Source organism: Flavobacterium sp. N1994 (genome assembly GCF_025947145.1).
In the GTDB taxonomy this organism is placed as follows: Bacteria; Bacteroidota; Bacteroidia; order Flavobacteriales; family Flavobacteriaceae; genus Flavobacterium.
The window spans coordinates 1,729,098-1,786,768 of the sequence record NZ_CP109999.1 but is presented as its reverse complement, the minus strand read 5'-3'; the positions used below and the strand labels follow the sequence as shown (position 1 = coordinate 1,786,768).

Genomic DNA, 57,671 nt, shown 5'->3' with positions numbered 1-57,671 from the left:
TTAAAGAAACTAGAAAAAAATCATTCTAGTGATGCATTAAATGGTATTAAATCGGCTAAAGATGAAATGCAACTCAATATTTTTAATTTGGATGATCCATTATTAGAGGAAATCAGGGAAGATATTCTGAATTTAGACATTAACACTTTAACGCCAGTTGAGGCTTTAATGAAGTTGAATGAGTTAAAGAGGATGCTGCAAAAAAAATAGTTTTGTGGACTTGGTTTTGCTAATCAGATGATTATATTTTCAAAAAGTTTTTTTCAAAAAAAGGTTTGTATAATTCAATTTTAGTATTACATTTGCATCCGCAATACGGTAGAAGTATTGGTTCTTTTAAAAATTGATAATGCGAAAATAGCTCAGTTGGTAGAGCGCGACCTTGCCAAGGTCGAGGTCGCGGGTTCGAGCCCCGTTTTTCGCTCTTTACCATAGGAAGTTAAATTTATTTAATCTCCAAATGCTCGGATGGTGAAATTGGTAGACACGCTGGACTTAAAATCCAGTGAACAGCAATGTTCGTGCGGGTTCAAGTCCCGCTCTGAGTACAAAAAGCTTCAAACTATGTTTGAAGCTTTTTTTGTTTTTATTTTCTAATAAATTTATTGCATAAAAAAAGCCACGCATTGCGTGGCTTGATTTTTTTAAAATAATTAGTGTCTAATTATTTTTTTGCAGGTGCAGCTGGAGCTGGTGTAGCAGCTGGAGCTTCTGTTTTAGCAGCAGTTGTATCAGCAGCTGGAGCAGCAGTTGTATCAACAGCAGGTGCAGCAGTAGTGTCAACAGCTTCAACAGCAGTTGTGTCAGCAGCAGCATCACCTTTAGCATCAGCTTGTTTACAAGATACTACAGTTAATGCAGCGATAACAGCTAAACTTAAAAATACTTTTTTCATCTTACTTAATTATAAAAGGTTAATTATTAATTCGAGGCAAAGATATAAATTTTTTGATAGGTTAAAATAATTTTTTTACTTTTTTTAAAAAACCTATATTTTGCTTCGCTTTCTATTTATCAATAATCGTGCCAAAAAATAAAAATTTGCTTAAAAATTTATTTTTTCTTCTCAGGAGTGATTATTTTTAATTCTTTAATGATGTTTTCAGCATTAGCAAATTTATCTATTATAAATAAAACATAACGCATATCAACCATAATGTTTCTACAGATTTCAGGTGAATAATAAATGTCACTCATTGTTCCTTCCCAAACTCTATCAAAATTCAAGCCAATTAAATTTCCCTTAGCATCTAAAGCTGGACTTCCTGAATTTCCTCCAGTGGTATGGTTTGTAGCAATGAAATCAAGAGGCATTTTACCATTAACCCCATATATGCCATAATCTTTTGTATTGTATAAATCAATCAGTTTCTTTGAAACATCGTATTCATAATCCCCAGGAATATATTTTTCCATAACACCATCAAGATAAGTGAATGGTTCGTATATAACGCCATCATTGGGTTTATAGCCTTTCACTTTACCATATGTTACCCTTAGGGTACTGTTAGCATCTGGAAATACTCTATTTTTAGGAAACAATTCCAAGATAGCTTTCATATAGGTTCTTTGAGTAGCGGTTATTTTTAAATTTATTTCATCGTATTTTGGCAAAACATTTTTCAAATGTGAATCAATAATAGTTTTTGCAACTATATATCCTTTGTCATTGTTTAGATTTTCTAAAACAGTCTTACTATCACCGTTCAATAATTCTTTAACTTTATCATAACTTACTAATTTTGAATTTGTAAAAACTTCATTTGATAAAGCTAAAGCATCAATATTTGTTAAAGAACTTGGCAAAAACTGTTTGGGATATTTTTTGCTGTATATATCAAGTATTTGTTCCAAGACTTTTTGGTCAACTGTCGGATTAAATTCTTGATAAAACTCGCCCCAACCATTTACCAAAGTTTTTCTTCTGTCGTTGAAAGCATCTTCTCCCTTGACATTATATATTTGCTCTAATTGATACAATTTATATCCAACAGAGAGAATTTCAGCATTTCTTACCACTGTTTCATCAAAAAAAGCTTTTGCTAAAGCATAGTCTTTGATTTCAGAATAATTTTTTTCAAAATCAGATAGTAATTTACCGTATTCTGCTTCTTTACCAGATTTTAAAACTTTTTCTTGAAATTGTTTTTCAAATTTTTGTTTAGCACTAACAGCATCTGCTTTTTTCAAACCTTTGATTTCTCCTCTCCATTTTTTCCATGCATTAGCAATGGTAGCGTTTTTAGCAGCATATTGAATTTTAATAGCATTGTCTTTTCGCATAAATCCATCCTGAACTTTCAATGTAACATCGCGCAGCTCAATTTTAGTTGGATCAATGATATTTATAATTTGGTCAACAGCATAGGAAGGAAGATATTCTTGAGTTGTTCCAGGATATCCCATAACCATAGTAAAATCATTTTCTTTCAATCCCTTAATCGAAATTGGAAAGTAATATTTGGGTTTGTAAGGAACATTTTCAGTAGAATATTCTGCAGGATGGTTGTCTTTATCTGCATAAATTCGGAATAATGAAAAATCTCCTGTGTGTCTTGGCCAAACCCAGTTATCAGTGACATCTCCAAATTTTCCAATCGAACTCGGTGGTGCTCCAACCAAACGAATATCTTTAAATGTTTCTGTTACAAAAAGTAAATATTGATTGCCATAATAAAATGTTTTAATAATGTTTTCCTGCCAGGCTTCCTTTGGTAGCGTTTTGGACAGATTCACAATATTTTCTTGGATTTTCTTTTGCTTTTCGGTTTCAGCTAATGAAGTGGTTCCATCTAGGATTTTAGAAGTGACATCTTCAATTCTGATAACAAAAGAAACAACCATTCCTTTGTTGAGTAATTCGTCTTCCATTTTGTAGGCCCAAAAACCATCAGTAATATAATCGTGCTCAACACTTGAATGATTCTGAATGGCATCAAATCCGCAATGGTGATTAGTCAAAATTAATCCTTTGGGCGAAATCACTTCAGAAGTACATCCCCCATTAAATTGAGGCACGGCATCTTTTAAACTCGATTTATTAATGGAATAAATTTGGTCAACAGTGATCTTCATTCCTAAGTTTTTCATTTCACTTTCATTCATTCCTTTTAATAAAGATGGAATCCACATACCTCCTTGTTGTGCGGAACCTTGAATAAAAACAAATAAGAGTAGTAATCTTAAGGATTTCATAGTGTAACTATTTAGAGTTATAGGCATTTGATTTGTATCAATTGTTATTAATATGTTTCAAAATAATATCAGTTGCACCTTTATTCATTTGTACAAAAGTGGAGCAAATATGCCCTTTTTCATGACGAATATCCTCGTTTGAAATCAAATTTGAAAAGGCATCGTCAAGATCATTTTGATTTGAAATCGAAACACAACCTTCTTGATGAACTAAAGCTATGGCTTCAGCAAAATGCGAGAAGTTTGGCCCAACAACAATAGGAATTCCAAAAGTGGCGGGTTCCAAAATGTTGTGAACACCAGGATTTCCAAAACCGCCGCCAACATAGGCAATATCAGCATAACTGTAAATTTTGGTCAAGATGCCAATAGTGTCGATGATTAAAACATCATATTGTGATAAATCAACATTTTCTTTTTCAGAAAATAAAATAGTCTTCTTAGAAATGGATTTTTTCAATTCCTGAATTTGTTCGGCTTTAATGTTGTGTGGAGCAATGATGAATTTTACATTTTCAGCAGTTTCATTGATATAGTTCACCAATAAACTTTCATCTTTTGGCCATGAACTTCCAATCACAATTGTTGTAGTGTTGTTTTTGAATTGCTTGATAAAATCCAATGAATTGTCTCGTTCTAAAATAGCAACAACTCTATCAAATCGGGTGTCGCCAGAAATTTTCACATTAGTAAAACCCAATTTTTGAAGTAATAATTTGGAGCTTTCATTCTGAACAAAAAAGTAATCGAAAGCCTTTAAAGCATTTCTATAAAAACCACCATACCATTTGAAAAAGGCTTGGTTTTCTCTAAAAATGCCTGAAATCAAATAGGTTTTGATATTGGCTTTTTTTAGTTCGTTTAAATAATTGGGCCAATACTCATATTTAATAAAGAAAACCAACTCGGGGTGCACCAATTTCAGAAATTCCTTTGCGTTTGATTTTGTGTCTAATGGCAGATAAATAGTGACATCAGCAATGGTATTATTTTTCCGAACTTCAAAACCAGAAGGAGAAAAGAAAGTCAACACGATTTTATGATTTGGAAACTGTATTTTTATTTTTTCAATTACAGGCAAACCTTGTTCATATTCGCCTAATGATGCTGCATGAAACCAAATCGTTTTATCTTCCGGATTAATTTTGCTGGTTAATGCTTCAAAAACAGTCTTTCTACCGTCAACAAACAGCTTTATTTTTGGACTAAAAAGCGCCAATAATTTCACAATTTGTGATGCGAAAAGCAGTAAAACATTGTATAGAAAAAGCATCCTAAAAAATTTGTTGCGCTAAAGTACGTTTCTTTTACTGAACATGAAATTCTACTTTAGAATTTCTTACTTTTGTGGCTCAAATTTTAGGATCATGAGAAAAATTCAAATGGTTGACCTAAAAAGTCAATACGAAAAAATAAAAACCACTGTTGATGCCTCTATTCAAGAGGTTTTAGATACCACAACTTACATTAATGGACCAAAAGTTCACGAATTCCAAAAAAATCTTGAGCAGTATTTAGATGTGAAACACGTCATTCCTTGTGCTAATGGGACTGATGCTTTGCAAATTGCCATGATGGGATTAGGCCTAAAACCAGGGGATGAGGTAATAACTGCCGATTTTACATTTGCTGCCACTGTTGAAGTTATTGCTTTATTGCAATTAACACCTGTTTTGGTTGATGTTGATCTGGTAAATATGAATATTTCTATTGATGCTATTAAGAAAGCAATCACCCCAAAAACGAAAGCGATTGTCCCAGTGCATTTATTCGGAAGAGCGGCAAATATGGAAGCAATTATGCGGATTGCTAAGGAACATAATTTATATGTAATTGAAGATAATGCTCAGGCAATTGGTGCTAATTGTAAATTTTCTGATGGAACTAAAAAGAAAGCAGGTACCATTGGACATGTATCATCAACCTCTTTTTTTCCTTCTAAAAATTTAGGATGTTATGGAGATGGTGGTGCTATTTTCACCAATGATGATGCTTTGGCACATACTATTCGCGGTATTGTAAATCACGGAATGTACGTTCGTTATCATCACGATGTGGTTGGAGTAAATTCACGCCTAGATAGCATTCAAGCAGCAGTTTTAGATGCTAAATTACCATTATTAGATAGTTATAACGAAGCAAGACAAAATGCAGCAAGAAAATATTCGTCCGCTTTTGAAGGACACAAAAACATCATTGCACCAACGATTTGTGATATTTGCGATTGTCATGTGTTTCACCAATATACTCTGCGTATTATAGACGCCGATAGAAATGCCTTGATGGAACATTTATTAGCCAAAGGAATTCCATGCGCTATTTATTATCCGATTCCGTTGCACTCTCAAAAAGCCTATTTAGATTCAAGATATAAAGAAGAAGATTTTCCAGTAACCAATCAATTAGTTAAAGAAGTGATTTCTTTGCCAATGCACACAGAATTGGATGATGAGCAAATAAAATTTATTACAGATAGCGTTTTAGAATTCTTAAAATAACAAATGAAAATAGTTGTAACTGGCGGTTTAGGATTTATTGGTTCGCACACGGTTGTTGAATTACAAAATGAAGGTTTTGAAGTAGTAGTTATCGATAATCTTTCTAATTCGTCATTGGATGTACTCGATGGTATTGAAAGAATTACTAAAATAAAACCACTATTCGAAAACATTGATTTAAGAAATAAATTAGCGGTTCAAAATTTTTTCAAAACACACCATGATGTTGCTGGTGTAATTCATTTTGCAGCTTCAAAAGCTGTCGGAGAAAGTGTTGATGACCCTTTGTTATATTACGAAAATAATATTAACGCTTTGGTTTATGTACTTCAGGAAATAACAAAATTGCAACAGGCTAATTTTATTTTCAGTTCTTCCTGTACCGTTTATGGTCAAGCCGAAAAAATGCCTATCACAGAAGATGCCTCTGTACAACCAGCTATTTCTCCGTATGGGAATACAAAGCAAATTGGAGAAGAAATCATTTTTGATGTAGCTAAAGTGACTAATCTTAATTCTGTTTTGTTACGTTATTTCAATCCGATTGGGGCACATTCCAGTACAGAAATAGGGGAATTACCACTTGGAGTTCCTCAAAATTTGGTTCCATTTATTACACAAACCGCATTCGGATTAAGAAAAGAATTGTCTGTTTTTGGTAATGATTATCCAACTCCGGACGGAACTTGTATTCGTGATTATATTCATGTCGTTGATTTGGCCAAAGCACATGTAATTGCTATGCAAAGGTTATTAAACAAACGTAATTTAGATAAAGTAGAAATTTTTAATTTAGGAACAGGAAAAGGAAGTTCAGTCCTAGAAGTAATCAATGCTTTCGAAAAAGTTTCAGGACAAAAATTACCTTATAAGATTGTTCCAAGAAGAGAGGGCGATGTTATTATGGCTTATGCCAATACAGATAAAGCAAACGATGTTTTAGGTTGGAAAGCTGCATTTTCTTTAGAAGAAGCCTTGGCTTCTGCCTGGAAATGGGAACAAAAGGTTAGAAGTTAAACCATTTAATTTTTAATATAAAAGAAGCCCTCTGTTTTGAGGGCTTTTTTATTATTTTTTGACAGACTCTTTTAATTTCTTTGCTGCAGCTTCCATTTTTTCAGCACTTTTAATTTTTACGCTGTCTACTTTTGCTTCGGCTTTGACTTTAGCAGAATCTAGTTTGGCTTTCGCTTTTAGTTTTGCCGAATCAATAGTTTCTTTTACTTCTTCGGTTACAGCATCCTTCGCCTCATTTAATTTTTCTTTCGTTTTATCTTGACAAGAAATTAGTACAGCAATAAATGCTAGGGATAAGATTATTTTTTTCATAATTTTTTTGTTTAAATTTTATTATGCCGAAATGGTTTCAACCTCTTTATCAATTTTATTGACTAATCCAACTAAAACTTTACCAGGCCCAACTTCAGTAAAACTAGTAGCCCCATCTTTTATCATTTGTTGCACGGATTGTGTCCATCTCACAGGAGCAGTTAATTGAATAATTAAGTTTTTCTTGATTTCATTGGCATCAGAAACTGCGGTTGCTGTTACATTTTGATACACAGGACAACTTGGTGTTGAGAAAGTAGTAGCTTCAATAGCAGCGGCTAATTCTTCTCTTGCAGGTTCCATCATAGGAGAATGAAAAGCACCTCCAACAGGTAAAATCAAAGCACGTTTGGCACCAGCTTCTTTCATTTTTTCGCAAGCTAATTCTACGGCTTTATACTCTCCTGAAATTACTAATTGTCCAGGACAGTTGTAGTTAGCGGCAACCACAACACCATCAATGGAAGCACAAATATCTTCAACAATTTTATCCTCTAAATTTAAAACGGCTGCCATAGTAGAAGGTGTAATCTCACACGCTTTTTGCATGGCAATGGCGCGTTGGGAAACCAATTTTAATCCATCTTCAAAAGACAAAGTTCCATTGGCAACCAATGCCGAGAATTCGCCTAAGGAGTGACCTGCAACCATATCAGGTTTGATGTTTAATGTTTTGGCTAAAATTACCGAGTGTAAAAAGACTGCAGGTTGAGTTACTTTCGTTTCTTTTAATGCTTCGGCAGTACCTTCAAACATAATATCTGTAATGCTGAAACCTAGAATTTCATTTGCTTTTTCGAATAATTCTTTGGCTAAAGCCGAGTTCTCGTATAATTCTTTACCCATTCCAGTAAACTGAGCTCCTTGTCCAGGAAAAACGTATGCTTTCATTACTTCTTTTTTAGAGGATTATCTTCTTTTTATTTGAGGCAAAAGTAGCTAAAAAACACATTTCTAATAGAAATGTTAAAAAAAATCAAGCATAATTAAACTTTTGTACTTTTCATCGTTCTATAGTATTTGCCCTAAACCTTTAATATAAATGAAACACTTCATTGTTCTCCTTTTTTTTGTTTGTTTTGCCCAAACCCAAGCGCAAGTTGAAATCCCTAAAAAGTGGAGATTCAATTTCCAATTAGACAATCGATTTTCAAAAATACATGGTGATGAGGTTATAATTTTCGGAGGTAAGTTTGGACTTCAATACAAAAAACTTACTCGTTTTGGAGTAGGGGCTTCCTTTATAATTAATCCAGTAACAGTGCGTTACATTGATAAGATATCCAACTTACCAGGTGAAAACATTATTAATTTTTGGTACGTGAGTGTTTTTAATGATTGGATTCTTTATAAAAATAATCACTTTGAATGTTTTGTTACAGAACAAGTAGGGTATGGTAAACCAACGTTTATCCATGAAGTTAATAATGATGTTGTAAAAGATATTAATTTGGATTTGTATGTAAATGAAATATCAGGTCAAGTTAATTACAAAATTTTACCTTGGATAGGAGCTGGTGCAGGAGTTGGTTACAGAAGTCTTTTTAATAAAAAATCGGCACTTACCAATACTTTTGATGCGCCGATTTATATCTTTAAAATCATAATTTTCCCCGAAAGCTTTTTCAGAAATCAATAAACTAAATCTCGATGGACTCAATAATCTCTTGTAATTGTTTTTTCAGTTCAGGATTAATGATGCCATTCACAGCGTCAAAATTTTCATAGAAGGTAGGTAACGAAAAACTACCTTTCAAATCAGCACCTTGGAAAGGAAATCTTTTAGTGGCAATTTCTAAAACAGTAGCGCCACCTCTTGCTCCAGGTGAAGTGGCTAATAACAACATCGGTTTTTCTTGAAAGGTTTTGTTGTTGATTCGAGATGCCCAATCCAAAGTGTTTTTAAACGCCGAGGAATAAGCTCCGTTATGTTCAGCAAGTGATAACACAATGAAATCAGCAGTTCCTATTTTATCATAAAAAGCATGGGCTAAATGATGAATTCCATCTTCTTTTTCTTTGTCTACCGAGAATACAGGCATTTCATAGTCGTTTAAATCCAAGACTTCTACCGATGCATTGGGAAACAGATTTGCCACATAAATAGCCAATTGTTTGTTGATGGAATTCTTACTAGACGAACCTCCAAAAGCTATGATTTTTTTCATTTATTTATCTTTATTTAGATAATAGGTTAAGGCTCCTGATGGGCACTTTTTGACAGTTTCGATAATTTTATCTGTTGTCGAATTTTCTGCATGAATCCATGGTTTTTCTTTAGGTTTAAACACATCGGGGTTGTTTTTTACACATTCGGCGGCGTGTTTGCATAGTGCATTTTTCCATACAATGGTTACTTCTCCATTGCTGTATTCTTTGATGAGGTCTTTAGCATCCATGTTATATAGTGGTGTTAATCGTTATTTTATTTTTCAGAATTTTTGAAATCGGACATTTCTCAGCTATTAAAAGCAAACGTTCTTTTTGCTCGTCACTAATGTTGGTTGGGAAAGTAATGTTTCTTGAAATACTAGTTTCCAAGTCAGGATTCAAGCTCTGAGCTAAATTTAAAGAAATATTGATTTCAGGAATGTCCCATCCTTTTCGATCAATGTACATTCGTAAAGTAGATAAAGTACAACCTGCTAGTGAAGCTAGGAATGTTGAAAACGGGTCGGGCCCAATATTTTCTCCACCCACACTCTCGGGTTCATCCATCAATAAGGTACCATTACGCCAAGAAATGGTACACAAATATTTCTGTGTACCAATTTTTCCTTCTACGTTATTTTCTAAAAGATTTGCCATACTTATTTTTTAAATTGAGGCTATTTCGGGGCGATTACAAAACGTCTCTAAATTCGGGAACTTTGTCAAAAAACACTTTTAGCAAACGGACAAAGCGGAATAATTTTGATGCCTTTTTCACGAGCCCATTCAACAGCTTTAGTAACCATTTTTTTGCCAAACCCTTTCCCTTCGTTGCCAGGATTTACTTCAGTATGGTCGATGATGATTTTATCTTCACCTGCAAATACAAAAGTCATCATGGCTTCGTGTTTTCCGTCTACATCAATGTAAAACACACCATTTTTATCATTGATTTTTAATTGAACTTCACTCATTACTTTTTTATTTATTGAATCATTGGAACTTCCATTAACAATACTTCAGCATCTGATGTTGCTTCAAAAGATACTTTATCAAAATCGGTGATTCCTATACCATCGCGGTGTTCTAATACTTGACCATCTACTGTAACGCTTCCTTTGATTACAAACACATACAAGCCGTTACCTTCTTTGTTACGATTGTATTCAACACTTATCCCTTTATCTAAATTCGCCATATGAAACCAAGCATCTTGATGAATCCAAACACCTCCATCCTCTGCATTAGGTGATAACACTTGTTGAAATTTATTATGTCTATCAGTAGTGTCTAGGGTGATTTGTTGGTAACGAGGTTCAACGTTTCTGAATTTTGGGAACACCCAAATCTGCAACAAATTGGTTCTTTTATCTTGATTTGGATTGAATTCAGAGTGTTGAATTCCAGTTCCGGCACTCATTACTTGAACGTCGCCAAATTTAATCACCTCTGTATTCCCCATGCTGTCTTTGTGCGCCAAATCACCTTCTAATGGAATCGTAATGATTTCCATATTATCGTGAGGATGTGTACCAAATCCCATTCCAGGCGCAACAATATCATCATTTAAGACTCTAAGAACACCAAACTGCACTCGGTTAGGGTCATAGTAGCTTGCGAAACTAAAAGTATGATGAGCATTTAACCAACCATGGTCGGCATGTCCTCTAGTATTGGCTTTGTGTAAAACTGTATTTTTCATTTGTCTTTAATATTGTTTTTTAAATGTCAAATGCAATCGCTATTACTATCTTCTTTAATTATTAGAATTGTAGTGGCGATGTCATGATGTATAAATGTATTAATTATTATGATACAAATTTACATCACAAGGAAGCGGAGTGCACTTAATGTAGATTAAGAAATCATTTTTTCAACATCCTTGCTTTCATCTTGCTAAAGAACTCAGGAGTAACTCCAATATAAGACGCAATTTGTTTTTGAGGAACTTTTTGAATTAAGGAGGGGTATTTGGAACAAAATTTCTCAAACCTTTCTTCTGCTGTTAAACTCAAGTTATCCATCAGGCGCTCTTGATTTGCTACCAAAGAGTTTTCGGTAAGAATTCTGAAGAACCTTTCCAGTTTTGGGATTTCGAGATATAGTATTTCCTGATTTTCTTTGGATAACAATACTACTTCTGCATCTTCTAACACTTCAATAAAAAGATTGCCTGGTTTTTGCGAAAGCAAGCTATACATATCTCCAATCCACCAACCCTCACAGGCGAAACTCAATACATGCTCGATAATATTGTCATTGATGGTAAAGCTTCTTAGCAATCCTGAATTCACAAAATAGGAATGTTTGCAAACTTCTCCAGCGTTAAGAATGATAGTTTTAGCTTTATAGTGTTTAGTTTCGATTTTAGACAAAAAAAACGCTTGCTCTTCTGGAGTAAGCGTTAGAATTTTTGAAATGTTATCCAAGATTTGAGCCATGGATTACTCTTTTGCAGGAAGCAATTTAAAGGAACTGACCACGAAACGATCATTTTTTACTTCACCAACGACTTCCGCTTTTCTTATAGCAGAACAAAATCCATCAGTAGCGTGTGCATCTCCGTGTTTGTTGATGTCGGTTCCGTCTACGAAATACGATTTTCCATCAATTCGAACCGCTAAATCACAACCGCCTTTGCTTTTCATCCCAAATTGGCATTGACCACAAGCGGCTTCTACAATTTGTGTTTTAGGTTTTTCTTGTGCAGTAAGACTAATGCAAAAGAAAAGAACAAGAATTGAAACTATTTTTTTCATAACAATATAATTTAGGCTAAAGCTTCTTTGATTCTTTTGAAAGCTTCGGTTAATAATGCTTCGCTAGTAGCATAGGAAAGACGGATGCAATTTGGATTTCCAAAAGCGTCTCCAGTAACCGTTGCCACATTAGCTTCAGATAATAAATACATCGAGAAATCATCGGCATTGTTAATCAATTTTCCGCGCAATGTTTTTCCGAAATAAGAAGCAACATCAGGGAAAAGATAGAACGCACCTTCAGGAACATTGATTTTAAAACCTGGAATTTCTTTGGCTAAAGCCACCACTAAATCTCTACGGTTTTTAAAAGCAGTTACCATTTCATTCAAGACTTTTGGATCAGCATCCACAGCGGTAATCGTAGCTCTTTGTGCAATAGAATTCGCACCCGAGGTTACTTGACCTTGCATTTTAGTACAAGCTTTAGCAATAAATTCAGGGGCGCCGATATACCCAATTCTCCAACCCGTCATGGCAAATGCTTTAGCAACACCATTCACAGTAATCGTTCTTTCAAACAATCCTGGAATTGAACCAATACTGCAGAAGGTTCCAGAGAAGTTAATATGTTCGTAGATTTCGTCAGAAACGATATAAATGTTAGGATATTTTTCTAATACTTTCCCAATAGCTGTCAACTCCTCACGATTATATACCGAACCGCTTGGATTGCATGGTGAACTGAACCACATCATTTTGGTTTTTGGCGTAATCGCTTTTTCCAATTGTTCGGCTGTCATTTTAAAATCGGTTTCAACAGAAGTCGGAACTTCAACTGGAACTCCGCCTGATAATTTGATGATTTCAAAATAAGAAACCCAATACGGTGCAGGTAAAATGACTTCATCACCATCATTCAACATTACTTGAGCAATATTGTATAAAGATTGTTTAGCACCTGTAGATACTACTATGTTAGCAGGTTTATAGTCTAAATTATTATCGCGTTTGAATTTTCTACAAACGGCCTCTTTCAATTCTACATAACCGTCTACAGGAGTGTATGTGCTATAGTTTTCATCGATAGCTTTTTTAGCGGCTTCTTTGATGAAGTCAGGCGTATTGAAATCGGGTTCCCCTAAACTTAAACTGATGATGTCTTTTCCTTGGGCTTTTAATTCTCTAGCTAAGGCAGCCATAGCCAGTGTTTGTGAGGTAGATAAGTTATTAATTCTGTCTGATAAGATGCTCATTAGGTTGTGTGATTTATGGTAAATAAAAGAGACGCCAAGTAAGGCGTCTGTTTCTAAAAATTAGGTTAATTGCGGTTGTCTTCCCAGTTCCCTTAAATGTCTGAAATGTGAAATGATAGCAGCTCTTGTAGTTTTGAATTCGTAGTAAGGTAATTCACATTCGGCAGCCGTTTGTTTCACAATTTCGGCGATTTTATCATAGTGAATGTGACTGATGTTTGGAAACAAATGATGCTCAACTTGGTGGTTTAAACCGCCAGTATAGTAGTTTACCAACCAGTTTTTTGGAGCAAAGTTAGCAGTTGTGAATAGTTGGTGAATGGCCCAAGTATTTTCAATTTCGCCATTATCGTCTGGAATTGGATTTTCTGTTTCTTCCACTACGTGAGCTAATTGGAACACTACACTCAGGATAACTCCAGCAGTGTAATGCATAACCAAAAACCCTAAAATTACTTTCCACCAAGTGATGCCTAAAACCATCGGAATTACTAACCAAATAGAGAAATAAATAATTTTAGTAATGATCAATGTCGTCCAACGAACTACAGGTTTTTTGAATTCACCATAAGATAAATTTCGTTTCAAATAACGTTTCATTTGAAGGAAATCGGTAGTAATTGCCCAGTTGAAAGTTAACAAGCCATACAAGAAAACAGAATAATATTGTTGGAATTTGTGAAAGCGATACCATTTGGCTTCTTTGGTAAAACGCATAATTCTTCCCGCTTCTAAATCTTCATCGTGACCTAAAATATTAGTATAAGTATGATGCAAAACGTTGTGTTGCACTTGCCAGTTATAGACATTTCCGGCCAAGATATAAATGCTACCTCCCATGAATTTGTTGACCCATGATTTAGTAGAATAAGCACCGTGATTTCCATCGTGCATAACGTTCATTCCAACGCCTGCCATTCCGATACCAATAACAACATTAAGCAAAAGATAAACCCAAAAAGGCATGTCTAAAGCAAGCAAAATGAAGTATGGGGTTAAGAAAATGGTAAACATTACAACTGTTTTCAAGTGTAATTTCCAATTTCCAGTTCTGTTTAAATTGTTTTCCTTAAAATAATTATTAACTCTTGAGTTTAAGGTTCTAAAGAATTTCAAATTGTCGTTCTTAGAAAATATTGGGGTTGTGGTCTCCATTTAGTATTAATCAAATTTTCCCCAAAGATAATTATTATAATATTTTAAAGATTATAAACAAATCATAATTATTAACCAAAAGCACTATTTTTGTTGAAAAATCAAGTTATGGAAGAAATTATCAAACAATTTCCTAATCTTACTGAAAATCAACTCTTGCAGTTTCAAAAGTTAGAAGCGTTGTACCAAGATTGGAATGCCAAAATTAATGTGATTTCTCGTAAAGACATTGATGAATTATATACCAAACACGTTTTGCATTCTTTGGCTATAGCCAAAATCCAAGCTTTTGAACCTGGAACCTATATTCTTGATGTAGGAACAGGTGGTGGATTTCCAGGAATTCCCTTAGCGATACTTTTTCCCGAAACTCGTTTCTATTTGATAGATGTTATTCTAAAAAAAATAAATGTGGTAAAAGCTGTTGCCGAAGCATTAGAATTAAAAAATGTAAAAGCAGAACAAATTAGAGCTTTGGAAGTTAAAGGGGATTATGATTTTATTGTAAGCCGCGCCGTAACGAATATGCCCGATTTTGTTTCTTGGATAAAAGACAAAATTAAAAAGCAAAACAAACACACTTTGAAAAATGGAATTCTATATTTAAAAGGCGGTGATTTAACAGAAGAATTAAAATCGTTTCCCTATGCCAAGGAATATAATATAGCCGATTTCTTCTCGGATGAATTCTTTGAAACCAAAAAGGTAGTGCACTTACCATTAAAGTTTAAAGCTTAAAAAAAGTCCCTACTGCTAGGGACTTTTTTAGTGTTAACTCTTAATAATTTTCTTCGTTATACTTCCGTTTTCATTTCCTATAGTGATGAGATATATCCCTTTAGTTAATGAAATTGGAATATCTAATGTTCCGTTAATCGTTTCGTTTTTGCTTTGATAGATTGTTTTGCCTAACATATCGGTAATACTTATGTTGGCATTCTCTATAGGATTTCCTGAGTTTATTTCAATAGTGTTTTGTACAGGGTTTTGAATCCAAACCGATTGAAGTGTATTATAAGTATTTCCCAAAACTGGCATAGTACCTATTTCATAGGTTGTATCATTTTGGTTGATACCAGCTGCTGAGGATACCACAACAGTGTTGAGACTTCTAAATTTAAAATTGTTTGTCGAATCGTTAGTTTCATAATAAGCATAAGTAGTCTGAGAAGCTGTTCCTACTGGAAAAATACTTAAGTATAAAGTAACTGAAAGTACTGTTTTTAATCGGGTTACATTACCAGTATAACCATAATCAGGTAAGTTCAAAACGCCATAACCATCAACAGATGTAACTAATGTTCCTGAAAATGTTCCCGAATTAGTGCCGTAGACGTAATTTCCACTAACGTTGTTGTCTGTATTAGTAAACGGATACACCATCGGGAAAGCTCCTAGTGTAGCATTACCACTTCCATTGGAACCGCCATTAAAATTGATATTCAATCCTGAAGAATCTAAACCAGTTATCGAAATAGTTGTCCCAGCAGCTTTTGTAAACATCTTTCCAGTAGCTGTAGCTGAAGTGGTAACAATTACATTAGTGCTACCTGGATAAGTGGTAGATTCTGTAGTTGTAGGAGCAACATAGGTGTATGTTGAGGAGCCAAGAGGAACGAAGCCTGAAAACGACCAGTTCTGATCAATACCACCCGAGCCTTGAGTTAATGCAGTGGCAGTAGTCACCGCAGTGCTTACAAAACCATTTGTTCCATAAAATGAATTGACCTGATGTTGGGCAAAACCAATCATAGAAACTAGGGATAATAATGAAAGTAATTTTATTTTCATAGTTTATTTTTTTTATGAAGTTGACAATCCAATAATTAATTTCAAATGTATAAAAAAAGTCCAAGCGAAAACTTGAACTTTTTAAAAATATAGCAAATGGAATACTACTGTAATTTTATTCTCCTAAAAAAGGATAACGGTAATCTTCAGGAGTAACCATAGTTTCTTTGATGGTTCTTGGAGAAACCCAACGCAATAAATTTTGCATAGAACCCGCTTTATCATTTGTTCCAGAAGCTCTTGCTCCTCCGAATGGTTGCATTCCAACTACAGCTCCAGTTGGTTTGTCATTGATGTAAAAATTCCCAGCACTGTTTTGCAAAGCCAAAGTAGCTTCTTCAATAGCATAGCGATCTTGACTAAATATCGCTCCTGTTAAAGCGTATTCTGAAGTTCCATCAACTAGGGCTAAGGTTTCTTTCCATTTAGCATCTTCATAAACATAAAGGGTTACTACAGGTCCGAAAAGTTCGGTCTCCATTGTAGTGTATTTGGGATTAGTGGTTACAATAATAGTAGGCTCAATGAAATATCCTTTTGATTTATCATAGTTTCCACCCACAATAATTTCAGCATCGGCATCTTTTTTAGCTTGGTCAATATACTTAGCTAATTTATCAAAAGAACCTTCGTGTATTACCGCTGTAATAAAATTGCCAAAATCTTCTGGCGATCCCATTTTCATAGATTTTACATCAGTAATTAATTGCTCTTTTACAGCTGGCCATAAACTCTGAGGAATATATGCTCTTGAAGCCGCTGAACATTTTTGCCCTTGGAATTCAAAACCACCACGAGTGATTCCAGTAACGACTTGTTTTACATTAGCACTTGGATGTGCCAAAACGAAATCTTTTCCACCCGTTTCTCCAACGATTCTTGGATAGGTTTTATAGGTATGAATATTGGTTCCGATTTTCTTCCAGATTTCTTTGAACACAAATGTGGAGCCAGTGTAATGAACTCCAGCAAAATCAGGGCTAGCTAATACAGTATCCGTAATCATAACAGGGTCTCCAAAAACTACGTTGATAACACCATCAGGAACTCCCGCTTCTTTGAAAACATCAATTATTATTTTTGCAGAAAAAACCTGGCTATCACTTGGTTTCCATACAACCACATTTCCCATTAATGCAGCACTTGCAGGTAAATTAGCGGCGATAGCAGTAAAGTTAAACGGTGTTATTGCATAAACAAAACCTTCTAACGGACGGTATTCTACTCGGTTCCAAACATCGGAAACTGACTTAGGTTGGTCGTTATAAATTTGAGTCATGAATTCTACGTTGTAACGCAAGAAGTCAATTAGCTCACAAGACGCATCAATCTCTGCCTGAAAAACAGTTTTCGATTGGGCAATCATAGTGGCAGCATTGATTTTGGCACGATAAGGTCCAGCAATTAATTCGGCTGCTTTTAAAAAGATAGCCGCACGTTGTTCCCAAGCCATATTGGCCCATTTTTTTCTTGCTTCAAGAGCTGAGGCAATGGCCTTTTCGATATGGATTTTTTCTGCCAAATGGTATTGTCCAACAACATGTTGATGATCATGTGGCGCTGTCATATTTCGAGTGTTTCCGGTTCGAATTTCTTCGTTGCCAATGTAGTTAGGAACATCAATTGTTTCTTTCCACATTTTTTGGTATGCGGCCAGAACGGCAGCTTTTTCTGGAGAATTGGGAGCGTATGATTTTACGGGTTCATTGGCCGCTTTTGGGACATGAAAAAAACCTTTTGGCATAGGAATTTAATTTTGAAAATTAGACAATATGAAAATGAAATAACTCATTAACTATGAATTATTAAATTTCACACAAAAGTACAAAGGAAATTTTGAATTTTTAATAAGAAGTCAAACCAAAAATTAATTCAAAGCAAATGCAGCACTTAATTTGAATGAAGGCACAATCACTTTAAAAGTTTTGGTGGTAGTAAAATTAATCATGTTGAAATAACCACTCATGGCACCAAATGGCGAGGAAAGTAAACAACCCGAATTGTAAGTGTGTTTTTCACCTGGTTTTAATACTGGTTTTTTCCCAACTACACCTTCGCCATCAACAATTTCCTTATCGTTAAGGGAATCTAATATTTCCCAATGACGTGAATTTAATTGTACGGAATCTTTGCTGTGATTTTCAATGGTGATTTCATAACTAAAGGCAAAGTGAATTTTATAGTTCTTGAAGTAGGTGCCTTCAAAACTAGTCAAGACCGAAATTTTTATACCTCTTGTTATTTGGGTTACCATGAACTTGAAATGTTTATCGATTTCAAAATTACAAAAAATACTGTTCTATGAACTATTTTAATGTTAATTTTTAGTTAGTTATATCAACAGAACTTGCTACTCCTTTTCCAATAATTCTGTCGTAGCGTTGATTGTTTTCTTTATAATAAACCAACACAAAGTAATTATTTTCAGTTTGATAGAAATTGCCGTCTATAGCATTTTCTTCATCTATTTTCCCTTTGTCATCTGCAATTACGTATTGATAGTTCGTAAACCCTTGTTTTATCATAATGGCCTTTTCATAGACCCCTTTTTCAGCATTATAATCCATCTTGTTTTCATCACCTATTGCGTAATTATTGAACATTCCATTAACGTAAATATTCTTTTTACCATAATATGCTGGTGCTGATAGCGTAAAGAATACCCAGGAATAATCAGCCTCAATATCGTTATTTTGTGCATTAATGTTTTTTACTAGAAAATTCCCATCAATATCAGGGAAATAAGTATAAGGGGCATTGGCTCTTGATTGATTTGTATATAAATGCGCATTGTAAATTCCGCCTTTAGAATCTATAGCGGCTATACTATTATTGGCAGCTCGTATGTTTTTGTTTTCAAAAAAGAGAAATTCGTTTCCTCCCCAAAATTGTGTTTCGGTATCGTATTTGTAAATTAGGTCATTGCCAATGGTATATTGTGGTTTGATATTCGTTATAGCATTGTTCAGTTTACCATTTTGTAGTAACATCACTTTGACATTGGTCAACGGACTTTGAAAGTTAATAATCGGTGAAGTTATTGAAAAGTCTAAGTTTTGTTTGTGCTCTATAATGGAAAGATTTCGAGCTCTTTTGACTTGTATTGGCACCGAAACTATATCTTCATAAAGGATAAATTTTCTTGAAAAAACGACTTCCTTGTCATCATTTAAAATCTTAATCACATAGTTTCCGCTTACTCTAAATTGGGTCAATTTACTCGGAAACGAAAGGTTATAGTGGGAATATACTTGAAGTGAATTAAATGAATTAGTATAATCTTGAATTCGTTGATCATCAAAACCTATAAGGTATTCTGATTTGGATAGTTGTGAAGGTTTCCAATCGTAATTGCAATGAGTAATGGTGTAATAATAATTGGATTCTGTGGCATATAAATCATCAAATTGAAACTGAAAACTATCTCCTAACTGAAAGACGGGTATAGTATTCTGTCCGTTTTGAACAAAAGTGACCGTTTTAATATTATAAGGAGGGATTACTTCTGTTTCTGTTTGTGAAAAAATGATTCCTGTTAGAAGTAGTAATGTGAAAGTGAAAAGGTTTTTTTTCTTCATTTTTTTCGTTTTCGAACTGTAAATATAATAATTATTACCACACTAATTATGCCACTTTTTATGTGTTTGAGTTAGAACGCTAAAATTGAGTTAAAATTATGTCTCAATTATTTTTATTTAGTAGTTTCACAATAAATGTAATATTAATCCGTTATAATTTTCAATTAACATCTAAAACCTTACTTTTTTATGAAGCACATTTTAAAATCGACGCTCGCCCTTTTTTTGTTTCCAGCAGCAATGTTTGCTCAGGATTTGAAGGGAACCAATCTCATTCCTTTTGACCCTAATGTCAAAAAAGGAACATTAAAAAACGGAATAACCTACTACATCCGAAAAAATGCCAAGCCTGAAAACAAAGTAGATTTAAGATTACTTGTCAATGCAGGGTCTGTACTTGAAAATGATGACCAACAAGGGTTAGCACATTTTATGGAGCACATGAATTTTAACGGTACAAAACGTTTTCCTAAGAATCAATTGGTAGATTATTTACAAAGCATCGGTGTAAAATTTGGACAACATTTAAACGCGTATACCAGTTTTGATGAAACCGTTTATTTTCTTCCTATCCCATCGGATAATCCAGAAAAACTAGAAAAAGGGTTTCAAATCATAGAAGATTGGGCATTCAATGCCAACTTAACGCCAGAAGAAATTGATAAAGAAAGAGGTGTGGTTTTAGAAGAATACAGATTAGGATTGGGTGCTGACAAAAGAATGGAAGATAAATATATTCCAAAAATGATGCACAACTCACAGTATGCTAATCGTTTACCTATTGGTAAGAAGGAAATCCTTGAGAACTTCAAGTATGATAAATTAGTGAGTTTTTACAAAGATTGGTACAGACCAGATTTAATCAGTGTAATTGTGGTTGGGGATATTGATGTAGCTCAAATGGAACAAAAAATTAAGGATCATTTCTCAAAATATCAAAATCCGGCCAACGAAAAACCTAGAAAATCTTTTGACGTGCCTAATCATAAAGAAACTTTTGTAGCCATAGAAAGTGATAAAGAAGCGGCACAAACACAGGTGCAACTTTTATATAAAGATTATGGGTTACGTAAAATAAAGAAAACGATTAATGATCTTAAAGATGAATTAGTTGAAGTATTATTTACTACCATGTTAAATAATAGATTGAACGAATTAGTTAATTCCCCAACACCGCCTTTTACTTATGGCTTTACTTATCATGGAGAAACATTTGCTAGAAACAAACAAGCATTTCAATCGTTTGCTATGATTGACGAAAACAAACAATTGGAAGCTTTAAAAGTCCTTGTTTCAGAAAACGAAAGAGTAAAGAAATTTGGATTTACTGCTGGGGAATTTGAAAGAGCTAAAAAAGAGGTATTAACTAGATCAGAGAGTCAATATAAAGACAGAGATAAGAGCGAGTCTGAAAATTTTGTTTGGGAATGCCAATCCAATTTCTTACAACAAGAGCCTATGCCAGGTATAGAATGGAGTTATCCAGCGGTTCAAAAAATGTTGCCATCGGTTAAATTGACAGAAGTTAATGCTTTAATAAAAGACTTTTTAAAAGAGGATAATAGAGTAGTTGTTATAACGGCTCCTGAAAAAGAAGGCTTGAAAAAAGTAACAGAACAAGAAGTACTTGCTGCCATTAAAGTAAATTCGGCTGAATTAAAACCTTACGAGGATAAGGCTGTTGCCAAAAGTTTGTTGAGAAACCCTATTAAAGAAGGTAGTATAGTTAAAAAAGAAACTAATGATAAAATTGGAGCTACTACCTTAACCTTGTCAAATGGAGCCAAAGTAACTTATAAGAAAACTGATTTTAAAAATGATGAGATTTTATTAGAAGCAGTAAGTTTCGGAGGGACCAATTTGTATACTAACGAGGAGATGAAAAAAACGATGTTTGCTAATAATGGGCTTACTGAAGCTGGTTTTTCTGGTCTAAATCAAAATGATATTGAGAAATTTATGTCAGATAAAATAGCAAGTGTAACACCTTATATTTCTAATGCTACAGAAGGCTTTAGAGGAAATGCAACACCTAAAGATTTGGAATATGCTTTCCAAATGATACACGCTTATTTTACCGATTTGAATTTTGATGCAGCTGCCTTTGATGGCTACAAACAAAAACAATCGAACTTTTATCAAAACCTAATTTCACAGCCTAATTTCTATTTCCAACAAGAATTATACACTTATCTGAATAAAGAAAATCCAAGATGGAACGGGTTTATCCCAACGGCTGAAAAATGGAAAGAAGCGGACTATCAATTAGCATATAACAAATACAAAGAACGCTTTGCTAATGCTGGAGATTTTGAATTCTTCTTCGTAGGAAATGTAGATGATACTATCATGGAGAATCTCGCTAAAAAGTACATTGCATCACTTGCCTCCAATGATAATAGAGAAACAACAAAAGATTTAGGATACCGATTTTTAAAAGGTGACCTAAAAAAAGTAGTGAACAAAGGGAAAGACCCTAAAAGTAATGTGAGTATTATGTTTTATGGCGATACAACCTATAATGCTGATGAGGCTTATTTATTGAAAGCAGCTGGAGATATTTTGACCATTAAATTAACAGAAGTAATAAGAGAACAAGAAAGTGGGGTATATACTGTAAATGCTAGAGGTAGTATGAATAAAGTTCCTAATGGTTCTTATAATTTCAATATTAATTTCCCTTGTGGACCTGAGAATACAGAGAAACTAATCACGGCTACCTTAGGCGAGCTGAATAAAATCATTGCCAACGGTCCTACTCAAGTTGATTTGGATAAATTCAAACAAGCTGAACTTCTAGAATATAAAAAACAAATGAAGGAGAACCGTTACTGGATGGCTAATTTCACGAAATGTTATACTAATGGCTCCAAACCAGAAGACATTTTAGATATGGAAGCAAAAATTAACGGCGTAACAGTAGCCCAAGTTCAGGAAGTAGCTAAAAAATATTTAGCTAAAGATAAAACGATTGGGGTCTTAATGCCTGAATAAATTAGTAATTATAAAAGGGAAAGCCATCACACCAAAAGTGTGGTGGTTTTTTTATTTGTAACAAATAGGAATGATTTCGCCTTGGGCTAAACAATATTTTTCAACAAGTTCAGGTGTCATTTTAGTAGTGTAATCTTCCTCTACTACTTTAAACCCAATGCTTCTTAGTTTATCAAAATAATCTCTGCCGTAAACCCGAACGTGATCGTATTGTCCGAATATTTTAGCTCGCTCTTTTTGGTCTACGATACTGTCGTCCGAAAAAGTAGTAGCTCTAGACAAATCCTGAGGAATCTGAAAAATCCCCATGCCACCTGGTTTTAATACTCGATATAATTCTTGCATGGCTTTAGTGTCATCTGGAATATGCTCTAATACGTGATTGCAAAAAATAACATCGTAGCTGTTGTCTTCAAAGGGTAAATTACAAATGTCAGCTTTAACATCCGCTAAAGGCGAAAGTAAATCCGTCGTAGTATAATCAATGTTGGTTTGTTTTTTAAAGCGTTTATAGAACTCTTGTTCAGGAGCAAAGTGCAGTACTTTTTTCTTTTCCTTAGCCGTAAAAAAATCAGTTTCGTTTTGTAAATACAACCACAACAAACGATGTCTTTCTAATGAAAGAGTACTTGGGGATAGTACATTATTTCTTTGGGTGCCATACCCATAAGGCAAGAACATACGGAAACTTTTACCATCAATAGGATCCGTGAATCGATTTCCTTTTAAGGCTAAAGCCAATATAGGTCGAACGACAATACTTAAACGAATAAGAATCGGTCTAGGAATCGTATTGAGTATGAACTTGAATGTTTTTTTCATGGTTGTTTCACAGAGATTCACAGAGTATCGCAGAGATACACTGAGAATTTAATTTTTATTTATAAATCGTTTGATATTATTCTTTAATATTTTACTGTCAAAGTTCATAAGTAATCCAATGGGATAATCTCCTAGTTTTAAATAAGTCAAAACTTGAGCAAAATGAACATCAGTAAAATTCTCAACTGTTTTTATTTCGATGACTACTACATTTTTAACCAGCAGATCTATACGATAACCATGGTCAAGTTTTACTTCTTTATATACTATTGGCAAAGACTTCTCTTTTTCAACATGTAAACCAGCATTCTTTAATTCGTAGAAAAGACATTCTTGATAAGCAGACTCTAAAAGACCTGGGCCAAGTTCTTTATGAACATCTATCGCTAGTCCAATTACTTTATAAGTCAATTCGTTTATATCCATTGCTTTGCGAATCTCTGTGTCTTCTTTGTGTTTCTCTGAGTTATAGCTTAAAGAACCAAAGGCTCTGTTCGAAACTCCTCTTCTTCATTACTCACAATCCCTAATGCTTTATAGATATATTGAAACGTGGAAAGCAGTTCTGGTTTTCCGTTAACCAATGCCACATTATGTTCAAAATGAGCACTTGGTTTTCCATCAGCAGTCAATATAGTCCAACCGTCTTTGAGTTGCTTGATATTTTTAGTCCCCATGTTAATCATGGGTTCGATAGCGACTACCATTCCTTCCACGAATAGTTTACCACGACCGCGTTTTCCATAATTTGGCATTTCTGGATCTTCGTGCATTTTGGTTCCTAAACCATGTCCAACAAGTTCCCGAACCACTCCATAACCATGGCCTTCACAATATTTCTGAATGGCATTACCTACATCTTCAACACGATTTCCAGACTTGAATTCTCGTATTCCGATATATAAAGATTCTTTAGTAACCTTTAAAAGTTTTTTAACTTCTGGTGCCACTTCACCAATTTCAAAAGAATAAGCATGATCTCCATAAAAACCGTTTTTCAAAACACCACAATCTACTGATATTACATCACCTTCTTGTAGTGGAATGTTATTTGGAATTCCATGAACCACTTGGGCATTCGGACTCATGCAAAGCGAATTGGGAAATCCGTACAAACCAAGGAAACCAGGAACTCCACCATTATCTCTAATGAATTCTTCGGCTAATTGATCTAATTGTAAGGTAGTGACACCTGGCTTAATTACTTTGGCCACTTCACCTAATGTTTTCGAAACTAACAAAGCGCTTTCACGCATCAATTCAATTTCTTCAGCTGTTTTTGGAATAATCATAACTCTAATTTCAGTTGGCAAAAGTACAACTTTATACCGATTTTGAATAATCAGAACTTACAAATGAGTTTTATCATGTTTTTCCTTACCTTACCCTTTTATCTTTGTTTAAAATTTTAGTTATGACCCAATATGTTACCGCAGCAGAAGCTGTAAAAGTCGTAAAGTCTAATGATAGAGTTTACCTTCAGGCAGCAGCAGCAGCTCCCACCATCTTAAGTAAGGCATTAGCCGAAAGAGCCTCAGAATTAAGAAACGTGGAGGTGTGCCATTTACATACCGAAGGAGAAGCCCATTATGCTAAACCCGAATTAGCAGAAAGTTTTCATGTCAATTCCTTTTTTATAGGTGCCAATGTTCGTCATACGTTAGTAGCTGGAAATGGTTCCTATACGCCCGTTTTTTTAAGTGAGTTACCGCATTTATTCAGGAAAAATGTGTTGCCTATTGATGTTGCCTTCATTCATGTTTCGCCACCCGATAGACATGGATATTGTTCTCTAGGAGTTTCTATAGAAGCCACAGTGGCCGCCATTGAAAATGCAAAAACTGTTATTGCGCAAGTCAATCCGCAAATGCCTAGAACTTTTGGGGATGGTATTTTGCACGTGGATGAAATTGATTATTTGGTTGAAGTAGATGTGCCTATTTATAGTCATGAACCCTCTTCATTTTCTAAAGAAGAAGAAAAAATAGGCGAGTATATTGCTTCTTTAATTGAAGATAAAAGTACGTTGCAAATGGGTATCGGTTCTATTCCGAATGCCGCACTGAGCAAACTTAAAAACCATAAAGATTTAGGATTACATACCGAAATGTTCTCTGATGGAGTTATTGATTTAATCGAAAGTGATGTCATTAATTGTAATTACAAAGGGACACTACGAGGCAGAGTCTTAGCTACATTCCTAGTGGGTTCTAAACGGTTGTATGATTTTGTGCATGATAATCCGTTTATCGAAATGAAGGAATCCTCTATGGTCAATGATACCGCGCGCATTCGAAAAAACCCTAAAATGATAGCTATTAATTCGGCTATAGAAGTAGATGTTACTGGGCAAGTATGTGCCGATTCTATTGGTCCACACCTGTACTCCGGTGTAGGAGGTCAAATGGATTTTATTCGAGGGGCTTCGTTAAGTGAAGGGGGAAAAGCCATCATTGCACTCCCTTCTACAACTAAAAGAGGAGAAAGTCGAATCGTTCCTTATTTAAAACAAGGCGCTGGTGTGGTTTCTACCCGTTCTCACGTGCAATATATCATTACTGAAAACGGTATTGCCGATTTATATGGTAAAACCCTAAGACAGCGAACAGAAGCTATGGTAAGAATAGCCCACCCTTCACATCAGGAGAGTATTGAAAAAGCGTATTATGATATGTTGAAATAAAACAAAGCCCCTATTTTTGGCGGGTTTTATTTAAAGCCACATTAATTGATTCGCACGGTAGATGGTAAGTAAGCCATAGCCTCAAAAAATAATATTCGGATTTATTTCTCTGAACTTTACTCGGTCTCTTTCAATGCTATTGATGAGTTTTGTTATTTTATCTTTGATAAAAATGTTGATTTCTCCCAAGTAGCTTATTTTTCCCTCTACAATTTCAAAAGTGATATCTAAAGGCACTTTGTAGTTGTATTGATTGAGCTGACTGCCCGAGTTATGAAATATATCCAGCTCATAAATACGGTACTTTCCAGCAGGTTTTATGATATTGAAAAGATAAACGTCTTTATTGCCTTCTTTGAAATCTCCAGCGGAGTACCCAAACTTTACTTGACCGTTGTTGTATACAAAGTCATTTTTTTTCAAATTCAGTTGGTCTACAAATAGGCTCTTGCTCCCAGTACCATTAATTTGCTCATACTTCAAGGTGTATTCCGACATCATTCTTTTGTCTTCTAGCGATAAAGTAGCTGCTATCATTCCTTCTTTTTTAAAACTACTCATCTCCGTTTTCAAAGTAGTGGAGGGCAGCGGAGCACAACCCCAAAACAGTTTGCCGAAGACTAATAGAATTAGTATTGCTTTTTTCATATTTAGATTAGTTTTATTTTTTATAATATAATACGGGAGCAGGTTTTTTTTAAAACTACGCGAAGGGATTCGCGCGGTAGCGGGGGGACTAATAATAGTATAAGAAAATTGTTTCTTTTCATAAAAATAGTTTGAGCGTCAAATATATAGAAATCCGTTGTAAGAAAAAAAACCGCCTCACTTTCGTAAGGCGGTGGGTGTAACAATTACTCTTTGGGTTTCTTGGCTTTTGGAGTATCATCTATTGAGATGCCCCAATCTGTTAATTTTTTTGGGTTGCCTCCATAACTGGCTTTGAGTAGTTTGATGCTTGTTTTAAGGGCATTGACTACCTCGGGCAACAAGAGGTCACGCTTAGCATATTCTTTTTCCATTTCACCTTTGTGAAATTCGGCTTGTTCATTCGATCTTTTGGCATCGGCAATTTTGGGTCCGCTAATACTCCAATCTACATCTTCTAATAGCCTTAGTGGCGAATCGGCACCTAATGATACATGCTTGTCATACACTTTTTGAGCTAACTCTAAATTCTCCTTTGGGTTTCTGGATAATACCACCCGTCCTGCTGTTCTAGTCATAATGATACGTTTTAGTTGTTAATAAATACTTGACCAAAACGAAGTTAGAGAATATTTCTTGTAGTTTTTATCTGTAAATTATAAAGTTTTGTTAAATTTTTATAGGAAAATAGCTAGAGTCATTAAGAAGAACTGCCAAAGTCATTAGTGGATTTGCCAATGTAACTAATTACAATGGCGATGTAACTAATGGATTTGCCAATGTAACTAATGACAATGGCGATGTAACTAATGGATATGCCAATGTAACTAATTACAATGCCGATGTAACTAATGGATTTGCCAATGTAACTAATAACAATGGTGATGTAACTAATGGATTTACCAATGTAACTAATGACAATGGCGATGTAACTAATGGATTTGCCAATGTAACTAATAACAATGGCGATGTAACTAATGGAACTGGCCTATTCCTATTAAACACATCAAAAAAAGCCCCTTAACTAAGGGGCTTTTTTTTATAATCGTACTAATAAAGAATGACCGGTCATCACAGCGGGCTTTTCTACCCCCATGAGTTCTAATATCGTAGGAGCTAAGTCGCCAAGAACACCATCGCGTACTGGCAGGTGGTCTTTGTCTACTAAAATGATAGGCACTGGGTTGGTGGTATGTGCTGTATTGGGTGTCCCATCAGGGTTAATCATCGTTTCACAGTTGCCGTGATCGGCAATGATGATGGTAGTGTAGTTATGGGCTAAAGCAGTTTCTACTACTTCTTTTACACAAACATCTACCGCTTCGCAAGCTTTTATAGCTGCTGCCATAACACCGGTGTGTCCTACCATGTCGCCATTGGCAAAGTTCAAACAAACAAAATCCACTTCTTCTTTTATAAGTTCCGGAATCAAAGCATCCTTTAATTCAAAGGCACTCATTTCGGGTTGTAAATCGTAAGTGGCTACTTTAGGAGAGTTTCTCAAAATGCGGTTTTCTCCACGAAAAGGGATTTCTCTTCCTCCCGAAAAGAAAAAGGTCACGTGAGGATACTTTTCAGTTTCGGCTATACGGATTTGTGTTTTGTTGTGTTTTTCTAATACTTCACCCAACGTTTCAGTGATGTTGTCTTTATCATAAATGACGTGCACGTTTTTATAGGTATCATCGTAATTCGTCATTGTTACGTAATACAAATTCAGTTTATGCATATTGAATTCATGGAAGTCTTTCTGCGAAAGCGCTTCAGTTAGTTCACGTCCTCTATCGGTTCTGAAGTTGAAGAAAAGCACAACATCATCATTTTGAATCGTGGCAATGGGCTTGTCGGTAGCATCCACCAATGTAATAGGTTGAATGAACTCATCGGTAACATTTTCGGCATAACTATCTGCCATGCTTTGTACGGCATTGGTTGAATGTTGTCCCTCGCCATTTACTACTAAATCATAAGCTAGTTTTACTCGTTCCCAACGTTTATCTCTATCCATCGCATAATAACGACCAATAACTGAGGCTAATTTTACGGAAGTCTTTTCAATATAATTTTCTAAATCTTGTATGTATTGTTTCCCCGATTTAGGGTCAACATCACGACCATCAGTAAAAGCGTGAACAAACACTTTGTCTAATCCAAAATCTTGGGAAGCATCAATCAAACTGCGTAGGTGAGAGGTATGAGAATGCACGCCACCATCGGAAAGCAATCCTAAAAAATGAACCGCTTTGTTGTTGGTTTTAGCATAATGGAAAGCGTCCATCAAAGGCTGTTCAGTGCTCATCGTTTTGTTTTTGACTGCCAAATTTATTTTAGCTAAATCTTGATACACAATTCTTCCAGCTCCCAGATTCATGTGGCCTACTTCACTATTTCCCATTTGACCTTCGGGAAGCCCTACATTGAGACCATCCGTTCTTAGTTGGGCATTCGCGTATTTTTTATATAACGAATTGATAAAAGGGACATTGGCATTGTCAATAGCGGAGACTTTAGGGTCGGGTGATTTCCCCCAACCGTCTAATATCATTAAGATTACTTTTTTGTTCATTGGGAATTTATTTGTAACAAAGATAACACTAAAGTTAAGTACTAGAAATGGATTCTCTCTTTAGGTTTGGTAAATGTTTTAGAGAGGTTATGGTTTTTTATAGAATTATAATCGATGTAATATTTTATACTAACAGAGAAGACGTGATTTAGCGCCTCGTTATTGAGTAAGCTTTTTACATTTTCGCTATAATTCTTTTGGATGATATCATTAAAATAACTAGAATTATTTCGGTAAAGCATCGTAATCTGACTGCCAGGCGCAAACCACCACGAGTAAGATAAATCCAAATTCCAAGTGCTAAAATCTTGGTCCTGATTAGGTACAGGGCTTAAATAATCTGCAAATCTACCGTTGGGTAGTAATAAAAGATATTTTTTGTTTTCGGAATAAGACCAATAATGACGTACCGAGAGGTTCAAATTCATTTTGTTATTCAGCGTATATTTTCCTGATAAGGTATTGGAATAGGACACTACATTTCTATAGCCAAAAATCACATCGTCAGGAGTAGACGGATTGGCATCGGTATCAATGGAAGTAGCATACCCATTGTCATTATCGTATCGGAAAACTTCAAAACTATAAATCAACAAAAGATGGTCGTTAAAACGATACCTCGGACTTACACTAATATCAAATAAATGCCTTCCATTTTCGTTATAAAGAGTGTAAGAAGGATTAAAATCAAAGGCAAATCGCTTAGCGTAATTAGTAGAGATATAGGACCAGACGCCATATTTGGCAGGATTAATAGAGAAGCCATCAACACCAATTCGAGGGTCAAATTCATAGCTTTCGAACGGATTAATATTAATTCCTAAACCATAATCAATATTCTTTTTAGTAGTTAGATTGAAATTGGTATTGTAATTCCCCTCTTTAAGAAAGCCCGTTTCTTTGTGGTATTCGTTGTAAGAGTTTAAGTTTATTCGGAAAGAATTTATTTTTTTAGTTGGTTTTAAAATACGGTAACTAATGTTGGAATAGAAATTGTAGAAACCCGTTTGAAAAGCAACTCCCAAATCATTATCATCAAAATCTTGGGTTATGATATTGGCACCTGCTCCAAAACGTATTTTACCTTTGGTTTTATTAAATTCGACGTAAGAACGTATTCCTTCTTTCTTTACAACGTCGTGAACATGACTAAATTCAAAGTTTCCTTGTGCTTGAAAGGAATTGGCTTTGCTGTTTAAATCCCATTCTAAAGCAGAAACATTGGCATCTCTATAATCACCATTACGGGTTACATTGGTATTGATTAAAGCTATTGAGGAATTTTTATTAAAACGTTGGTCTAATACAAACACATTGTAATTAGTCAATGGAGCAATAGTTTGTAATCTGGTTTGTCCAGTATCGTTGTTTTTAACCACAACGCTAGTATTTTCAGAAACGGCATTCAGCACTCCAATTCCTAATCCGTGTTTAGTTCGCCCCGAAATTTTTAGCGCATTAATCAATTTGATTGAGGTGGGTCTATCCACTACTGTTTCATTATCAGCCACTGTAATTTTAGGTGTTTCTCCTATTCTTCTGGAATACAATAGACCTCCTTTGTTGAATAAATCAGTGCCTTCTGTAAAGAAAGCCCTGTTCTCATTAAAAAGTTGCTGGTAGGGCCCTAAGTTTAATTCTACATTGTCAAATTTAGTTTGGCCAAAATCTGGAATTAAAATAGCGTCTAAAGTAAAAGCATCGTTAATTCCGTATTTAATATCTAATCCTCCTTTAAACTCCCCAATGGTTTTCTGATTATTGTTTGCATTTAAGTAGTAAGAAGAATAAGGTATAAGGAATAATCTTGTTGGTGTTTTAATGTTTTCAATACCATTGAGTATTCCAGCTTGTAAGCTTTCTGATTTAATTTTGTTGTCAATTAAATTCCATGAATATTGATAATTATCTCTTCTTATTTCTCTGTAGAAGTTTAATCCCCATGTTTGTTTCTTTTGAGTGGAGAAACGAAGGGCCGCATAGGGTATTTTCATTTCAACGACCCATCCGAAATCGGTAATTTGTGTTTTGCTATCCCAAATGGCATCCCAAGACATGTCTTCTCCATTCGCTTCGGTATACAAAACATCTATTTGAACTCCAGCCGCACTAACAAAAAAACGGAATTCTTGTTGCCCGTCATTATATCCATTCAGTTCTACTCCAAAATGATCAGCAGTTGCGAAGGAATCTCTTGAAGCTAATTCGCGGGATATTTTATCAGGTTGATTGTCGTAGAGTTTCGCAGCAACATAGATGGCTTCATTGCTATAGAGAATTTTTACTTCTGTCTTTCTCTCAGGTGGAATAGGTTTTCCATTATCGGGAGCAATCATTACAAAGTCAGTAGCAATTGCTGCTTTCTCCCAAACAGGCTCGTCAAACTTACCGTCAATGGTTATTTTTTCATCGGTAAATTGGGTTTGAAGAGACTTTTTTTGTCCAAATAGCGTACCCGTAAGTAGGAAGAGTAGGCATACAGAATAGTAAGAATATTTGGGCATTGGGTTTGCTTTTTGTCAAACAAAAGTAAAAATTAAATTCAAAAGTGCAATTATTTAACTTTAATAAAATAGTCATTCACAATATGTTAAAAGCTTAATTTTTCCTTAAGATTTGTAAAAATGTTTTTGTTTTTTAATTTTTATGTTATGTTTGCATAACCAAGTCTAACTTTTAAACCTATTTAAATCAATGAATTATAAGTTTTTTCCGTTACTTTTTGTTGTTTTGTTGACGTCTTTTACTAGTCTTCCTAACAAATCAAATTCCACTACAATTACCCCTGAGACAACTGTTTCTTCTGTTTCAAAAAATGTTTCTATTTATAACCAATTAGATGCAAATTCATTCGTGTTGCCTAATTTTGACTGTTTTAACACAGCGTTAGAGGGGTTTTATTTGCTGAAGCAAAAAGGACTTATTACCAAGAACATTTTGACTTTGGTTGATTTCAGTTTGTCTTCCAATACAAAGCGCTTATGGGTTATAGATTTGGAAAAAAACACCATTTTATTCCAAACTTTAGTGGCTCATGGTAGAAATACTGGAGAAGAGTTTGCTAATGAATTTTCAAACCAAGCAGAGTCTTTTAAAAGCAGTATTGGTTTTTATGCCACTGGAGAAATATATAATGGTAAACATGGATTGTCATTGAAATTAGACGGACTTGAAAAAGGGTTAAACGATAACGCAAGAGAAAGAGCCGTAGTGGTTCATGGTGCCGATTATGTGTCGGAATCTTTTATAAAACAAAACAAAAGATTAGGTAGAAGTCAGGGTTGTCCTGCTATTCCAGTTGAAATGAATGAAAAAATAATCAATGTGATTAAAGATAAATCATGTTTGTTTATATATCATCCTTCAAAAAACCAAGAAATACTAGCTAAGTTAGCTTCTTAAGTTTTTCTATATTTTTCATTATAAATGACTTATGTGAACAAAATCTTTACAGATGATGTTCTATGAATTTTTTTTAAAAAAAACTTGCATCTAAAGAATGTTATTCTATATATTTGCACCGTTGTAATGCGGAAGTAGCTCAGTTGGTAGAGCTCCAGCCTTCCAAGCTGGTTGTCGCGAGTTCGAGCCTCGTCTTCCGCTCTTAAGTAAAACCTCTAATATTGTTAGAGGTTTTTTTTATTTTCCTAAAAAGGCCAAATCGGTTTCGGGTTGTAATTCTTCAGGGGTTTGATTTTGTATGAACAGTCTAGCGGTTAAATTGCCTTTAAGCAGTATTTTTTCATCTTTGACTTCTAACCAACTCCCTTCACGTAATCCTAAAACTGGGGTTGAGTTGAAAGCATGGAATTCTTTTATTCTAGTCTCTCTGGTTTCTCCCATGTGTTTGCTTTGTAAATCAGCATCTAGATAATGGGGATTTAAATTGAAGGGGAGTAATCCTAAGGTTTTAAAGCTTGGAGGATAAATGATAGGCATATCATTGGTCGTTTGCATGCTAACTCCAGCAATATTACTTCCAGCGCTTGAGCCTAAATATGGTGTGCCGCTTTCAATTGCATTTGTCAAGGCTTCCATTACATTGTTTTGATACAATTGAGTTACTAACAGAAAAGTATTTCCGCCACCTATAAAGATTCCCAGTGCTTTTTGAATGGCTTCTATTGGATTTTCGAATTCATGTAATCCTTTGACCGTTTTATTTATTTTGGCGAAAGCCGAAACAACGGTTGCGGTATATGCCTCATGGGAAATTCCACCTGGGCGAGCATAAGGAATGAAAAGTATTTCAGTACACTCTTTGAAATGATTTTCTAAAGAGGGTAATAAATAGGCCAAATAGTCTCCACCATGAAGCGTGGATGTGCTGGCAATAATCATTTTTTTCATAAAACGAATTTTGTTTTGTTAGAATCAAGTTTAACAAAAGATTATAAACTTTTGCAATTCTAAAAGATATTTTTACAACGTAAATTTAGAATAATGAAATTATTTAAAGGTATAATCTTGTTTTTATTTTTCGGTCCTACTTTTGTTCAAAGTCAGACTCTAACTTTGTTGAAAGGAAAAGTGACGTCACAGATAAAAGAATTAAATGACATTTATGTTTCCAATATTCGTTCCGAATCTAATACTATAACTGATAGTAATGGAAATTTTTCGATGTTTGTAAAAGTGGGTGACACCTTGAAGTTTTCGGGATTACAAGTAGTAACAAAAAAAGCTGTCATTACCGAAAATGATATCTTAAAGCAACTATATGTAACTAGTTTAGAGCCAAAAATAAATCCGCTTGATGAAGTAGAAATTAAACAGTATAAAAACATCAATGCAGTTTCCTTGGGCATTTTGGAAAGACCTGCAAAAGTATACACTCCTGCAGAAAGAAAGTTAAGAACTGCCACAGCAGCTTATCCAACGGCCAATATTGGAACAATGGCAGGTGGTTCAGTTGGATTAGACCCCCTTTTAAATGCAATATCAGGAAGGACCGCTATGTTGAAGAAAGAATTGGTGATTGAAAGAAAAGAATATTTGCTTCAAAAAATAGAAAATTTGTTCAGAGAAGATTACTTTACCGAAAATCTCAAAATACCGAAAGATTATATTAGAGGGTTTTGGTATTATGCTATAGAAGATGAAAAATTGGTAGCCGCTTTGAAAGAAAAAAATAAAATGATGGCCCGTTTTGTTTTCTCTGATTTGGCTGGTAAATATTTGGAATTATTAAAAAAATAACAGCAATTTAAGTAACTTTGCGACACAATTAAAAATTAGAATTTATGTTTGGAATTGGCGGTGGGGAATTAATTTTCATCATATTCATAGCGTTAATGCTTTTTGGTTCAGAAAAAATTCCTGATATAGCAAGAACTTTGGGGAAAGCCATGGCGCAATTAAAAAGCGCTACGAATGAAATAAAAAGTGAAATTCAGAAAGGGGCTGAAGCAAACGGATTGGATAAGTCAATTAATGAATTAACTTCTACTTTTAGTGATGAGGTTGAAAAAGTAAAATCTAACTTAGACACCAAAGTGTTACCAGAAGTAACTAAGACTGCTGAAGATATTGAAGATTTAACAGGACCTATCAAAAGGCAGTTGTAATGTTGGAAAAAATCATTCATCTTGACAAATCACTTCTGATATTTCTAAACGGATTAGGTTCTGAACAATGGGATGGATTTTGGCTTGGAATTACAAAGCCGGGGTATTGGACACCTTTATTTTTACTTGTTTTTTATCTACTACAAAAGAAGATAGGTTGGAAGAATTTCGGATATTATGTTCTTTTTACCACATTGTTAGTATTGCTTTGTGACCAAACGGCTAACCTTTTCAAATTCACTTTTGAACGTTTGAGACCCTGTAATGATGCCGAAATAAAAGGGATAATTAGAATTGTAAAAGAAAGTTCGTCCTTTAGTTTCTTTTCTGGTCATGCTGCCAATTCTATGGCGACGACAGTGTTTACTTTTAGTCTTTTAAAGCAATATTACAAAAACAGTTATTGGTTATTTTTATTTCCATTAATCTTTGCTTATAGCAGAATATACCTAGGGTTACACTTTCCAACAGATATACTTACTGGTTATGCTTTTGGGGCTACTTTTGGATTTATTTGTTATAAACTTTATCGAAAGTATATCCTTCGAAATACTATTTAACCCTAGAAACGGTTAACCCATCACGAATGGGAAGCAAAACGGTTTCTACTCTTGGGTCTTCTTTTAATAACTGATTGTATTCTAGTAGAATTTGTGTCGTGATATCATTTGGTTTTACTTCTTCCAAGACTTTTCCGCTCCATAAAACGTTATCGGAAAGAATGATTCCTCCTTTGTTCATCATAGGAACAATCAAATGAAAATAATTAATATAATTTTCTTTATCAGCATCAATAAAAACTAAATCATACTTTTTAGTTAGTGTTGGAATTATATCCAAAGCATCACCAAGATGTTGTGTTATTTGATTGGACCAAATGGATTTGTCAAAATAGTTGCGTTGGAAATCAAACAGTTCTTCTTCGTTATCCAAGGTGTCAATGGTTCCGTTTTCTGCCAATCCTTCAGCTAAGCATAGTGTAGCATAACCCGTATAGGTTCCGATTTCAAGAATATGGGTTGGATGGATAATTTTGGAAAGTATACTCAATACACGGCCTTGAAAATGACCACTCAACATGCGAGGTTGCAAGATTTTTTGATGGGTTTCTTTATTTAGTTGTGCCAATAAATCGGGCTCGTCTTCAGAATGCTTTGTAACGTAAATATCTAATTCTTCGGAAAGGAAATGCATGGTTTTGTTTTTTGCAAAAATACAAATTAAGAAATAACCAAAATACCCTAAATTTGCGTCATGAAAATCGAGAAAAAAGACATCCGAAGTTTAACTAAAGAACAATTGCGAGATTTTTTTGTGGCTAATGGCGATAAGGCTTTTCGTGGTAACCAAGTATACGAATGGTTATGGAGTAAAGCGTCACATAGTTTTGACGATATGACTAATGTTTCTAAGGAAACAAGGAGCATGCTTGAAAACAACTTTGTAATTAACCATATCAAAGTGGACACTATGCAACGCAGTGAAGATGGAACGGTAAAAAATGCGGTACGTTTGCATGATGGGTTAATTGTAGAAAGTGTTTTAATTCCGACAGAAACTCGAACTACTGCTTGTGTTTCGAGTCAAGTCGGATGTAGTTTAGATTGTAATTTCTGTGCTACAGCACGATTAAAAAGAATGAGAAACTTGGAACCAGGTGAAATCTATGACCAAGTTGTAGCTATCGATAGAGAAAGTCGTTTGTATTATAATAGACCACTTTCTAATATTGTTTTTATGGGTATGGGAGAGCCACTCATGAATTACAATAATGTAATGAAAGCTATTGATATGATTACTTCTGAAGAAGGATTAGGCATGTCTCCAAAGCGAATTACAGTTTCTACTTCTGGGGTTTCTAAAATGATTAAAAAAATGGCAGACGATGAGGTGAAATTCAAGTTAGCTGTTTCATTACATTCTGCTATTGAAGAAACTAGAAATAGAATTATGCCTTTTACTAAAAATTTTCAATTGCCAGAATTAAAAGAAGCTTTGCAGTATTGGTATCAAAAAACTAAAAGCAAAGTCACCTATGAATATGTGGTTTGGAAAGGAATCAATGATGACAAAGCGTCGATTGAGGCTTTAGTAAAATTCTGCAAGTATGTTCCGTGTAAAGTGAATTTAATTGAGTATAACCCAATTGATGATGGAGAATTTCAGCAAGCATCCGATGAGGCCATAGATAATTACATTAAAGCTTTGGGACGAAATGACATTGTAGCAAAAGTGCGTCGAAGTAGAGGTAAAGATATAGATGCTGCTTGTGGTCAATTAGCTAATAAAACATAAAAAAGCTCCGACACTAATTCAGTATCGGAGCTTTCTCCTTTTATAATAATCAATTTTTAATTTCCGAAAGTAAACGCTGTAGCCGCTCCTCCATCAATAGCAATGGTAGCGTCATTGTCGCAGGTTCCAGAACCATAATCAATTACGGCTGAATGCGTAGGTCCTGTGATAGTAAGTACTCCACCAACTACTCTGTATTGACAACTCATGTCAAAAACAAGAGGCGATGTAACTAATACCACATGACTATGTTGAGAGCCATTAGGTCTGGTAGTAGTAATAGATTGGTATATTTTATATACATTATCACTCAAGTCGTTATTTCCAAAATGTTCAACACATTCTCTAGTTCTTGTACCAACTCTAGTATAAACATCTCCATTAGGGAAAGTAGCTGTCATATTCATATCCATAATGTGGATAGGATGGTTAGTGTTAGGTAAAAGTGCACTAGAACCAAATCTACGAGTTATGGATCTATTGCCTTCAATTAAAATTCCATTATGAGTGAAATTAACAAATTGATAGTTGATAGTATAACCTGTACTTGCATCAGCAGGCAAAGGAAGAGTTCCAGATGCTATGATTTGACCAGTTAAAGTATTTCCGTTAAATACGCAATTATTAAATGTTACAGTTCTTGTCCAACTAGTTGATGTAATGTTAACTACACTAGTTGCGCAAGCAGGTAATATTGATGTGTAAGTATTTGAGGTTTTGTTAGCTCCAGGGAGTTGTAAGTATTGATCTTCTACAACATCAGAAATGTCATTTGAAGCTTTGTCCATTTTGTTAGTAGCCACTGCATCAGCACTAGTTAGTTTTGAGTCTGGGGAAGAGCTGTCTTTTGAACAACTGTTCAATGAAAAAACAGCTATTAATGCCATCATTCCAAATAAATACTTTGTTTTCATAATTTAAAAGATTTTAAGATTTTGGGTGTAAGAACATCGTTTTTTAAAAAGGTTTAATCAAATATAAATATTTTTTTCATACGATGGCTTTATTGTATCTTTGAAATCGATGAATATCACTTCGCAAATAAAAAAACCGATACAACAGGAGATGGAGCTTTTTGAGAAAAAGTTCTATGAATCGATGACTTCAAAAGTCGCGTTGCTGAATCGTATCACCTATTATATTGTAAACCGAAAAGGGAAACAGATGCGTCCGATGTTTGTTTTCTTGACTGCTAAAATGCTCTCTGACGGCACTGTCAATGAAAGAACTTATCGTGGGGCAAGTGTAATTGAATTAATTCACACAGCTACTTTAGTTCACGATGATGTAATAGATGATAGTAATAGACGTCGAGGGTTTTTCTCTATCAATGCCTTGTGGAAAAATAAAATTGCGGTTCTTGTTGGCGATTATTTATTATCAAAAGGATTACTGCTTTCTATTGATAACGGAGATTTTGATTTACTCCGAATTATATCAGTTGCAGTAAGAGAAATGAGCGAAGGAGAGCTATTGCAAATTGAAAAAGCCCGTCGATTGGATATAGTAGAAGATGTTTATTACGAAATAATTAGAAAAAAAACGGCTACTTTAATTGCTTCTTGCTGTGCCTTAGGAGCCAAATCAGTTTCAGAGGATGACGATAAAGTAGAAGCTATGCGAAAGTTTGGAGAACTCATTGGCATGGCATTTCAAATTAAAGATGATTTGTTTGACTATACGGATGATGCAATAGGGAAACCAACTGGAATTGATATCAAAGAACAAAAAATGACACTTCCACTTATATATACACTAAATAATTGTTCTTCTTCTGAAAAAAGTTGGTGTATCAATTCTATTAAAAACCATAATAAAGATAAAAAGCGTGTCAAAGAAGTAATCCAATTTGTTAAAGACAAAAATGGCTTAAGCTATGCCGAACAAAAAATGGAGTATTTTCAGCAAGAAGCGCTCAAAATTCTCAATGGATTTCCAAAATCGGACTACAGAGAAGCACTTTCACTTATGGTTAATTACGTTATTGAACGAAAAAAGTAATTTTTTTATTTGCTTCAAAGCCTTAATTTTATTGGGGTTATTCTTCTTTTTATTTTAAAATAGAAATTTTTTCAAGTCCCCATGCAACCATTTTTCAACGATACTCGTCTATGCTAATAGAACACGCTAACAAACCGTTTTGAAAGTAATCAACTTATATCAAGAAGAACACGAATTAATTCAACTGGCTGCCGAAAACAATCGACATGCTCAGCATCAAATTTATTCTAAGTTTTCATCAAAAATGTTGAGCGTTTGTCGTCAATACATTAAAGATGTTCATCAAGCGGAAGATATTATGATTACGGCTTTTATGAAAGTGTTTGCCAATTTGAAAAATTTTGAACACAAAGGTAGTTTTGAAGGTTGGATTCGCAGAATTATGGTAAACGAATGTATTTCTTTTATTAGAGTCGACAAAAAGGTAAAGTTCATAGAAGATGAAAACTATTTTGAAGAGCGATATAATAATATAGAAAGTCAATTTTCGGTAGAAGACATTCAGTTTTTAATTGACAGTTTGCCTGAAGGGTATAAAATGATTTTCAACTTATATGCGATAGAAGGATTTAAACATCAGGAAATAGCTGCGATGCTTAACATTAGTGAAGGCACATCTAAATCACAATTGTCTCATGCCCGAAAAATGCTTCAAGATCAGATTACCAAATTAAAAAATTACGATAATGGAACCGAATAAAATAGAAAAACAATTCCGAGAAAAACTAAATAGTAGAGAGATTCAACCCACGGCTCAAGCTTGGGACAGGTTAGATGCAATGCTTTCAGTTGCTGAAGAAAAAAAAACAAAGCGCCCTTTTGGCTTTTTGTTTATTGCTGCCAGCATTTTGGTTTTCGTCACACTTGGTATGTTTTTGTTTATGGGAAAAGATTCCAAAATAGAACCTCAAAAAAATGTTGTTGAAACAACCATAAAAAAAGACACCACTCGTAATCCAATAAAAAACAATAACGCACCAATGATTGGAGTTGAAAAGCAAAATGAAGTTGCTACATCATCGGAACAACAATCCACAAGCATTAATCATCAATCCTCAAATAATAAATCAATCATCAATCAAAAAACAACAGTAAATCAAAAAGGCAATGACAATCAAAATCAAATTATCAAAGACAAAGCCATTGAATTTCAAAACTCTTCAGATGTAGCTTTGAAAGATTTGCCAAGAATTGAAACAAGAAGAGAAATTATTGTTGAAAATAAAAAAGAAGTCAAATCAGATGAGTCCTTGTTAGCTGATTTGGATAATGTTGCGAAAAAATCCGCCAACCAAAAATCAACACTAAAAGTGGATGCTAAAAGTTTGCTTTCGCAAGCCGATGGTGAAGTAGAGTATACTTTTAGAGAAAAAGTACTCAATAAAGTATCTAAAAATTATAAAGAAGTTAAAGTGGCTTTAGCCAATAGAAACAAAGAATAAAAATCATTAATCAAATTTAAATCAATTACCATGAAAAACTTTACTATTTATTTAGCATTAGCCGCTTGCCTTTTGGTAAGTAAATTATCGGCACAAGAAACATTTGAAAGCAAAGCAAGAGTTATAGCGGACAAAATTGAAAACATAACCAAAGAAGAAAAAGCGTCTTTAAAAACGGAAATCGAAGCCGTAAATAAGGAACTAGAAGCAGGAACGATCACTAAAGAACAAGCTGATGATAAGAAAATGAAATTAGCGCAAGCTCGAGCAACCAAGATTGAAACTCGTGTAGCGCCTTTACAAGATGAATTAAAAGACTTAGTACAGCAAAAGATAGATGGGAAGATTGAAAGTTCTGACAGCATAAAAGTAAAAGGTAAAAATTATAAAATAACCATCTCAACAATTGATAGTACATATATTGATGTCAAAGGAATAAAGAGAAATTATATTCGCAAGAAAAAAATTAGAAGTGAAAAAAGAACAACAACACAATTCGTTTTTGCTGCGGGGGTAAATAATCTAGTTACTAATGGGAGTGTTGCTAATTCTGACTTTAGATATTGGGGTTCGCATTTCTATGAATGGGGAGTTACCGCTAATACACGCCTTTTCAAAAACGATAATTTACTGCATTTGAAATACGGGTTTTCTGTTATGTATAACAACCTTCGCCCAACTGACAATAGAGTTTTTGTCGTTAATGGAGATCAAACCAATCTAGAAGTATATCCTTATGCTTTAAATGAATCTCGTTTGCGAAATGTATACATCACTACACCTGTTCATTTAGAATTTGATTTTACAAAAGCAAAAACGAAAGACGGCATTAAAGTATTCAGAACTCATGAAAGTGTTCGTTTTGGAATAGGAGGTTATATAGGTGTTAGAGTAAAAAGTAAACAAAAAATAGAATACGAAAGAGATGGACAAGATATATATGAAAAAGCATTAGGAAGTTTCAATGTAAACGATTTTATCTACGGAGTGAGTACTTATATTGGTTACGGAGCGACAAGTCTTTATTTGAAATATGATTTGAACCCGCTCTTTAAAGATAATCTTATTAAGCAAAACAATGTCTCTTTGGGAATTCGGTTTGATTTTAATTAAATTTGTTTAGGTTATTTATACTTTGAAAAAGATGTTTCTGCAAGGGAGCATCTTTTTTTATTTTACATTTTAAATTATGTATTTTTACACTCATTCATTTTTTTGATTTTCTAAAAATCTAAAAATCTAAAAATCTAAACTTGATTACTCGCGAAACCATAGATAAAGTTTTTGAAACCGCACGTGTGGAAGAAGTCATTGGCGACTTTGTTCAACTTAAGCGTGCAGGAAGCAATTACAAAGGATTGAGTCCTTTTTCGGATGAACGCTCTCCATCGTTTATGGTATCTCCTGTAAAACAAATTTGGAAAGATTTTAGTTCTGGTAAAGGAGGAAGCGTCGTGACTTTTTTGATGGAACATGAGCATTTTACTTACCCTGAAGCGATTCGTTTTTTGGCCAATAAGTACAACATAGAAATTGAAGAAACCGAAGTCTCACAAGAAGACAAAATTGAAGCTAACGAAAAGGAAAGCTTGTATTTGGTATCTGAGTTTGCTAAAACCTATTTTCAAGATACGCTTTTAAATTCCGAAGAAGGTAAAGCAATAGGATTGTCGTATTTCAAAGAAAGAGGATTTACCAATGAAACGATTGCTAAATTTGGTTTAGGTTATTCCCCCGAAACTTGGGATGCTTTTACTAAAGAAGCTTTGTCTAAAGGCTATCAATTAGATTACCTTGAAAAAGTAGGTCTGACCATCCTTAGAGAAGACGGCAAGCATTTTGATCGTTTTAAAGGAAGAGTAATGTTTCCGATTCAAAGTTTGTCTGGAAGGAACTTAGGTTTCGGCGGTAGAATTTTGACTAATGATAAAAAAGCGGCCAAATATCTCAATTCACCCGAAAGTGACATTTACCATAAGAGTAAGGTATTGTATGGAATTTTCCATGCTAAACAGGCTATAGCAAAACAAAACAATTGCTATTTAGTTGAAGGGTATACCGATGTTATTCAAATGCATCAAGCTGGAATCGAAAATGTTGTAGCTTCTTCTGGGACGGCTTTAACACCTGACCAAATTCGATTAATCAATCGATTGACCAAAAATATTACTGTGCTTTTTGATGGAGATGCAGCAGGATTACGTGCTTCTATCCGTGGAATTGATTTGATTTTGGAAGAAGGTATGAATGTAAGAGTTTGTACTTTTCCTGATGGTGATGACCCAGATAGTTTTGCTAGAAAGAATTCGTATGAAGATTTAGTCTTGTATTTAGAAAATAATGCTAAAGATTTTATTCAGTTTAAAGCCTCGCTTTTGATGAATGAAGCTAATAATGATCCTATCAAAAAAGCCGATTTGATTCGAGATATGGTAGTGAGTATTTCTAAAATTCCAGACCGAATTAAACGTGAAATTTATATTCAGGAATGTGCTCGAATTATGGATATTTCGGAGCAGGTGTTACTAAACACACTAGCTCAATTGGTTCAAAAAGATATTTCTGATGCTGGAAAAAAACTCAAACAAGAACAAAAACCGTTTGAAATTGTCAAAAGCGAAACGCAAATAGCACAAGACAAAATCAATATTGTCTACGAATTAGAGAGAAAAATTATTGAAATGTTGTTGTTGTATGGTTCTCAAGAAGCTGAATTTGACGACTTTATTTTGAAAGCAAATGAAGAAGGTGAGATGATTGAGGAGAAAGAAACTAATATTTCTAAAGTCCATCAACGTATCTTTTTGAGTTTACAAGAAGATGAAGTTGAGTTAGCAAACCCATTGTTTAAAGAAATCTATAATGATTTAATTGCCTATTATAATCAAAATGAAGACTTCAATATTGAGCATTATTTAATGCAATTATCAGTTGAGCATTCTCAAATTGTAACGGATATATTAATGTCTGAAGAAAAAGAATTGCTTCACAATTGGGAAACCAAACATATTTATGTTAAGACCAAAAACCAAAATGTAAGTCAATATGTTTCAGAAACTATTGTCTCGCTTAGAGAATATTTAATCAACAAGCTGATAATGGATTTGATGAGCAGCTATAACAAGGAAGCAGAAAGCGATTTGGATGAAATCATGTCAACCATCAATGATTATAATAAGCTTAAGGTAAATTTGACGAACAAAATAGGGAGAATACGTTCTACTTATCTATAAAAAAACCCCGCAGGTGCGAGGTTCATTTTCTAAACGATTTCTAAAGTCTTTGCTTTATTAACAAGGTCAACCAAGTTCGTTACGTTGAGCTTGGTCAGAAGACGTAGCTTATAAGTACTAATAGTTTTTTCGTTAAGCGCTAAAATCTTAGCAATTTCGTTGTTTTTTTTGCCGTCACTTAAAAAACGTAACACTTCGATTTCTCGATTGGATAGTTTTCGATACAAACGTTCTGACTTGTTTTGCTTAGCAATTAAGGCTAAGTTTTTCTTGATTTCGTCATTTAGGATGATTTGCCCTTGGTTTACTTTGACAATAGCAATACCTAAATTCTCAAGTTTTGATGTCTTATGAACATAACCAGCACAACCTGCTTTTATAGCATTTGGTGCATAGATGTGCTCAGACAAGCTACTAAATACGATAACTTTAGTTTTTGGAAAATTTTTAATGATTGACTTGACTTCATAAATACTCTTTAATCCTTCAAGCTCTAAATCGATGACTAAGACGTCAATTTCTTTGTTTCTTAATGCATCGGGCACCATAAAAAAATTTCCTACGTTTGAAACAACATTTATTTCAGGATGATCCTTGAAATATGCCTTCATTCCAAAGTGTACAACTGGAAAGTTATCAGCAATACATACATTTATCATAATTGTGGTATTTGATAAAAATTAATAGAAATTCTCTGTAAAGTTAATTAATTATTGTGAAAAAATGTTAAAATTTTTACTGTTTTTTGTATTCTAAAGGGATTAAACATACTGGAATTGGATTCATTTTATGTTGATTAATTCTATTCAATTTGCTGTAAATTTCAAATACTTCTTTTTCTCTTCCTGTGAAATTTTCAGCTTTTTTATTGTTTTCCTTTTCAGTCATCGCCCATTCTAATTCATCATAACTGGCCCCTATTTGTTCTTCATCTGTTCTTGAATCTCCAAACAAACCATCTGTTGGAGCTGCATTTTGTATAGATTTAGGGATTTCTAAATAGGTTCCTAAAGCATATACATCACTTTTCATTAAATCGGCAATCGGACTCAAATCAACTCCTCCATCGCCATATTTGGTATAAAAACCAACTCCAAAATCCTCTACTTTGTTTCCTGTTCCTGCAACTAGTAAACCATGAATTCCAGCAAAATAATACAATGTTGTCATTCGCAATCTAGCTCTTGTATTGGCTAATGATAAATCCAACTTGGTGTCATCATTGCTTCCTGGAACAACATTTTTAAATGCTTCAAATACAGAAGTTAAATTGGCTTCAGTATGTAACACATTTGGAAAGCGTTTTCTCAGTTGTTCAATATGTTCTCTTCCGCGACTCACTTGAGTACTGTCTTGATAAATTGGCATCTCCACACATAAGGTGGTTAAACCTGTTTGAGCGCACAATGTTGAGGTTACTGCCGAATCAACACCGCCCGAAATTCCAACCACAAAACCATTCACTTTTGCGTTAGTTGCATACTCCTTCAACCATGTAACAATGTAAGTGTTTACTTCCCCTACCTTGATTTTACTTTTTTTTGCCATTTGTTATGAAAATTTTTAGAAACTGCAATGTATATTTGCAAAAGTAAAAAATCATAAGGTTTTTGGGTTGGTTTAGTCTCTATAAATTCTTTAAAATGAAAAAATACATTTTTGCCTTTTTGATAATTGTTGCTTTTACTTCTTGTGATAAAAAATCAAAAGTTGAAAAGGCCGTTGAGCAAATCCCACTAGAACTCAAAGTTTATCGATTTGATAAAGCTTTTTTTGAAACGCCACCAAACGAACTACCTAACCTTAAAGCAGAATATCCTTTTTTCTTTCCAGTAGCAACACCAGATAAAGTTTGGATAGATAAAATGCAAAATCCACAGTGGAGAGAATTGTATCAAGAAGTAGAAAAAAAGTATTCTAATTTTGGTAAACAAACTTCTGAAATTGAAGATTTGTTTAAACATATAAAGTATTATTTTCCCAATGCAGTGATGCCAAAGGTTTATACTGTTATTGCTGAGATGGATTATAATAATAAAGCCATTTATGCCAATGATAAACTTGTTATTTCTTTAGAGCTATACCTTGGTGCTAATCATAAATTCTATGAGTTTCCTAAGTATTTAGAGCAAAATTTTGAGGAAAGACAAATGATGCCAGATATTGTTACCAGTTTTTCATTAGGGAAAATTCCACCAGCATATGAAAAAACGCTTTTGGCTGAAATGATTTATTACGGAAAACAATTGTATCTCAAAGATGCCTTATTGCCTGACTATAATGATGCTGAAAAAATAGGGTATTTACCAGAACAAATTACTTGGTGTCAAGATAACGAAAGCTATATTTGGCGCTATTTTATTGAAAAAGAATTATTGTATAGCACCGATTCTAAATTGCCGAGTCGTTTTACCAATTTAGCCCCTTTCTCAAAATTTTATTTGGAGATTGATAACGAGTCACCAGGAAGAGTTGGACAATGGATAGGATGGCAGATTGTTCGTTCCTTCATGCAAAACAACGAAGTCTCTTTACAAGATATGTTAAAGATGAATGCTAAAGAAATATTTGAAAAATCAAAATACAAACCCAAAAAGAATGAGTAATACCATCACTTCCGAAATTACAATCAATGTAGAATTAGATCATAACCGAGTTCCTGAAAAGTTAACTTGGTCAGCACAAGATGGTGGCGTGCAAAAGGAAGAAGCAAAAGCTATGATGCTTTCAATCTGGGATAGCAACGTAAAAGAAACTTTGCGCATTGATTTATGGACGAAAGATATGCCTGTAGATGAAATGAAACAGTTTTTTCATCAAACGTTAGTGGCCATGGCTGATACATTTCAACGTGCAACTCAAGATGAAAAAATGACAGATACGATGAAAGATTTCTGCGATTATTTTGCCGAAAAAATGGAATTGAAACAATAGTTTAAAACTGACTTAAATCTTTAAAAACTTCTTCATTCACCCCGTCAATAAAATTTAAAACGACATCTCTTCCAGTAGTTTCGGTGGCCGAGGTTACAAAGTATTGCGGCATTTCTTCCCAGTTATTAGCTAAAAGTGCTTTTCGATAAGATGCAATGTGAGAGTCAATTTTAGTTCTACTTATTTTATCGGCTTTCGTAAAAATAATGCAAAACGGAACTTCAATTTCACCAAGATAATTGATAAATTCTAAATCTATTTTTTGAGCTTCTAGTCTAATATCAATTAACACAAAGGCGCAAACCAACTGTTCTCTTTTTTCAAAATAATCAGTAATGAATTGTTGGAAAACTTCTTTGGTTTTCTTTGAAACTCTAGCGTAACCATAACCTGGTAAATCTACCAAAAACCAATTGGCATTGATTTTAAAATGATTAATCAGCTGGGTTTTCCCTGGTTTTCCTGAGGTTTTAGCCAAATTTTTATGATTGGTCAACATATTGATTAAAGATGACTTGCCAACATTGGAACGACCAATAAAAGCATATTCAGGCAAACGCTCTAAAGGACATTTGCTTACATCAGAATTGCTAATAATAAATTCGGCGGAAGTAATTTTCATTGATTTTTATTTAAAATAAAAGCCCTTCAAAAAAAGGACTTTCGGACTATAAATGTGCTTTTTTTAACCATTTATGCAACAAACGATTAAATTCGTCAGGATGTTCCATCATGGCTGCATGACCACATTTATCTATCCAATATAATTTTGAATTTGGCATTAATTTATTGAATTCTTCGGCAACTTCAGGAGGAGTAACTTGATCGTTTTTTCCCCAAATAAGACAAGTTTTCATATGCATTTTGGGTAAATCTTTAGCCATGTTATGTCGAATAGCACTTTTGGCAATCGTTAGCGTTTTTATCACTTTCATTCTATCATTTACCACAGAAAATACTTCATCAACGATTTCTTTTGTTGCCACTTTAGGGTCATAAAAAACAGCTTCTGCTTTTTTCTTGATGTACTCATAATCACCACGTTTTGGATAGCTATCCCCCATAGCGCTTTCGTATAGACCTGAACTTCCAGTCAGTACAAGTCCTGCGACTTTTTCAGGATAAACTTTCGCATGATACAAAGCAATATGTCCTCCAAGCGAATTGCCAAGAAGAATTACTCGATCAAATCCCTTAAAATTAATAAAGTCTTTTACATATTTAGCAAAAGCTTTTACGTTGGTTTTTAGAATGTTTTGTGTGTATATAGGCAACTCAGGAATAACAACTTTATAACCAATAGATGAGAAATAATCGGCCACGCCATTAAAGTTGCTTAAGCCACCCATTAATCCGTGTAAAACAACTATTGGCGTTCCTTCGCCCGCTTCAAAATAAGAATATCTTCCTTCTTTTTTAAATTTTCCTTCCATCTGTTTTTTTGACTTTTGCCTCAGCAACAAATATATGATTTTATCAATAAAAACTGTTTTATGTTGGCATTATTTACTTCTAAAGTTCTGGAATCTCCAACGAATTAATTTTCAACAATTCACAAAAAAAGTTTAGGACTTTCCTTTCAATCAAAGTTTAACAGATATAATTTTTAATTAAGGTTTTTTCTTTCCAATAACAATTATACAACTGGCCAGTTTTTATTAACGCATTAATTCCATCTTATGTTTTTAATGTAAAATAGATGTAAAGTGGTAAAACTTATTAACAAAGTGGTATTTTGTGGTAAATTGTGGTAAATATTTTTATATTTTTGCTCGTAACGAAAACAAAACCAATTGAACACCATAATCGGAACATACGAATGTAAGGTTGATGCCAAAGGAAGATTGATGATTCCTTCGGCGTTAAAGAAGCAATTGTCTAGCTCTCTGCAAGATGGGTTTGTCTTGAAGCGTTCCGTATTTCAACCCTGTTTAGAATTATATCCCATGACAGAATGGAATTTGATGATGCAAAAAATCAACAAATTGAACCGTTTTGTAAAGAAAAACAATGACTTTATTCGTCGATTTACAGCAGGTGTAAAAGTGGTTGAGGTTGACGATTTAGGAAGGCTTTTAATTCCAAAAGATTTAGTGGCGTTTAGTAAAATTTCAAAGGATATTGTCTTGTCTTCAGCAGTGAATATTGTGGAGATTTGGGATAAAGATTTATATGAAAAGTCGATAGCAGGAGATGATATTGATTTCGCAGATTTGGCCGAAGATGTAATGGGAAATGTAAATGATGATGACAATGGAATATCATAATCCAGTTTTATTAAAAGAAACGGTTGACGGACTAAATATCAAACCTGACGGAATTTATGTGGATGTAACTTTTGGCGGAGGAGGTCATTCCAAAGAAATTTTAAGAAGATTAGGGCCAAATGGGAAATTGTTCGGTTTTGACCAAGATGAAGATGCTTTTGCCAATGCTTTGCCAGACGAAAGATTTGTGCTAATACCAGAAAATTTTAGATACATAAAACGTTTTTTGAGATTTCATGGAGTAAAAAGTGTAGATGGAATTTTGGCAGATTTAGGAGTTTCATCACACCAGTTTGATGTTCCAGAAAGAGGCTTTTCTACTCGTTTTGATGCAGAACTCGATATGAGAATGAGCAAAAAAAATGATTTGAGCGCTTTCAAAGTGGTCAATGAATATGATGAAGCCAATTTAAAAAGAGTGTTTTTGGATTATGGTGAATTAAAAGCGGCTCCAGCAATTGCTAGAACAATTATCGAAGCTAGAGAAAAGAAAACGATCAGTACAACAGATGAATTAAAAATGGTTCTGTCAAAATATTTGCCAGAACAATTCAAGAATAAAATTCTAGCGCAAATCTATCAAGCGATAAGAATAGAAGTGAATCAGGAAATGGATGTTTTAAAAGAATTTTTAGAGCAATCTCTGGAAATATTAAAGCCAGAAGGAAGATTAAGCGTGATTTCATATCATTCACTTGAAGACCGATTGGTAAAAAGATTCATCAAAAACGGAATGTTTGAAGGAGAACCAGAACGTGATTTTTTTGGAAATTTTTCAGTTCCATTTAAAAGTATTGAAAAATTAATTGTCCCAAGTGAAGCTGAAATAAAAGAAAACAACAGAGCAAGAAGTGCAAAACTAAGAGTAGCTGAGAAAAAATAAGAGCATGAAAAAAGGAGTTTACAGCATATTAAAAGCTCGATTTTTAGTGAATGAAGACGCTACAAGAAACTGGCGATTCATAGTGTTTCTGATTTTTCTTGCCATTTTGATGATTGCCAATACGCACCGATTTGAGCAAAAAGTTTTCCGAATCACAGAATTGACAAATGAAGTAAAGGAATTGCGCTCCGAATTTGTAGATAAGCGTTCGGAATTAATGAAATTAAAAATGGAATCGACCGTTTCAGAAAAAATGGAAGAAAGAAAAATTCTTCCATCATCGGTTCCACCACAAAAGATAAAAGTTAAAAAACCAGTAGAAAAAAGTTTCTTTCAAAAGTTATGGCAGTAGAAGATAAACATATCTCTTACCGAATTTATTTAGTAGCCTTCAGTATTTTTCTGATGACTATTGCTATTACTATAAAGTTGACCAGAATTCAATGGGTTGATGGTAATTATTATAGAAAATTAGCAAAAGAAAGAACGGTTAGAAATTTTGTGATTCCTGCTAATAAAGGCAATATTTATTCAGCTGACGGAAGTTTGTTAGCTACTTCTATTCCCAATTATAATATCCGATTTGATGCAGTAGCTCCAAAGTCAGTTGACTTCGAAAAGAATGTAAATACTTTGGCTGATTCTTTAGGAAAAATGATGGGGAAACCAAGTTCTTTTTATCAATTTGAATTGAAAAAAGCTAGGTTAAATAAAAACAGATATTTGTTAATTGCCCGTGACTTAAGCTACACAGAATACGTGAAAATTAAAGGCTTTCCATTGTTCAATTTGGGAGCTAATAAAGGTGGGATAATTACTGAGCAAGAAACCGTAAGAGAACATCCCATCGGGAAAATAGCTGAAAGAACTATTGGGTATGACCGAATTGATGAAAACGGAATTCGTATTGGAAAAGGAATTGAGTGGTCTTTTAGAAAGTATCTTAACGGAAAAGACGGAAAAGTTTTAAAACAAAAAATCGCAAAAGGGCAGTGGAAACCAATTAAAGATGTCAATGAAGTAGATCCTCAAGATGGTTATGATGTGATATCGACTATTGATGTTTACATTCAGGATATTGCGCATCATGCTTTGTTGAAACAGTTACAAGATTACAAAGCAGATCACGGTTGTGTGGTAGTGATGGAAACCAAGACAGGAAAAATCAAAGCTATTTCTAATTTAGGAAAGTTGAAAGAAACCGATTCAACTTATTTTGAAACAGAAAATTATGCTATAAAAGAATCTCACGAACCTGGTTCGACATTCAAATTGGTTGATATGATTGCTTTATTAGATGATCATAAAATTGATACCAGCAAAACTTATGACACTCAAGGCGGAATCATTTCTTATCCAGCTTTTAAAGGAAAAAAAGTTCGCGATTCTCATGATGGGGGTTACGGAAGAATTTCTTTGGCAAGAGGTTTTGAAGTGTCTTCTAATACCGTCATGGTTCAAGCCGTTTACGAAAACTATAGAAACAATCCGCAAGAGTTTGTAGATAGAATTGATAAAATGGGTTTAAATAAACCTTTAGGGCTACCGATTCAAGGAGAAGGGAAACCTTATATTCCACAACCTAAAGATAAACACTGGAGTGCTTTGTCACTACCGTGGATGGCTTATGGATATGGAGTTGCTGTAACACCTTTACAAACATTAACGCTGTATAATGCCATAGCCAATAACGGTGAAATGGTGAAGCCGCAATTTGTTTCCGAAATTAAAGAATGGAATCAAACGATTAAAAAATACAACAAACAAGTCATCAATCCAAAGGTTTGTTCTGATGAAACCATTGGTAAACTGAAGGCAGTAATGCAAAATGTGGTCAAAAGAGGAACCGCATCAAAATTGTATTCTAAAGATTTTTCTATGGCAGGAAAAACTGGAACAGCCCAAGCAGGTTATGGAACAAATGGTGGTGCAGATAAACATTATATTTCTTCTTTTGTTGGTTTTTTTCCAGTTGAAAATCCTAAATATTCTTGCATTGTTGTAGTGCACAAACCCAATACTTCTGGCAATAATTACTATGGCGCTGATGTAGCTGGTCCTGTTTTCAAAAGAATTGCACAGAAAATTTTCACCGATTCTCCATCTACTAATGTGGTTAAAAACATCAATCGAAAAGTAAACAAACAAGAGCTGGCTTACGAGAATTATAATAGTAAAGCAGCATCAGAAATAAAAGTTATCCCAAATCTAAAAGGAATGAGCGGTATGGACGCCGTGGCACTTTTAGAAAATTTAAAACTGAAAGTTAAAGTGATCGGAATTGGTAAAGTAAAAAAACAATCCATCCCTGCCGGAGAAGCATTAGATAAAAACAAAACAATCATACTAGAATTATCGTGATTATTTTAAAAGACATATTATACAAAGTCGCCATCGAAGCTGTAAAAGGTTCGACTGAAATGACTATCAATAAAATTGAATTTGATTCTCGAAAAGTTCAGGAGAATGATGTTTTTGTGGCTATTCGAGGAACCGTTTCTAATGGTCATGATTTTATTGAAAAAGCTATCAGCATAGGAGCAATTGCTATTGTTTGTGATACTTTGCCAGATGACATTGTTGCTGGAGTGACCTATATTCAAGTAAAAGATACTAATTCAGCATTGGCATTTTTAGCTGCTAATTATTATGGAAATCCTTCACAAAATTTAAAATTAGTTGGAATAACAGGCACCAATGGCAAAACTACCATAGCATCTTTATTGTACCAATTGTTTCAAAAAGCTGGATATAAAGTAGGATTGCTTTCAACCGTAAAAATCTTGGTAGATACCACAGAATATAAAGCTACACACACTACTCCAGATTCACTAACTATCAATTATTATCTAGCAGAAATGATTGAAATGGGTGTGGAATATTGTTTCATGGAAGTAAGTTCCCATGGCATTCATCAAAAACGAACCGAAGCCTTGCATTTTGAAGGTGGTGTTTTCACTAATTTATCTCACGATCATTTAGATTACCATCCAACATTTGCAGAATACCGCGATGTAAAAAAATCATTTTTCGATCATTTGCCAAAATCAGCATTTGCTTTAACCAACATCGATGATAAAAATGGTTTGGTGATGATTCAAAATACAGCAGCTAGAAAATTGACTTATGCTTTGAAATCGTATGCCAATTATAAAGCACAAATTCTAGAAAATCAATTATCAGGATTGTTGCTGAAAATTAATGAAAGCGAAGTTTGGGTTCGATTAATCGGAACTTTTAATGCTTACAATTTATTAGCCATTTATGGAACGGCTGTTGAATTAGGTTTGGACAAATTAGAAGCACTTCGTTTGTTATCTGAATTAGAAAGTGTTTCAGGACGTTTTCAATTTATTGTTTCAGATAGTAAAATAACGGCGATTGTTGATTATGCGCATACTCCAGATGCTTTAGAAAATGTATTAAAAACCATCAATGATATTCGAACCAATAACGAACAATTGATAACTGTTGTGGGTTGTGGTGGTGACAGAGATAAAACCAAAAGACCTATCATGGCCAATATTGCCTCAACCATGAGCAATAAAGTAATCATAACTTCTGACAATCCAAGAACCGAAGATCCAATAGATATTATTGCGGAGATGGAGAAAGGGGTTGAGCCACAAAATCAAAGAAAAACATTGTCGATTGTCGACAGAAAACAAGCCATCAAAACAGCCTGTCAATTAGCAGGCTCCAACGATATTATTCTCATTGCCGGAAAAGGACATGAAACCTATCAAGAAATTAATGGTGTTCGCCATGATTTTGATGATATGCAAATTGTAAAAGAACTTTTAGAACAGCTAAACAAATAAACCTATGCTATATTATTTATTTGAATACCTAGACAAAACAATGGATGTTCCCGGAGCAGGGGTTTTCCAATACATTACTTTTCGTTCGGCTTTGGCGTTGATTCTTTCGCTGATGATTTCTACTATTTATGGTAAAAAAATCATCACTTTTCTAAGAAACCAACAAGTTGGAGAAACAGTAAGAGAACTTGGATTGGAAGGACAAACTCAAAAAGCAGGAACCCCAACAATGGGTGGATTAATCATCATCATTGCTACTTTGATTCCGGTTTTGTTGCTAACCAAATTAAATAATATCTACATCATCCTTTTGATAGTGACTACACTTTGGATGGGAACCATTGGTTTTATTGACGATTATATCAAAATCTTCAAAAAAGACAAACAAGGTTTAAAAGGAATTTTTAAAGTATTTGGTCAAGTAGGATTGGGACTAATCGTTGGTTCGGTATTGTATTTTCACCCAGGAGTTACCGTTAGAGAAAGATCGGCTACGCCAATTTCGTTTAATCAATCTCAAAATGTAATTACTCAAACACCTGTTGAAAGTAAATCGACTGTGACTACCATTCCGTTTACAAAAAACAACGAACTAGATTATGCCAAAATCATTGCATGGACTGGTGACGGTTATGAAAATTGGGCTTGGTTAGTATTCATTCCAATCGTAATTTTCATTATCACTGCAGTTTCCAATGGCGCCAATCTAACTGATGGAATTGATGGATTAGCCGCAGGAACTTCCGCTATTTCAGTATTGGCCCTTGGGATTTTTACTTTCGTTTCGGGGAATGTTATTTTTTCTAGCTACTTGAATATTATGTATATCCCAAATTCGGGAGAAATGACAGTATTCATCTCCGCTTTTGTGGGAGCATTAGTTGGATTTCTTTGGTACAATTCCTATCCCGCAAGTGTATTCATGGGAGATACAGGAAGTTTAACCATTGGAGGAATTATTGCTGTATTGGCGATTTCAGTCCGAAAAGAAATGTTGTTGCCTGTATTATGTGCCATCTTTTTTGCCGAAAATCTATCCGTGATTTTACAAGTTTCCTATTTCAAATACACCAAAAAGCGATTCGGTGAAGGAAAACGAATTTTCCTCATGTCGCCGTTACACCATCATTATCAGAAGAAAGGATATCATGAAAGTAAAATTGTAACACGTTTCTGGATTGTCGCAATTCTGTTAGCTATTGTTTCTATTGTGACCTTAAAATTGAGATAATGCAACGATTAGTAGTACTTGGTGGTGGAGAAAGTGGTGTGGGAACAGCCATTTTGGGAAAGAAACAAGGATATGATGTTTTTGTATCTGATTACGGAGAAATAAAAGAGAATTACAGAGAAGTTCTTAAACAATATGAAATTAAATGGGAAGACGAAACCCATACCGAAGACCTGATTTTAAACGCTGATGTAGTAATGAAAAGTCCGGGAATTCCAGAAAAAGCTCCGATTGTAAAAAAGCTTTTGGAGAAAGGAATTCCAGTGATTTCTGAAATTGAGTTTACAGCTCCTTTTACTAAGGCCAAAACTATAGGAATTACAGGAAGCAATGGAAAGACAACAACAACCATGTTGACCTATCATTTGCTAAAAGAAGGAGGATTAAATGTTGGATTGGGAGGGAATATCGGAAAGAGTTTCGCCTGGCAAGTGGCCGAAGAAAATTATGATTGCTATGTCTTGGAATTAAGCAGTTTTCAACTAGACGGAAACATAAATTACAGACCAGACATTGCCATAATTACAAACATAAGTCCAGATCATTTGGATCGATACGAATATAAATATGAAAACTATATAGCATCAAAATTTAGAATAACAATGAATCAAACTGAGGATGATTATCTCATCTATGACGCCGATGACGAAGCGATTTCAGAATGGTTCCAACATAACAAAACAAAAGCCCAATTAATTCCCTTTTCACTAACCAAAACATTTGAAAACGGAGCCTTTATAAAAAATGACATTATGGAAATTAGCATCAACAACGAAGAATTTGAAATGAAAACCGGAGAAGTTTCTTTGGAAGGAAAACACAACATGAAAAACGCGATGGCGGCCACTTCTGTTGCCCAACTGATGAAAATCAGAAAGGAGACCATTCGCGAAAGTTTATCCAATTTTCAAGGGGTTGAACATCGTTTGGAAAAAGTGCTAAAAATCCAAAATGTGCAATACATCAATGATAGTAAAGCGACCAATGTTAACGCTACTTTCTTTGCTTTGGATAGTATGACGGTTCCAACGGTTTGGATAGTCGGAGGTGTCGATAAAGGAAATGATTACAGCGAATTAATGTCGTTAGTACGCGAAAAAGTTAAAGCTATCATTTGTTTGGGTGTTGATAACAAGAAAATTATTGATGCTTTTGGAAACGTTGTTGACATGATGGTGGAAGTTGATAATATGCGTGATGCCGTTATAACAGCAAAACATATTGCAGAAAAAGGAGATGCAGTTCTGTTATCTCCAGCATGCGCAAGTTTTGATTTATTTCAAAATTATGAAGACAGAGGAAGACAATTTAAAGCGGCAGTTCAGAATTTATAATAGTTAAAAATGAAAGAACTAATAAACAGTTTAAAAGGAGATAAAGTCATCTGGGCATTCGTTGCCTTGTTGGCCTTGTTTTCGTTTATGCCTGTTTTTAGTGCCAGTAGTAATTTGGCTTACATGCGTCATGGTTCAGGAAATGCTTTTACGTATTTGCTTAAGCATGCGGCCCAAGTGCTAGTTGGTTTTTTCATTCTTTATAAAGTGCACAAAGTACCGTATCATTATTTCAGAACGATTTCCAAAATTTTATTGCCTGTAGTTTGGATTTTACTGATTTATACTTTGTTGAAAGGCACTATAATTGAAGGGGCCAATGCCAGTCGGTGGATACAAATTCCGTTTATTGGAATCACTTTTCAAACATCAACATTAGCTTCCATCGTATTGTATGTTTTTGTTGCCCGATATCTATCGAAAAAAAGAGAAACGCCTATAACTTTTCAAAACTCGCTTTGGGAATTGTGGACGCCCGTTTTTATCACATTAATTTTTATTCTTCCAGCCAATTTATCTACCGCAGCTTTAATATTTGCTATGGTAGTTATGTTAGTTTTTATTGGGAAATATCCCTTAAAATACATCGGAATTATTTTAGGAGCAGGAATACTTGGATTGACTTTTTTCATTTTAGTTGCCAAAGCTTTTCCAAATGCTTTCCCCAATCGTGTAGATACTTGGATTGCTCGTATAGACAACTTTACCAGCGACAAACCTGATGAAGACGATTACCAAATCGAAAAAGCAAAAATAGCCATTGCCTCTGGTGGAATATACGGACTTGGTCCAGGAAAAAGTGTGCAGAAAAATTTCCTTCCTCAATCTTCTTCCGATTTTATTTATGCCATTATTGTAGAAGAATACGGAATGATTGGAGGATTGTGTGTGCTAGGATTGTATTTATTATTGCTATTTCGATTTGTAGTAGCAGCACATAAAGCCAATTCCCTTTTCGGAAAACTTGTCGTCGTTGGACTCGGATTCCCCATCATTTTTCAGGCGATAACAAATATGGCTGTTGCTGTTGAATTATTGCCAGTAACTGGTCAAACTTTACCATTAATCAGTAGCGGAGGAAGTTCCATTTGGATGACTTGTATTGCGCTTGGCATCATATTGAGTGTAACTAAAAAAGAAGAAGAAATTGCCGAAGAACAAGCTGAAAAGCAAAAACGGGAAGATGCGTTACAAAAGCTAATCGATAAACAATTACAAGAAGACGAAGCAGCAGAAATAGAGGATTTCTCTATAGTGGATTCAGCAAATCCGATGAATGCGGTTTTAAATAAAAAATA

The 57,671-nt window shown here is 34.3% G+C and carries 59 protein-coding genes and 3 tRNA genes (2 of these 62 cut by a window edge); 30 read left to right on the top strand and 32 right to left on the bottom strand.

Translation table 11 applies throughout. The features are described from left to right. The 3 genes from mutS to OLM53_RS07965 all read left to right on the top strand — a co-directional run. Positions 1-210, top strand: the end of a protein-coding gene (gene mutS / locus OLM53_RS07975) for a DNA mismatch repair protein MutS (RefSeq protein WP_264519709.1). The gene continues 2,397 nt to the left of window position 1, outside the view; only the last 210 of its 2,607 coding nucleotides appear in the window; the start codon falls outside the window, past its left edge; it ends in the stop codon at positions 208-210. Positions 211-351: 141 nt separating this feature from the next. After that, a tRNA-Gly gene (locus OLM53_RS07970) sits at positions 352-424 on the top strand. 38 nt (positions 425-462) lie between these two features. Beyond that, positions 463-548, top strand: a tRNA-Leu gene (locus OLM53_RS07965). A 116-nt stretch (positions 549-664) separates the two neighbouring features. Here the strand turns inward: OLM53_RS07965 and OLM53_RS07960 are convergent. From OLM53_RS07960 to OLM53_RS07950, 3 genes are all read right to left on the bottom strand, one after another. Further along, entirely contained in the window at positions 665-895 is a 231-nt protein-coding gene (locus OLM53_RS07960; protein WP_264519708.1) for a hypothetical protein, read from the bottom strand. A gap of 158 nt (positions 896-1,053) precedes the next feature. Beyond that, the gene (locus tag OLM53_RS07955; protein ID WP_264519707.1) at positions 1,054-3,195 is read right to left on the bottom strand and encodes a S46 family peptidase; all 2,142 of its coding nucleotides are present in this window, start codon (positions 3,193-3,195) and stop codon (positions 1,054-1,056) included. A 37-nt stretch (positions 3,196-3,232) separates the two neighbouring features. Beyond that, the gene (locus OLM53_RS07950) at positions 3,233-4,468 is read right to left on the bottom strand and encodes a 3-deoxy-D-manno-octulosonic acid transferase (protein ID WP_264519706.1); all 1,236 of its coding nucleotides are present in this window, start codon (positions 4,466-4,468) and stop codon (positions 3,233-3,235) included. A 94-nt stretch (positions 4,469-4,562) separates the two neighbouring features. On the opposite strand from OLM53_RS07950, the gene OLM53_RS07945 reads away from it, so the two are divergent. After that, positions 4,563-5,693: a DegT/DnrJ/EryC1/StrS family aminotransferase gene (locus OLM53_RS07945; protein WP_264519705.1), complete on the top strand. Its 1,131-nt coding sequence runs from the start codon at positions 4,563-4,565 to the stop codon at positions 5,691-5,693. A gap of 3 nt (positions 5,694-5,696) precedes the next feature. Then, entirely contained in the window at positions 5,697-6,710 is a 1,014-nt protein-coding gene (galE, locus tag OLM53_RS07940; RefSeq protein ID WP_264519704.1) for a UDP-glucose 4-epimerase GalE, read from the top strand. A 51-nt stretch (positions 6,711-6,761) separates the two neighbouring features. On the opposite strand, the gene OLM53_RS07935 is transcribed toward galE, so the two are convergent. Both OLM53_RS07935 and fabD read right to left on the bottom strand, forming a co-directional pair. Then, a complete protein-coding gene (locus OLM53_RS07935) occupies positions 6,762-7,022 on the bottom strand; it encodes a hypothetical protein (RefSeq protein WP_264519703.1) in 261 nt (86 codons plus the stop codon). A 21-nt stretch (positions 7,023-7,043) separates the two neighbouring features. Continuing rightward, positions 7,044-7,913, bottom strand: coding sequence for an ACP S-malonyltransferase (gene fabD, locus OLM53_RS07930; RefSeq protein WP_264519702.1), 870 nt, complete (start codon positions 7,911-7,913; stop codon positions 7,044-7,046). Between the two features lie 151 nt (positions 7,914-8,064). Between fabD and OLM53_RS07925 the strand changes: the two genes are divergently transcribed. Then, positions 8,065-8,661 carry a hypothetical protein gene (locus OLM53_RS07925; protein ID WP_264519701.1) on the top strand — a complete coding sequence of 199 codons (597 nt, stop codon included), beginning with the start codon at positions 8,065-8,067 and terminating at the stop codon, positions 8,659-8,661. Position 8,662: 1 nt separating this feature from the next. Here the strand turns inward: OLM53_RS07925 and OLM53_RS07920 are convergent, their stop codons facing one another. From OLM53_RS07920 to OLM53_RS07880, 9 genes are all read right to left on the bottom strand, one after another. Next, complete coding sequence (locus OLM53_RS07920; RefSeq protein WP_264519700.1) at positions 8,663-9,190, bottom strand: NADPH-dependent FMN reductase; 528 nt, start codon at positions 9,188-9,190, stop codon at positions 8,663-8,665. Continuing rightward, positions 9,191-9,421 carry a (4Fe-4S)-binding protein gene (locus tag OLM53_RS07915; RefSeq protein ID WP_264519699.1) on the bottom strand — a complete coding sequence of 77 codons (231 nt, stop codon included), beginning with the start codon at positions 9,419-9,421 and terminating at the stop codon, positions 9,191-9,193. Between the two features lies 1 nt (position 9,422). Then, positions 9,423-9,830 carry an OsmC family protein gene (locus OLM53_RS07910; protein ID WP_264519698.1) on the bottom strand — a complete coding sequence of 136 codons (408 nt, stop codon included), beginning with the start codon at positions 9,828-9,830 and terminating at the stop codon, positions 9,423-9,425. A gap of 65 nt (positions 9,831-9,895) precedes the next feature. Next, entirely contained in the window at positions 9,896-10,147 is a 252-nt protein-coding gene (locus OLM53_RS07905; protein WP_264519697.1) for a GNAT family N-acetyltransferase, read from the bottom strand. A gap of 11 nt (positions 10,148-10,158) precedes the next feature. After that, positions 10,159-10,875 carry a pirin family protein gene (locus OLM53_RS07900; protein ID WP_264519696.1) on the bottom strand — a complete coding sequence of 239 codons (717 nt, stop codon included), beginning with the start codon at positions 10,873-10,875 and terminating at the stop codon, positions 10,159-10,161. A gap of 163 nt (positions 10,876-11,038) precedes the next feature. Then, positions 11,039-11,614, bottom strand: coding sequence for a Crp/Fnr family transcriptional regulator (locus OLM53_RS07895; RefSeq protein ID WP_264519695.1), 576 nt, complete (start codon positions 11,612-11,614; stop codon positions 11,039-11,041). Positions 11,615-11,617: 3 nt separating this feature from the next. After that, complete coding sequence (locus tag OLM53_RS07890) at positions 11,618-11,932, bottom strand: DUF6370 family protein (protein WP_264519694.1); 315 nt, start codon at positions 11,930-11,932, stop codon at positions 11,618-11,620. Between the two features lie 11 nt (positions 11,933-11,943). Then, positions 11,944-13,128 carry a pyridoxal phosphate-dependent aminotransferase gene (locus tag OLM53_RS07885; RefSeq protein ID WP_264519693.1) on the bottom strand — a complete coding sequence of 395 codons (1,185 nt, stop codon included), beginning with the start codon at positions 13,126-13,128 and terminating at the stop codon, positions 11,944-11,946. A 60-nt stretch (positions 13,129-13,188) separates the two neighbouring features. Beyond that, positions 13,189-14,283, bottom strand: coding sequence for a fatty acid desaturase family protein (locus OLM53_RS07880; RefSeq protein ID WP_264519692.1), 1,095 nt, complete (start codon positions 14,281-14,283; stop codon positions 13,189-13,191). A 108-nt stretch (positions 14,284-14,391) separates the two neighbouring features. Here OLM53_RS07880 and rsmG point away from each other — a divergent pair, with 108 nt between their 5' ends. Then, positions 14,392-15,021, top strand: coding sequence for a 16S rRNA (guanine(527)-N(7))-methyltransferase RsmG (gene rsmG / locus OLM53_RS07875; RefSeq protein ID WP_264519691.1), 630 nt, complete (start codon positions 14,392-14,394; stop codon positions 15,019-15,021). 33 nt (positions 15,022-15,054) lie between these two features. On the opposite strand, the gene OLM53_RS07870 is transcribed toward rsmG, so the two are convergent. The 4 genes from OLM53_RS07870 to OLM53_RS07855 form a co-directional block, all read right to left on the bottom strand. Continuing rightward, complete coding sequence (locus OLM53_RS07870) at positions 15,055-16,074, bottom strand: T9SS type A sorting domain-containing protein (protein WP_264519690.1); 1,020 nt, start codon at positions 16,072-16,074, stop codon at positions 15,055-15,057. A 115-nt stretch (positions 16,075-16,189) separates the two neighbouring features. Continuing rightward, on the bottom strand, positions 16,190-17,818 hold the full coding sequence (gene pruA / locus OLM53_RS07865) for an L-glutamate gamma-semialdehyde dehydrogenase (protein ID WP_264519689.1): 1,629 nt from the start codon (positions 17,816-17,818) through the stop codon (positions 16,190-16,192). Between the two features lie 123 nt (positions 17,819-17,941). Next, a complete protein-coding gene (gene apaG, locus OLM53_RS07860; protein ID WP_264519688.1) occupies positions 17,942-18,328 on the bottom strand; it encodes a Co2+/Mg2+ efflux protein ApaG in 387 nt (128 codons plus the stop codon). A 70-nt stretch (positions 18,329-18,398) separates the two neighbouring features. Then, the gene (locus OLM53_RS07855) at positions 18,399-19,652 is read right to left on the bottom strand and encodes a DUF5103 domain-containing protein (RefSeq protein ID WP_264519687.1); all 1,254 of its coding nucleotides are present in this window, start codon (positions 19,650-19,652) and stop codon (positions 18,399-18,401) included. A 189-nt stretch (positions 19,653-19,841) separates the two neighbouring features. On the opposite strand from OLM53_RS07855, the gene OLM53_RS07850 reads away from it, so the two are divergent. Beyond that, a complete protein-coding gene (locus tag OLM53_RS07850) occupies positions 19,842-22,646 on the top strand; it encodes a M16 family metallopeptidase (RefSeq protein WP_264519686.1) in 2,805 nt (934 codons plus the stop codon). Positions 22,647-22,697: 51 nt separating this feature from the next. Here the strand turns inward: OLM53_RS07850 and OLM53_RS07845 are convergent, their stop codons facing one another. Genes OLM53_RS07845 through map form a run of 3 tightly spaced genes read right to left on the bottom strand, consistent with a single transcriptional unit; the run spans position 22,698 to position 24,760 of the window. Beyond that, the gene (locus OLM53_RS07845) at positions 22,698-23,468 is read right to left on the bottom strand and encodes a class I SAM-dependent methyltransferase (RefSeq protein WP_264519685.1); all 771 of its coding nucleotides are present in this window, start codon (positions 23,466-23,468) and stop codon (positions 22,698-22,700) included. A 48-nt stretch (positions 23,469-23,516) separates the two neighbouring features. Next, positions 23,517-23,894: a GxxExxY protein gene (locus tag OLM53_RS07840; protein WP_264519684.1), complete on the bottom strand. Its 378-nt coding sequence runs from the start codon at positions 23,892-23,894 to the stop codon at positions 23,517-23,519. A gap of 47 nt (positions 23,895-23,941) precedes the next feature. Next, positions 23,942-24,760: a type I methionyl aminopeptidase gene (gene map / locus OLM53_RS07835; protein WP_264519683.1), complete on the bottom strand. Its 819-nt coding sequence runs from the start codon at positions 24,758-24,760 to the stop codon at positions 23,942-23,944. A 122-nt stretch (positions 24,761-24,882) separates the two neighbouring features. Between map and OLM53_RS07830 the strand changes: the two genes are divergently transcribed. Continuing rightward, positions 24,883-26,151, top strand: coding sequence for an acetyl-CoA hydrolase/transferase family protein (locus tag OLM53_RS07830; protein WP_264519682.1), 1,269 nt, complete (start codon positions 24,883-24,885; stop codon positions 26,149-26,151). An 81-nt stretch (positions 26,152-26,232) separates the two neighbouring features. Here the strand turns inward: OLM53_RS07830 and OLM53_RS07825 are convergent, their stop codons facing one another. The 4 genes from OLM53_RS07825 to OLM53_RS07810 form a co-directional block, all read right to left on the bottom strand. After that, the gene (locus tag OLM53_RS07825; RefSeq protein WP_264519681.1) at positions 26,233-26,799 is read right to left on the bottom strand and encodes a hypothetical protein; all 567 of its coding nucleotides are present in this window, start codon (positions 26,797-26,799) and stop codon (positions 26,233-26,235) included. Between the two features lie 206 nt (positions 26,800-27,005). After that, the gene (locus OLM53_RS07820; protein WP_264519680.1) at positions 27,006-27,377 is read right to left on the bottom strand and encodes a hypothetical protein; all 372 of its coding nucleotides are present in this window, start codon (positions 27,375-27,377) and stop codon (positions 27,006-27,008) included. A gap of 461 nt (positions 27,378-27,838) precedes the next feature. After that, positions 27,839-29,365, bottom strand: coding sequence for a 2,3-bisphosphoglycerate-independent phosphoglycerate mutase (gene gpmI / locus OLM53_RS07815; protein WP_264519679.1), 1,527 nt, complete (start codon positions 29,363-29,365; stop codon positions 27,839-27,841). 41 nt (positions 29,366-29,406) lie between these two features. Continuing rightward, a complete protein-coding gene (locus OLM53_RS07810) occupies positions 29,407-31,869 on the bottom strand; it encodes a carbohydrate binding family 9 domain-containing protein (protein WP_264519678.1) in 2,463 nt (820 codons plus the stop codon). A 190-nt stretch (positions 31,870-32,059) separates the two neighbouring features. On the opposite strand from OLM53_RS07810, the gene OLM53_RS07805 reads away from it, so the two are divergent. Next, positions 32,060-32,767: a murein L,D-transpeptidase catalytic domain family protein gene (locus OLM53_RS07805; RefSeq protein WP_264519677.1), complete on the top strand. Its 708-nt coding sequence runs from the start codon at positions 32,060-32,062 to the stop codon at positions 32,765-32,767. Positions 32,768-32,895: 128 nt separating this feature from the next. After that, positions 32,896-32,968: transfer RNA gene (locus tag OLM53_RS07800), tRNA-Gly, on the top strand. A 36-nt stretch (positions 32,969-33,004) separates the two neighbouring features. Here the strand turns inward: OLM53_RS07800 and pepE are convergent. Beyond that, positions 33,005-33,715, bottom strand: a complete 711-nt coding sequence (gene pepE, locus OLM53_RS07795; RefSeq protein WP_264519676.1) for a dipeptidase PepE — start codon at positions 33,713-33,715, stop codon at positions 33,005-33,007. A 93-nt stretch (positions 33,716-33,808) separates the two neighbouring features. Here pepE and OLM53_RS07790 point away from each other — a divergent pair, with 93 nt between their 5' ends. Genes OLM53_RS07790 through OLM53_RS07780 form a run of 3 tightly spaced genes read left to right on the top strand, consistent with a single transcriptional unit; the run spans position 33,809 to position 35,492 of the window. Beyond that, a complete protein-coding gene (locus tag OLM53_RS07790; RefSeq protein ID WP_264519675.1) occupies positions 33,809-34,564 on the top strand; it encodes a hypothetical protein in 756 nt (251 codons plus the stop codon). A 44-nt stretch (positions 34,565-34,608) separates the two neighbouring features. Beyond that, the gene (locus tag OLM53_RS07785) at positions 34,609-34,932 is read left to right on the top strand and encodes a twin-arginine translocase TatA/TatE family subunit (protein ID WP_264519674.1); all 324 of its coding nucleotides are present in this window, start codon (positions 34,609-34,611) and stop codon (positions 34,930-34,932) included. Then, positions 34,932-35,492, top strand: a complete 561-nt coding sequence (locus OLM53_RS07780) for a phosphatase PAP2 family protein (RefSeq protein WP_264519673.1) — start codon at positions 34,932-34,934, stop codon at positions 35,490-35,492. The genes OLM53_RS07785 and OLM53_RS07780 overlap by 1 nt, the downstream gene beginning before the upstream one ends. Here the strand turns inward: OLM53_RS07780 and OLM53_RS07775 are convergent. Further along, complete coding sequence (locus tag OLM53_RS07775; RefSeq protein ID WP_264519672.1) at positions 35,485-36,126, bottom strand: O-methyltransferase; 642 nt, start codon at positions 36,124-36,126, stop codon at positions 35,485-35,487. The genes OLM53_RS07780 and OLM53_RS07775 overlap by 8 nt on opposite strands. 60 nt (positions 36,127-36,186) lie before the next feature. Between OLM53_RS07775 and rlmN the strand changes: the two genes are divergently transcribed. Beyond that, on the top strand, positions 36,187-37,227 hold the full coding sequence (rlmN, locus tag OLM53_RS07770; RefSeq protein ID WP_264519671.1) for a 23S rRNA (adenine(2503)-C(2))-methyltransferase RlmN: 1,041 nt from the start codon (positions 36,187-36,189) through the stop codon (positions 37,225-37,227). Between the two features lie 56 nt (positions 37,228-37,283). On the opposite strand, the gene OLM53_RS07765 is transcribed toward rlmN, so the two are convergent. Then, complete coding sequence (locus OLM53_RS07765) at positions 37,284-38,141, bottom strand: hypothetical protein (RefSeq protein WP_264519670.1); 858 nt, start codon at positions 38,139-38,141, stop codon at positions 37,284-37,286. Between the two features lie 109 nt (positions 38,142-38,250). On the opposite strand from OLM53_RS07765, the gene OLM53_RS07760 reads away from it, so the two are divergent. The 5 genes from OLM53_RS07760 (at position 38,251) to dnaG (ending at position 43,903) form a co-directional block, all read left to right on the top strand. Next, positions 38,251-39,228, top strand: coding sequence for a polyprenyl synthetase family protein (locus OLM53_RS07760; RefSeq protein ID WP_264519669.1), 978 nt, complete (start codon positions 38,251-38,253; stop codon positions 39,226-39,228). 139 nt (positions 39,229-39,367) lie between these two features. Further along, positions 39,368-39,928, top strand: a complete 561-nt coding sequence (locus OLM53_RS07755) for an RNA polymerase sigma factor (RefSeq protein WP_264519668.1) — start codon at positions 39,368-39,370, stop codon at positions 39,926-39,928. Next, positions 39,915-40,670: a hypothetical protein gene (locus tag OLM53_RS07750; RefSeq protein ID WP_264519667.1), complete on the top strand. Its 756-nt coding sequence runs from the start codon at positions 39,915-39,917 to the stop codon at positions 40,668-40,670. Before OLM53_RS07755 ends, OLM53_RS07750 begins: the two co-directional genes overlap by 14 nt. Positions 40,671-40,700: 30 nt before the next feature. Next, positions 40,701-41,783: a hypothetical protein gene (locus OLM53_RS07745; protein WP_264519666.1), complete on the top strand. Its 1,083-nt coding sequence runs from the start codon at positions 40,701-40,703 to the stop codon at positions 41,781-41,783. 140 nt (positions 41,784-41,923) lie between these two features. Next, complete coding sequence (dnaG, locus tag OLM53_RS07740; protein ID WP_264519665.1) at positions 41,924-43,903, top strand: DNA primase; 1,980 nt, start codon at positions 41,924-41,926, stop codon at positions 43,901-43,903. A gap of 29 nt (positions 43,904-43,932) precedes the next feature. Here the strand turns inward: dnaG and OLM53_RS07735 are convergent, their stop codons facing one another. After that, a complete protein-coding gene (locus tag OLM53_RS07735; RefSeq protein WP_264519664.1) occupies positions 43,933-44,562 on the bottom strand; it encodes a response regulator transcription factor in 630 nt (209 codons plus the stop codon). A 76-nt stretch (positions 44,563-44,638) separates the two neighbouring features. Then, positions 44,639-45,451 (bottom strand): NAD(+) synthase, encoded by an 813-nt coding sequence (nadE, locus tag OLM53_RS07730; protein ID WP_264519663.1) that lies wholly within the window; start codon positions 45,449-45,451, stop codon positions 44,639-44,641. Between the two features lie 95 nt (positions 45,452-45,546). Here nadE and gldB point away from each other — a divergent pair, with 95 nt between their 5' ends. Next, the gene (gene gldB / locus OLM53_RS07725; RefSeq protein ID WP_264519662.1) at positions 45,547-46,509 is read left to right on the top strand and encodes a gliding motility lipoprotein GldB; all 963 of its coding nucleotides are present in this window, start codon (positions 45,547-45,549) and stop codon (positions 46,507-46,509) included. Next, on the top strand, positions 46,502-46,837 hold the full coding sequence (gldC, locus tag OLM53_RS07720; RefSeq protein WP_264519661.1) for a gliding motility protein GldC: 336 nt from the start codon (positions 46,502-46,504) through the stop codon (positions 46,835-46,837). Before gldB ends, gldC begins: the two co-directional genes overlap by 8 nt. A gap of 1 nt (position 46,838) precedes the next feature. On the opposite strand, the gene yihA is transcribed toward gldC, so the two are convergent. Continuing rightward, positions 46,839-47,459: a ribosome biogenesis GTP-binding protein YihA/YsxC gene (gene yihA / locus OLM53_RS07715; protein WP_264519660.1), complete on the bottom strand. Its 621-nt coding sequence runs from the start codon at positions 47,457-47,459 to the stop codon at positions 46,839-46,841. 46 nt (positions 47,460-47,505) lie between these two features. After that, on the bottom strand, positions 47,506-48,270 hold the full coding sequence (locus OLM53_RS07710) for an alpha/beta fold hydrolase (protein WP_264519659.1): 765 nt from the start codon (positions 48,268-48,270) through the stop codon (positions 47,506-47,508). 360 nt (positions 48,271-48,630) lie between these two features. On the opposite strand from OLM53_RS07710, the gene mraZ reads away from it, so the two are divergent. The 8 genes in view from mraZ to OLM53_RS07670 are tightly spaced (at most 9 nt apart) and all read left to right on the top strand, a layout consistent with a single transcriptional unit that may run on beyond the window. Next, positions 48,631-49,104: a division/cell wall cluster transcriptional repressor MraZ gene (mraZ, locus tag OLM53_RS07705; protein WP_264519658.1), complete on the top strand. Its 474-nt coding sequence runs from the start codon at positions 48,631-48,633 to the stop codon at positions 49,102-49,104. Further along, a complete protein-coding gene (gene rsmH, locus OLM53_RS07700; protein ID WP_264519657.1) occupies positions 49,079-49,987 on the top strand; it encodes a 16S rRNA (cytosine(1402)-N(4))-methyltransferase RsmH in 909 nt (302 codons plus the stop codon). Before mraZ ends, rsmH begins: the two co-directional genes overlap by 26 nt. Before the next feature lie 4 nt (positions 49,988-49,991). Continuing rightward, a complete protein-coding gene (locus OLM53_RS07695; protein WP_264519656.1) occupies positions 49,992-50,339 on the top strand; it encodes an FtsL-like putative cell division protein in 348 nt (115 codons plus the stop codon). Next, positions 50,330-52,348: a penicillin-binding protein gene (locus OLM53_RS07690; RefSeq protein WP_264519655.1), complete on the top strand. Its 2,019-nt coding sequence runs from the start codon at positions 50,330-50,332 to the stop codon at positions 52,346-52,348. The genes OLM53_RS07695 and OLM53_RS07690 overlap by 10 nt, the downstream gene beginning before the upstream one ends. Beyond that, positions 52,345-53,808 (top strand): UDP-N-acetylmuramoyl-L-alanyl-D-glutamate--2,6-diaminopimelate ligase, encoded by a 1,464-nt coding sequence (locus tag OLM53_RS07685; protein WP_264519654.1) that lies wholly within the window; start codon positions 52,345-52,347, stop codon positions 53,806-53,808. The genes OLM53_RS07690 and OLM53_RS07685 overlap by 4 nt, the downstream gene beginning before the upstream one ends. 4 nt (positions 53,809-53,812) lie before the next feature. Further along, positions 53,813-55,039: a phospho-N-acetylmuramoyl-pentapeptide-transferase gene (mraY, locus tag OLM53_RS07680; RefSeq protein WP_264519653.1), complete on the top strand. Its 1,227-nt coding sequence runs from the start codon at positions 53,813-53,815 to the stop codon at positions 55,037-55,039. Continuing rightward, positions 55,039-56,373, top strand: a complete 1,335-nt coding sequence (gene murD, locus OLM53_RS07675) for a UDP-N-acetylmuramoyl-L-alanine--D-glutamate ligase (RefSeq protein WP_264519652.1) — start codon at positions 55,039-55,041, stop codon at positions 56,371-56,373. Before mraY ends, murD begins: the two co-directional genes overlap by 1 nt. A 9-nt stretch (positions 56,374-56,382) precedes the next feature. Next, positions 56,383-57,671 carry the 5' portion of an FtsW/RodA/SpoVE family cell cycle protein gene (locus tag OLM53_RS07670; protein ID WP_264519651.1) on the top strand. The gene runs 1 nt beyond the window's last position, so only the first 1,289 of its 1,290 coding nucleotides appear in the window; its start codon is at positions 56,383-56,385; its stop codon straddles the right edge of the window (only 2 of its three bases are visible, at positions 57,670-57,671).

Excerpts from the sequence above, each read along its gene's own strand:
- OLM53_RS07960 (WP_264519708.1), bottom strand. The coding sequence starts at position 895 with ATGAAAAAAGTATTTTTAAGTTTAGCTGTTATCGCTGCATTAACTGTA.
- OLM53_RS07955 (WP_264519707.1), bottom strand. The coding sequence starts at position 3,195 with ATGAAATCCTTAAGATTACTACTCTTATTTGTTTTTATTCAAGGTTCC.
- OLM53_RS07950 (WP_264519706.1), bottom strand. The coding sequence starts at position 4,468 with ATGCTTTTTCTATACAATGTTTTACTGCTTTTCGCATCACAAATTGTG.
- OLM53_RS07945 (WP_264519705.1), top strand. The coding sequence starts at position 4,563 with ATGAGAAAAATTCAAATGGTTGACCTAAAAAGTCAATACGAAAAAATA.
- galE (WP_264519704.1), top strand. The coding sequence starts at position 5,697 with ATGAAAATAGTTGTAACTGGCGGTTTAGGATTTATTGGTTCGCACACG.
- OLM53_RS07935 (WP_264519703.1), bottom strand. The coding sequence starts at position 7,022 with ATGAAAAAAATAATCTTATCCCTAGCATTTATTGCTGTACTAATTTCT.
- fabD (WP_264519702.1), bottom strand. The coding sequence starts at position 7,913 with ATGAAAGCATACGTTTTTCCTGGACAAGGAGCTCAGTTTACTGGAATG.
- OLM53_RS07925 (WP_264519701.1), top strand. The coding sequence starts at position 8,065 with ATGAAACACTTCATTGTTCTCCTTTTTTTTGTTTGTTTTGCCCAAACC.
- OLM53_RS07920 (WP_264519700.1), bottom strand. The coding sequence starts at position 9,190 with ATGAAAAAAATCATAGCTTTTGGAGGTTCGTCTAGTAAGAATTCCATC.
- OLM53_RS07915 (WP_264519699.1), bottom strand. The coding sequence starts at position 9,421 with ATGGATGCTAAAGACCTCATCAAAGAATACAGCAATGGAGAAGTAACC.
- OLM53_RS07910 (WP_264519698.1), bottom strand. The coding sequence starts at position 9,830 with ATGGCAAATCTTTTAGAAAATAACGTAGAAGGAAAAATTGGTACACAG.
- OLM53_RS07905 (WP_264519697.1), bottom strand. The coding sequence starts at position 10,147 with ATGAGTGAAGTTCAATTAAAAATCAATGATAAAAATGGTGTGTTTTAC.
- OLM53_RS07900 (WP_264519696.1), bottom strand. The coding sequence starts at position 10,875 with ATGAAAAATACAGTTTTACACAAAGCCAATACTAGAGGACATGCCGAC.
- OLM53_RS07895 (WP_264519695.1), bottom strand. The coding sequence starts at position 11,614 with ATGGCTCAAATCTTGGATAACATTTCAAAAATTCTAACGCTTACTCCA.
- OLM53_RS07890 (WP_264519694.1), bottom strand. The coding sequence starts at position 11,932 with ATGAAAAAAATAGTTTCAATTCTTGTTCTTTTCTTTTGCATTAGTCTT.
- OLM53_RS07885 (WP_264519693.1), bottom strand. The coding sequence starts at position 13,128 with ATGAGCATCTTATCAGACAGAATTAATAACTTATCTACCTCACAAACA.
- OLM53_RS07880 (WP_264519692.1), bottom strand. The coding sequence starts at position 14,283 with ATGGAGACCACAACCCCAATATTTTCTAAGAACGACAATTTGAAATTC.
- rsmG (WP_264519691.1), top strand. The coding sequence starts at position 14,392 with ATGGAAGAAATTATCAAACAATTTCCTAATCTTACTGAAAATCAACTC.
- OLM53_RS07870 (WP_264519690.1), bottom strand. The coding sequence starts at position 16,074 with ATGAAAATAAAATTACTTTCATTATTATCCCTAGTTTCTATGATTGGT.
- pruA (WP_264519689.1), bottom strand. The coding sequence starts at position 17,818 with ATGCCAAAAGGTTTTTTTCATGTCCCAAAAGCGGCCAATGAACCCGTA.
- apaG (WP_264519688.1), bottom strand. The coding sequence starts at position 18,328 with ATGGTAACCCAAATAACAAGAGGTATAAAAATTTCGGTCTTGACTAGT.
- OLM53_RS07855 (WP_264519687.1), bottom strand. The coding sequence starts at position 19,652 with ATGAAGAAAAAAAACCTTTTCACTTTCACATTACTACTTCTAACAGGA.
- OLM53_RS07850 (WP_264519686.1), top strand. The coding sequence starts at position 19,842 with ATGAAGCACATTTTAAAATCGACGCTCGCCCTTTTTTTGTTTCCAGCA.
- OLM53_RS07845 (WP_264519685.1), bottom strand. The coding sequence starts at position 23,468 with ATGAAAAAAACATTCAAGTTCATACTCAATACGATTCCTAGACCGATT.
- OLM53_RS07840 (WP_264519684.1), bottom strand. The coding sequence starts at position 23,894 with ATGGATATAAACGAATTGACTTATAAAGTAATTGGACTAGCGATAGAT.
- map (WP_264519683.1), bottom strand. The coding sequence starts at position 24,760 with ATGATTATTCCAAAAACAGCTGAAGAAATTGAATTGATGCGTGAAAGC.
- OLM53_RS07830 (WP_264519682.1), top strand. The coding sequence starts at position 24,883 with ATGACCCAATATGTTACCGCAGCAGAAGCTGTAAAAGTCGTAAAGTCT.
- OLM53_RS07825 (WP_264519681.1), bottom strand. The coding sequence starts at position 26,799 with ATGAAAAAAGCAATACTAATTCTATTAGTCTTCGGCAAACTGTTTTGG.
- OLM53_RS07820 (WP_264519680.1), bottom strand. The coding sequence starts at position 27,377 with ATGACTAGAACAGCAGGACGGGTGGTATTATCCAGAAACCCAAAGGAG.
- gpmI (WP_264519679.1), bottom strand. The coding sequence starts at position 29,365 with ATGAACAAAAAAGTAATCTTAATGATATTAGACGGTTGGGGGAAATCA.
- OLM53_RS07810 (WP_264519678.1), bottom strand. The coding sequence starts at position 31,869 with ATGCCCAAATATTCTTACTATTCTGTATGCCTACTCTTCCTACTTACG.
- OLM53_RS07805 (WP_264519677.1), top strand. The coding sequence starts at position 32,060 with ATGAATTATAAGTTTTTTCCGTTACTTTTTGTTGTTTTGTTGACGTCT.
- pepE (WP_264519676.1), bottom strand. The coding sequence starts at position 33,715 with ATGAAAAAAATGATTATTGCCAGCACATCCACGCTTCATGGTGGAGAC.
- OLM53_RS07790 (WP_264519675.1), top strand. The coding sequence starts at position 33,809 with ATGAAATTATTTAAAGGTATAATCTTGTTTTTATTTTTCGGTCCTACT.
- OLM53_RS07785 (WP_264519674.1), top strand. The coding sequence starts at position 34,609 with ATGTTTGGAATTGGCGGTGGGGAATTAATTTTCATCATATTCATAGCG.
- OLM53_RS07780 (WP_264519673.1), top strand. The coding sequence starts at position 34,932 with ATGTTGGAAAAAATCATTCATCTTGACAAATCACTTCTGATATTTCTA.
- OLM53_RS07775 (WP_264519672.1), bottom strand. The coding sequence starts at position 36,126 with ATGCATTTCCTTTCCGAAGAATTAGATATTTACGTTACAAAGCATTCT.
- rlmN (WP_264519671.1), top strand. The coding sequence starts at position 36,187 with ATGAAAATCGAGAAAAAAGACATCCGAAGTTTAACTAAAGAACAATTG.
- OLM53_RS07765 (WP_264519670.1), bottom strand. The coding sequence starts at position 38,141 with ATGAAAACAAAGTATTTATTTGGAATGATGGCATTAATAGCTGTTTTT.
- OLM53_RS07760 (WP_264519669.1), top strand. The coding sequence starts at position 38,251 with ATGAATATCACTTCGCAAATAAAAAAACCGATACAACAGGAGATGGAG.
- OLM53_RS07750 (WP_264519667.1), top strand. The coding sequence starts at position 39,915 with ATGGAACCGAATAAAATAGAAAAACAATTCCGAGAAAAACTAAATAGT.
- OLM53_RS07745 (WP_264519666.1), top strand. The coding sequence starts at position 40,701 with ATGAAAAACTTTACTATTTATTTAGCATTAGCCGCTTGCCTTTTGGTA.
- OLM53_RS07735 (WP_264519664.1), bottom strand. The coding sequence starts at position 44,562 with ATGATAAATGTATGTATTGCTGATAACTTTCCAGTTGTACACTTTGGA.
- nadE (WP_264519663.1), bottom strand. The coding sequence starts at position 45,451 with ATGGCAAAAAAAAGTAAAATCAAGGTAGGGGAAGTAAACACTTACATT.
- gldB (WP_264519662.1), top strand. The coding sequence starts at position 45,547 with ATGAAAAAATACATTTTTGCCTTTTTGATAATTGTTGCTTTTACTTCT.
- gldC (WP_264519661.1), top strand. The coding sequence starts at position 46,502 with ATGAGTAATACCATCACTTCCGAAATTACAATCAATGTAGAATTAGAT.
- yihA (WP_264519660.1), bottom strand. The coding sequence starts at position 47,459 with ATGAAAATTACTTCCGCCGAATTTATTATTAGCAATTCTGATGTAAGC.
- OLM53_RS07710 (WP_264519659.1), bottom strand. The coding sequence starts at position 48,270 with ATGGAAGGAAAATTTAAAAAAGAAGGAAGATATTCTTATTTTGAAGCG.
- rsmH (WP_264519657.1), top strand. The coding sequence starts at position 49,079 with ATGATGATGACAATGGAATATCATAATCCAGTTTTATTAAAAGAAACG.
- OLM53_RS07695 (WP_264519656.1), top strand. The coding sequence starts at position 49,992 with ATGAAAAAAGGAGTTTACAGCATATTAAAAGCTCGATTTTTAGTGAAT.
- OLM53_RS07690 (WP_264519655.1), top strand. The coding sequence starts at position 50,330 with ATGGCAGTAGAAGATAAACATATCTCTTACCGAATTTATTTAGTAGCC.
- mraY (WP_264519653.1), top strand. The coding sequence starts at position 53,813 with ATGCTATATTATTTATTTGAATACCTAGACAAAACAATGGATGTTCCC.
- murD (WP_264519652.1), top strand. The coding sequence starts at position 55,039 with ATGCAACGATTAGTAGTACTTGGTGGTGGAGAAAGTGGTGTGGGAACA.